Source organism: Mycobacterium palustre (assembly GCF_002101785.1).
Taxonomy (GTDB): Bacteria; Actinomycetota; Actinomycetes; order Mycobacteriales; family Mycobacteriaceae; genus Mycobacterium; species Mycobacterium palustre.
In genome coordinates, this window is sequence record NZ_LQPJ01000024.1 from 56478 (window position 1) to 114148 (window position 57671).

41 protein-coding genes, 2 tRNA genes and 1 pseudogene (2 of these 44 cut by a window edge) are annotated in these 57671 nt (G+C 69.9%); 28 read left to right on the plus strand and 16 right to left on the minus strand.

Going from position 1 to position 57671, the window contains the following annotated elements; genetic code table 11:
- Nucleotides 1-704: the 5' portion of an aromatic ring-hydroxylating oxygenase subunit alpha gene (locus AWC19_RS02650; protein ID WP_085076550.1), read on the minus strand. It extends 472 nt beyond the left edge of the window; 704 of the gene's 1176 nt are visible here — the first part of the coding sequence; the start codon lies at nucleotides 702-704; its stop codon lies beyond the left edge, outside the window.
- A gap of 41 nt (nucleotides 705-745) precedes the next feature.
- Between AWC19_RS02650 and AWC19_RS02655 the strand changes: the two genes are divergently transcribed.
- The 5 genes and pseudogenes from AWC19_RS02655 to AWC19_RS02675 all read left to right on the plus strand — a co-directional run bounded on the left by AWC19_RS02655 (nucleotide 746) and on the right by AWC19_RS02675 (nucleotide 13998).
- Nucleotides 746-1618, plus strand: coding sequence for a MerR family transcriptional regulator (locus tag AWC19_RS02655; RefSeq protein ID WP_085076551.1), 873 nt, complete (start codon nucleotides 746-748; stop codon nucleotides 1616-1618).
- Nucleotides 1619-1678: 60 nt separating this feature from the next.
- Nucleotides 1679-2398 carry a DUF1906 domain-containing protein gene (locus AWC19_RS02660; protein ID WP_085076552.1) on the plus strand — a complete coding sequence of 240 codons (720 nt, stop codon included), beginning with the start codon at nucleotides 1679-1681 and terminating at the stop codon, nucleotides 2396-2398.
- Nucleotides 2399-2910: 512 nt separating this feature from the next.
- Entirely contained in the window at nucleotides 2911-12150 is a 9240-nt protein-coding gene (locus AWC19_RS02665; protein WP_085076553.1) for a type I polyketide synthase, read from the plus strand.
- 28 nt (nucleotides 12151-12178) lie between these two features.
- On the plus strand, nucleotides 12179-12571 hold the full coding sequence (gene acpS / locus AWC19_RS02670) for a holo-ACP synthase AcpS (RefSeq protein ID WP_085076554.1): 393 nt from the start codon (nucleotides 12179-12181) through the stop codon (nucleotides 12569-12571).
- A 30-nt stretch (nucleotides 12572-12601) separates the two neighbouring features.
- Nucleotides 12602-13998, plus strand: a pseudogene (locus AWC19_RS02675) (M20/M25/M40 family metallo-hydrolase).
- A 15-nt stretch (nucleotides 13999-14013) separates the two neighbouring features.
- On the opposite strand, the gene AWC19_RS02680 reads toward AWC19_RS02675, so the two are convergent.
- The gene (locus tag AWC19_RS02680) at nucleotides 14014-14556 is read right to left on the minus strand and encodes a DUF3060 domain-containing protein (protein WP_085076556.1); all 543 of its coding nucleotides are present in this window, start codon (nucleotides 14554-14556) and stop codon (nucleotides 14014-14016) included.
- Between the two features lie 56 nt (nucleotides 14557-14612).
- Complete coding sequence (gene bcp / locus AWC19_RS02685; RefSeq protein WP_085076557.1) at nucleotides 14613-15086, minus strand: thioredoxin-dependent thiol peroxidase; 474 nt, start codon at nucleotides 15084-15086, stop codon at nucleotides 14613-14615.
- 97 nt (nucleotides 15087-15183) lie between these two features.
- Between bcp and AWC19_RS02690 the strand changes: the two genes are divergently transcribed.
- Nucleotides 15184-15411 carry a DUF3618 domain-containing protein gene (locus tag AWC19_RS02690; protein ID WP_085076558.1) on the plus strand — a complete coding sequence of 76 codons (228 nt, stop codon included), beginning with the start codon at nucleotides 15184-15186 and terminating at the stop codon, nucleotides 15409-15411.
- Nucleotides 15412-15468: 57 nt separating this feature from the next.
- Here AWC19_RS02690 and AWC19_RS02695 read toward each other — a convergent pair.
- Nucleotides 15469-15544: transfer RNA gene (locus AWC19_RS02695), tRNA-Lys, on the minus strand.
- Nucleotides 15545-15707: 163 nt separating this feature from the next.
- Entirely contained in the window at nucleotides 15708-16946 is a 1239-nt protein-coding gene (locus AWC19_RS02700; protein WP_085076559.1) for a GNAT family N-acetyltransferase, read from the minus strand.
- 232 nt (nucleotides 16947-17178) lie between these two features.
- On the opposite strand from AWC19_RS02700, the gene AWC19_RS02705 reads away from it, so the two are divergent.
- The 5 genes from AWC19_RS02705 to AWC19_RS02725 all read left to right on the plus strand — a co-directional run bounded on the left by AWC19_RS02705 (nucleotide 17179) and on the right by AWC19_RS02725 (nucleotide 22701).
- Nucleotides 17179-19536, plus strand: coding sequence for an MMPL family transporter (locus AWC19_RS02705; RefSeq protein ID WP_085076560.1), 2358 nt, complete (start codon nucleotides 17179-17181; stop codon nucleotides 19534-19536).
- A gap of 48 nt (nucleotides 19537-19584) precedes the next feature.
- Nucleotides 19585-20487 carry a DMT family transporter gene (locus tag AWC19_RS02710; protein ID WP_085076561.1) on the plus strand — a complete coding sequence of 301 codons (903 nt, stop codon included), beginning with the start codon at nucleotides 19585-19587 and terminating at the stop codon, nucleotides 20485-20487.
- A gap of 162 nt (nucleotides 20488-20649) precedes the next feature.
- On the plus strand, nucleotides 20650-21846 hold the full coding sequence (locus AWC19_RS02715) for a L,D-transpeptidase (RefSeq protein WP_085076562.1): 1197 nt from the start codon (nucleotides 20650-20652) through the stop codon (nucleotides 21844-21846).
- Nucleotides 21847-21936: 90 nt separating this feature from the next.
- Nucleotides 21937-22227 carry a hypothetical protein gene (locus tag AWC19_RS02720; RefSeq protein WP_085076563.1) on the plus strand — a complete coding sequence of 97 codons (291 nt, stop codon included), beginning with the start codon at nucleotides 21937-21939 and terminating at the stop codon, nucleotides 22225-22227.
- A gap of 120 nt (nucleotides 22228-22347) precedes the next feature.
- The gene (locus AWC19_RS02725; protein WP_085076564.1) at nucleotides 22348-22701 is read left to right on the plus strand and encodes a hypothetical protein; all 354 of its coding nucleotides are present in this window, start codon (nucleotides 22348-22350) and stop codon (nucleotides 22699-22701) included.
- Between the two features lie 51 nt (nucleotides 22702-22752).
- On the opposite strand, the gene AWC19_RS02730 is transcribed toward AWC19_RS02725, so the two are convergent.
- Nucleotides 22753-22825, minus strand: a tRNA-His gene (locus AWC19_RS02730).
- 56 nt (nucleotides 22826-22881) lie between these two features.
- On the minus strand, nucleotides 22882-23529 hold the full coding sequence (gene orn / locus AWC19_RS02735) for an oligoribonuclease (protein WP_085076565.1): 648 nt from the start codon (nucleotides 23527-23529) through the stop codon (nucleotides 22882-22884).
- Nucleotides 23530-23636: 107 nt separating this feature from the next.
- Between orn and AWC19_RS02740 the strand changes: the two genes are divergently transcribed.
- Complete coding sequence (locus AWC19_RS02740) at nucleotides 23637-25199, plus strand: helicase HerA-like domain-containing protein (protein WP_085076566.1); 1563 nt, start codon at nucleotides 23637-23639, stop codon at nucleotides 25197-25199.
- A 3-nt stretch (nucleotides 25200-25202) separates the two neighbouring features.
- On the opposite strand, the gene cmrA is transcribed toward AWC19_RS02740, so the two are convergent.
- The gene (gene cmrA / locus AWC19_RS02745; protein ID WP_085076567.1) at nucleotides 25203-26009 is read right to left on the minus strand and encodes a mycolate reductase; all 807 of its coding nucleotides are present in this window, start codon (nucleotides 26007-26009) and stop codon (nucleotides 25203-25205) included.
- A 42-nt stretch (nucleotides 26010-26051) separates the two neighbouring features.
- Between cmrA and AWC19_RS02750 the strand changes: the two genes are divergently transcribed.
- Complete coding sequence (locus AWC19_RS02750; RefSeq protein ID WP_085076568.1) at nucleotides 26052-27380, plus strand: MFS transporter; 1329 nt, start codon at nucleotides 26052-26054, stop codon at nucleotides 27378-27380.
- Here AWC19_RS02750 and AWC19_RS02755 read toward each other — a convergent pair.
- Both AWC19_RS02755 and AWC19_RS02760 read right to left on the minus strand, forming a co-directional pair.
- Nucleotides 27377-28192, minus strand: a complete 816-nt coding sequence (locus AWC19_RS02755) for a hypothetical protein (protein WP_169718067.1) — start codon at nucleotides 28190-28192, stop codon at nucleotides 27377-27379. The two genes, AWC19_RS02750 and AWC19_RS02755, sit on opposite strands and share 4 nt — an antisense overlap.
- A gap of 69 nt (nucleotides 28193-28261) precedes the next feature.
- Complete coding sequence (locus AWC19_RS02760; RefSeq protein ID WP_085076570.1) at nucleotides 28262-28897, minus strand: SACE_7040 family transcriptional regulator; 636 nt, start codon at nucleotides 28895-28897, stop codon at nucleotides 28262-28264.
- Nucleotides 28898-29074: 177 nt separating this feature from the next.
- On the opposite strand from AWC19_RS02760, the gene AWC19_RS29555 reads away from it, so the two are divergent.
- The 10 genes from AWC19_RS29555 to AWC19_RS02805 all read left to right on the plus strand — a co-directional run bounded on the left by AWC19_RS29555 (nucleotide 29075) and on the right by AWC19_RS02805 (nucleotide 39898).
- Nucleotides 29075-29233 (plus strand): hypothetical protein, encoded by a 159-nt coding sequence (locus AWC19_RS29555; RefSeq protein WP_158090823.1) that lies wholly within the window; start codon nucleotides 29075-29077, stop codon nucleotides 29231-29233.
- Nucleotides 29227-30816 carry a carboxyl transferase domain-containing protein gene (locus AWC19_RS02765; RefSeq protein ID WP_085076571.1) on the plus strand — a complete coding sequence of 530 codons (1590 nt, stop codon included), beginning with the start codon at nucleotides 29227-29229 and terminating at the stop codon, nucleotides 30814-30816. The genes AWC19_RS29555 and AWC19_RS02765 overlap by 7 nt, the downstream gene beginning before the upstream one ends.
- 2 nt (nucleotides 30817-30818) lie before the next feature.
- Nucleotides 30819-32816 carry an acetyl-CoA carboxylase biotin carboxylase subunit gene (locus AWC19_RS02770; protein WP_085076572.1) on the plus strand — a complete coding sequence of 666 codons (1998 nt, stop codon included), beginning with the start codon at nucleotides 30819-30821 and terminating at the stop codon, nucleotides 32814-32816.
- A complete protein-coding gene (locus AWC19_RS02775; RefSeq protein WP_085076573.1) occupies nucleotides 32813-33979 on the plus strand; it encodes an acyl-CoA dehydrogenase family protein in 1167 nt (388 codons plus the stop codon). Before AWC19_RS02770 ends, AWC19_RS02775 begins: the two co-directional genes overlap by 4 nt.
- Nucleotides 33976-34485: a MaoC family dehydratase gene (locus AWC19_RS02780; RefSeq protein ID WP_085076574.1), complete on the plus strand. Its 510-nt coding sequence runs from the start codon at nucleotides 33976-33978 to the stop codon at nucleotides 34483-34485. The genes AWC19_RS02775 and AWC19_RS02780 overlap by 4 nt, the downstream gene beginning before the upstream one ends.
- Nucleotides 34482-35303: an HpcH/HpaI aldolase/citrate lyase family protein gene (locus tag AWC19_RS02785; protein WP_085076575.1), complete on the plus strand. Its 822-nt coding sequence runs from the start codon at nucleotides 34482-34484 to the stop codon at nucleotides 35301-35303. Before AWC19_RS02780 ends, AWC19_RS02785 begins: the two co-directional genes overlap by 4 nt.
- 235 nt (nucleotides 35304-35538) lie before the next feature.
- A complete protein-coding gene (gene pdhA / locus AWC19_RS02790) occupies nucleotides 35539-36630 on the plus strand; it encodes a pyruvate dehydrogenase (acetyl-transferring) E1 component subunit alpha (protein WP_085076576.1) in 1092 nt (363 codons plus the stop codon).
- Nucleotides 36627-37682 carry a 3-methyl-2-oxobutanoate dehydrogenase subunit beta gene (gene bkdB / locus AWC19_RS02795; protein ID WP_085076577.1) on the plus strand — a complete coding sequence of 352 codons (1056 nt, stop codon included), beginning with the start codon at nucleotides 36627-36629 and terminating at the stop codon, nucleotides 37680-37682. The genes pdhA and bkdB overlap by 4 nt, the downstream gene beginning before the upstream one ends.
- Nucleotides 37679-38860: a dihydrolipoamide acetyltransferase family protein gene (locus tag AWC19_RS02800; RefSeq protein WP_085076578.1), complete on the plus strand. Its 1182-nt coding sequence runs from the start codon at nucleotides 37679-37681 to the stop codon at nucleotides 38858-38860. The genes bkdB and AWC19_RS02800 overlap by 4 nt, the downstream gene beginning before the upstream one ends.
- A 138-nt stretch (nucleotides 38861-38998) precedes the next feature.
- Entirely contained in the window at nucleotides 38999-39898 is a 900-nt protein-coding gene (locus AWC19_RS02805; RefSeq protein ID WP_085076579.1) for a bile acid:sodium symporter family protein, read from the plus strand.
- Here AWC19_RS02805 and AWC19_RS02810 read toward each other — a convergent pair.
- Entirely contained in the window at nucleotides 39895-40668 is a 774-nt protein-coding gene (locus AWC19_RS02810; protein ID WP_085076580.1) for an enoyl-CoA hydratase, read from the minus strand. The genes AWC19_RS02805 and AWC19_RS02810 overlap by 4 nt on opposite strands.
- Nucleotides 40669-40924: 256 nt before the next feature.
- On the opposite strand from AWC19_RS02810, the gene AWC19_RS02815 reads away from it, so the two are divergent.
- The gene (locus AWC19_RS02815) at nucleotides 40925-41602 is read left to right on the plus strand and encodes a carboxymuconolactone decarboxylase family protein (RefSeq protein ID WP_142280926.1); all 678 of its coding nucleotides are present in this window, start codon (nucleotides 40925-40927) and stop codon (nucleotides 41600-41602) included.
- Here AWC19_RS02815 and AWC19_RS02820 read toward each other — a convergent pair.
- Both AWC19_RS02820 and AWC19_RS02825 read right to left on the minus strand, forming a co-directional pair.
- Nucleotides 41599-42036, minus strand: a complete 438-nt coding sequence (locus AWC19_RS02820; protein WP_085076595.1) for an Hsp20/alpha crystallin family protein — start codon at nucleotides 42034-42036, stop codon at nucleotides 41599-41601. The two genes, AWC19_RS02815 and AWC19_RS02820, sit on opposite strands and share 4 nt — an antisense overlap.
- Before the next feature lie 159 nt (nucleotides 42037-42195).
- Nucleotides 42196-43653 (minus strand): FAD-binding oxidoreductase, encoded by a 1458-nt coding sequence (locus AWC19_RS02825; protein ID WP_085076582.1) that lies wholly within the window; start codon nucleotides 43651-43653, stop codon nucleotides 42196-42198.
- 184 nt (nucleotides 43654-43837) lie between these two features.
- On the opposite strand from AWC19_RS02825, the gene AWC19_RS02830 reads away from it, so the two are divergent.
- Nucleotides 43838-53431: a type I polyketide synthase gene (locus AWC19_RS02830; protein ID WP_085076583.1), complete on the plus strand. Its 9594-nt coding sequence runs from the start codon at nucleotides 43838-43840 to the stop codon at nucleotides 53429-53431.
- Nucleotides 53432-53549: 118 nt separating this feature from the next.
- Here the strand turns inward: AWC19_RS02830 and AWC19_RS02835 are convergent, their stop codons facing one another.
- On the minus strand, nucleotides 53550-54227 hold the full coding sequence (locus AWC19_RS02835; protein ID WP_245848659.1) for a cutinase family protein: 678 nt from the start codon (nucleotides 54225-54227) through the stop codon (nucleotides 53550-53552).
- 94 nt (nucleotides 54228-54321) lie between these two features.
- Here AWC19_RS02835 and AWC19_RS02840 point away from each other — a divergent pair, with 94 nt between their 5' ends.
- Nucleotides 54322-54921, plus strand: a complete 600-nt coding sequence (locus AWC19_RS02840; RefSeq protein WP_085076585.1) for a cutinase family protein — start codon at nucleotides 54322-54324, stop codon at nucleotides 54919-54921.
- Between the two features lie 15 nt (nucleotides 54922-54936).
- The gene (gene mtnA, locus AWC19_RS02845) at nucleotides 54937-55914 is read left to right on the plus strand and encodes an S-methyl-5-thioribose-1-phosphate isomerase (RefSeq protein ID WP_085076586.1); all 978 of its coding nucleotides are present in this window, start codon (nucleotides 54937-54939) and stop codon (nucleotides 55912-55914) included.
- Nucleotides 55915-56079: 165 nt separating this feature from the next.
- Here the strand turns inward: mtnA and AWC19_RS02850 are convergent, their stop codons facing one another.
- Nucleotides 56080-56469: a PLP-dependent aminotransferase family protein gene (locus AWC19_RS02850; protein ID WP_085076587.1), complete on the minus strand. Its 390-nt coding sequence runs from the start codon at nucleotides 56467-56469 to the stop codon at nucleotides 56080-56082.
- Nucleotides 56470-56933: 464 nt separating this feature from the next.
- Nucleotides 56934-57230 (minus strand): hypothetical protein, encoded by a 297-nt coding sequence (locus tag AWC19_RS28755; protein WP_142280927.1) that lies wholly within the window; start codon nucleotides 57228-57230, stop codon nucleotides 56934-56936.
- Nucleotides 57231-57580: 350 nt separating this feature from the next.
- Between AWC19_RS28755 and AWC19_RS31070 the strand changes: the two genes are divergently transcribed.
- On the plus strand, nucleotides 57581-57671 hold the 5' end (the start) of the coding sequence (locus AWC19_RS31070; RefSeq protein ID WP_264072461.1) for a wax ester/triacylglycerol synthase family O-acyltransferase. Its footprint extends 212 nt past the window's final position; 91 of the gene's 303 nt are visible here — the first part of the coding sequence; it begins with the start codon at nucleotides 57581-57583; the stop codon falls past the right edge of the window.

Sequence of the window (57671 nt, forward strand, 5' to 3'; positions counted from 1 at the left end):
ATGGTGGCGAAGGTCTGCCGGTGCACGGTGGCGAAATGGTAGTTCTCCGAGAAGGTGTCGACGGCCAGCTTCCAGTTGATCGGGCAGTCGAGCACCTTTTCGCCCAGCGGCGACCAACGGCCGATGCCCCACGAGTCGAGCTCGTCGGCGAGCGGGCCCAGGTGTGCCGCGACGTCGAGCGTCGCACCCGGATCGAGTGCCACCCAAAGGAATCCGGCGAACTCGGCGGCCGGAAGTTCCGTCAGGCCGTCGGCGTTGAGGGCGGTGCCCCCCTGGCGGCGACCCGCGATGCCGGGGAAGCCCTCGCGACCGGGCAGGCCGACCAACCGTCCGGTGTTGTCGTACGTCCACGCGTGGTACGGGCAGGTGAACCGCGTGGCGCGGCCGCATCCGGTCACGACCGGCGACTGGCGGTGCAGGCAGACGTTGTCGAACGCGCGCACCGAGCCGTCGGACGTCCTGGTCAGCAGGATCGATCGCCCCATCACCGTCTTGGTGCAGTACGCGCCGGGCCCGGAAAGCTCCGAGGCGTAGCCGACCAGCTGGGGGCTGGCCATCAGCAGCGCCCTGTCCCTGTCGTGCCGCTCGACCGAGGTGTAGTCCCGGGCGTCGACCCGGTGCGGGGCGGGGGCCAGGTCGGTCGTCTTGTCGCGGGCCAACTTCAAAGCCCGTCGGGTCAGGTCGATCAGCTGGTCTCGGTCCATGTGCCCAGTACAGACCTTGCGACGGTTGTAAGGTCAAGCGCGTGGCTGAGCAGTTGCTGATCGGCGACGTCGCGGCCTTGACCGGGATCGCCTCGGGCCGCATCCGCCACTACGAAAAGATCGGGCTGGTGCGCGCGGAGCATTTGTCCAACGGCTACCGGGTTTTCGGCGTCGAGCAGGTTCTCGACCTGTTGCGCATCGACCTGATGAGAAGCCTCGGGGTCGGCATCGGCGACATTCAGCGGCTACTCGAGGGCGGGCAGACCACGCTCGCCGATCTGCTCGACGAGCACCGCGCGTTGCTGGTGCGCCAGCGCGACCGGCTGAATGAACTTATCGCAGCGATCGATTCGGCCACCGAGTCCCGCGGGGCGGGCCTCAACGAAGAGATCCTGCGCAGGCTGGCGACGACCCACCGCGACAGCATCGGAGTGATCGGGCGGCTCAGCGCCCCGCTGCCGGCGCCCGTCGCCGTCATGTACGCCGACCTGTTCGACGAGTGGCAGCTTCCGGTGCCGCCGTTGTTCGGCCAGATGGTCCTGCCCCCGGCGGCCAGCACGCTGCTGGCGCAGCTCGCCGAGACGCCCGGGCGTCGCGAGCTCTTCGACCGATTGCGCGGCCTGGCCGGCGACGTGGTCGCCCTCGGCGAAAACGACGAGGCCGCAACGCATCTCGCGCGCGATTGGATCGACCGCCAGCTGGTGAACCCGCTGCCCGACGACGTGGTGAGCGTGCTGCGCGGGGTGCGACCGCTGCTGGAGCGCGACCCGGTGATCGTGCAGGGCTTCCGGGCGTGGGCGGGATCGATCAACCCGGCTGCCGCGCACTTCATCGACGAGATCGCGCGACAGACCGCGCGTCGCGGGCTGGAGGCCGTGAGCGTCATCGTGCTGCCGGGGGTGGCCGCGCCGTGATCGACATGTGACAAATGTGGTTGACGTGTCTGATGATGTTTTTGTCGTACCCTGTGGCGTGTGTCGGTCAGGCGCCGCGACGTCCTCAAACTCGCCGCCGCGACCCCCGCGCTGCTAGGGCTGGGCGTCGCGGCGGCGTCGCTGCGCGCCGCGCCGGCCTCGGGATCGCTCGGCACCCTGCTCGACTACGCCGCCGGGGTGATCCCGGCCAGCCAGATCAGGGCTGCCGGCGCGGTGGGAGCCATCCGCTACGTGTCCGACCGCCGGCCGGGGGGCAACTGGATGCTGGGTAAGCCGATCCAGGTCACCGAGGCCCGGGACCTGAGCAGCAATGGGCTCAAGATCGTCTCCTGCTACCAGTACGGCAAGGGCAATACCGCCGACTGGCTGGGCGGGGCCGCCGCGGGCCTCAAACACGCGCAGCGAGGAATGCAATTGCACGCGGCCGCGGGCGGTCCGGCCAGCGCCCCGATCTACGCCTCGATCGACGACGACCCGTCCTACGAGCAGTACAAACAGCAGATCGTGCCGTATCTGCGGTCCTGGGAATCGGTGATCGGTCACGAGCGCACCGGCGTGTACGCCAACTCCAAGACGATCGACTGGGCGGTGCACGACGGCCTCGGGTCGTACTTCTGGCAGCACAACTGGGGTTCGCCCAAGGGCTTCACCCATCCGGCCGCGCACCTGCATCAGGTCGAGATCGACAAGCGCAGCGTCGGCGGCGTCGGCGTAGACCTCAACGAGATCATCAAGCCCCAATTCGGGCAGTGGGTGTAGAGCGAATCAGAGCCCCGAGGGCCGCGGTCCCAGCAAACACTCGTTCGCTCACCGCCCGGCGCAGCGAACGCGGCCGACCCGACTGACGCGGCGTCAGCGAGCCGTAAGCGACCCGATTTTTTTAACATAACGATTGCATAACAATCGGGCTTTGATCAGGGCAGTTATGCTTACTCGACCGTAACCACCTGCATGCAGGCCGTTTGTCGGCGCCGCCCGTTCGGCCGGTTGAAGCCGGTGTTACCCGGGACACGGTTACCCATGCGTAGAACTCACCAGTAACCGATCAACACGCAAAACGGGCACCGATCCTTATGACACTCTTAGTACAGCCGATGCAGTCCGCCGCGCCGCTCGGTCCATGTCGGTCCTAGGGGGCGGTCCGTTGACAGCACACCGGTCAGCCGCTTCCAGGCTGCGATTCGACGCTGAATCGACGTAGCACGAGCAGGCCCACCGCTGGACCGGCCGAACGAACCGAGACGAAAAAGACGCACAGGGAGATACAGAACGTGACGATCCACGAGCACGACCGGGTGTCCGCTGACCGCGACGGGACCGGCCCGCACCACGCCCACGCTCTGGTCGACCGTCTGACGGCCGGCGAGCCGTATGCCGTCGCGTTCGGAGGGCAGGGCAGCGCCTGGCTGGAGACCCTCGAGGAGCTGGTGTCGTCGGCCGGCATCGAATCCGAGCTGGCCACCCTGGTCGGAGAGGTGGAGCTGGCGCTCGAGCCGGTGGCAAACGAGCTGGTCGTCGTGCGTCCGATCGGTTTCGAGCCGCTGGCTTGGGTGCGTGCGCTCGCGGCCGAGGATCCGGTCCCGTCGGACAAGCACCTGACGTCGGCCGCGGTGTCGATACCCGGCGTGTTGCTCACCCAGATCGCGGCCGGGCGCGCCCTTTCCCGGCAGGGCATGGATTGGGCCGCGACCCCGCCGGTGGCCGTGGTCGGGCATTCGCAGGGCGTGCTCGCCGTCGAGGCGTTCAAGGCCGGGGGCGCGCGCGACGCGGAGCTGCTGGCGCTGGCCCAGCTGATCGGCGCGGCAGGCACGCTGGTGGCCCGCCGGCGGGGCATCTCGGTGCTCGGCGACCGCCCGCCGATGGTGTCGGTCACCAACGCCGACCCCGAGCGCATCCGCCGGCTCCTCGAGGAGTTCGCGCAGGACGTCCGTACCGTGCTTCCGCCGGTGCTGTCGATCCGCAACGGCCGCCGCTCGGTCGTCATCACCGGCACCCCGGAGCAGCTTTCCCGCTTCGAGCTGTATTGCCAGCAGATCTCGGAGAAGGAAGAAGCCGAGCGTAAGAACAAGATCCGCGGCGGCGACGTGTTTGCCCCGGTCTTCGACCCGGTGCAGGTGGAGGTTGGCTTCCACACGCCGCGGTTGGCCGACGGCATCGACATCGTCGGCGGCTGGGCCGAGAAGATCGGCCTGGACGTCGCGCTGGCCCGCGCACTGACCGAGGCCATCCTGGTTAACGGCGTCGACTGGGTCGAGGAGATCACGGGCGTTCACCAAGCCGGCGCCCGCTGGATCCTCGACCTGGGCCCCGGTGACATCCTGACGCGGCTGACCGCGCCGGTGATCCGCGGCCTGGGCGTCGGCATCGTGCCGGCGGCCACCCGCGGCGGCCAGCGCAACCTCTTCACCGTCGGCGCCACCCCCGAGGTGGCCCGCGCCTGGTCGACGTACGCCCCGACCGTGGTCCGGCTGCCCGACGGCAGGGTCAAGCTTTCGACCAAGTTCACGCGGCTGACCGGGCGCTCGCCGATCCTGCTCGCGGGCATGACCCCGACGACCGTCGACGCCAAGATCGTGGCCGCCGCGGCCAACGCCGGCCACTGGGCCGAGCTCGCGGGCGGCGGGCAGGTCACCGAGGAAATTTTCGCCAGGCGCATCGAGGAGCTGTCCGGTCTGCTCGAGCCCGGCCGCACCTACCAGTTCAACTCGCTGTTCCTCGACCCGTACCTGTGGAAGCTTCAGGTTGGCGGCAAGCGACTGGTGCAGAAGGCGCGTCAGTCCGGCGCGGCGATCGATGGCCTGGTGATCAGCGCCGGCATCCCGGACCTGGAGGAAGCGGTCGAGCTGATCGGCGAGCTCAACGACGTCGGCATACGCCACGTCGTGTTCAAGCCCGGCACCGTCGAGCAGATCCGCTCGGTGATCCGCATCGCGACCGAGGTGCCCACCAAGCCGGTGATCGCCCACATCGAGGGCGGGCGCGCCGGCGGCCACCACTCCTGGGAAGACCTCGACGACTTGCTGCTGGCCACCTACTCCGAGCTGCGGTCGCGACCCAACATCACCGTCTGCGTCGGTGGCGGCATCGGCACCCCCGAGCGGGCGGCCGAATATCTGTCCGGGCGCTGGGCGCAGGCCTACGGATTCCCGCTGATGCCGGTCGACGGCATCCTCGTCGGCACCGCGGCGATGGCGACGCTGGAGTCCACGACCTCGCCGTCGGTCAAGCGGATGCTCGTCGAGACCAACGGCACCGACGACTGGATCAGCGCCGGAAAAGCCAAGGGCGGCATGGCTTCCAGCCGCAGCCAGCTCGGCGCCGACATCCACGAGATCGACAACAGCGCGTCGCGGTGCGGCCGGCTGCTCGACGAGGTCGCCGGCGACGCCGAGGCGGTCGCCGAACGCCGCGACGAGATCATCGCCGCGATGGCCAAGACGGCCAAGCCGTACTTCGGCGACGTCGGTGAGATGACCTACCTGCAGTGGCTGCGGCGCTACATCGAGCTGACCATCGGCGAGGGCAACTCGACCGCCGACACCGCCTCACCCGGCAGCCCGTGGCTGGCCGACACCTGGCGCGACCGGTTCCAGCAGATGCTGCAGCGCGCCGAAGCCCGTTTGCACGCCAAGGAATTCGGCCCGATCGAGACGCTGTTCAACGATGCGGACCTGTTGGAGAGGCCGGACGAGGCCATCGCCACCCTGCTCGCGCACTACCCTGACGCCGAGTCCGTGCTGCTGCACCCGGCCGACGTGCCGTTCTTCGTCACGCTGTGCAAGACGCTGGGCAAGCCGGTCAACTTCGTGCCGGTCCTCGACAAGGACGTGCGCCGCTGGTGGCGCAGCGACTCGCTGTGGCAGGCCCACGACGCCCGCTACGACGCCGACCAGGTGTGCATCATCCCGGGCATCACGGCCGTCGCCGGCATCACCCGGATGGACGAACCCGTCGGCGAGCTGCTGGACCGCTTCGAGCAGGCCGCCATCGACGAGGCCCTCGCCTCGGGCGTGCAGCCCCGAGACGTGACGTCGCGCCGCCGCGGCCGCACCGACGTGACCGGGCCCCTGGCAGTGGTGCTCGACGCCGCGGACGTGCAGTGGGCCGGCCGCACCACCACCAACCCGGTGCATCGCATCGCCGACCCGAGCGACTGGCTGGTGCATGACGGACCCGAAAGCCTGCGCGCCACACACTCTTCCACCGGTGCGCGGCTGGAGGTCAGCGGCGACCCGACCGACCAGCGGGTCGTGCTGCGCGTGCCGGTGTCCGGCGTCTGGGTCGACATCCCGTTCGGTCTGCCGCCCAACACCATGGACGGCGGCATCCCCGTCCTCTCGACCGAAGACGCCACCACCGCCATGCGCGCGGTCCTGGCGATCGCCGCCGGGGTCGACGGCCCGGAGTTCTTGCCCCCCGTCAGCGACGGGACGGCGACCGTGACGGTGGACTGGGACCCCGAGCGGGTCGCCGACCACACCGGGGTCACGGCCACCTTCGGCCAGCCGCTGGCGCCCAGCCTCACCACCGTGCCCGACGCGCTTGTCGGCCCGTGCTGGCCGGCCGTGTTCGCGGCGATCGGTGCGGCCGTCACCGACACCGGTGTCCCCGTGGTCGAGGGCCTGCTGAGCCTGGTGCACCTCGACCACGCCGCCCACGTGGTCGGCAAGCTGCCGAGCGAGCCGGCCCAATTGACCATTGCCGCAACGGCTTCGCGGGCGGTCGACACCGACATGGGCCGGGTGGTCCCGGTCTCGGTGACCATCAGCCTGGCCGGGGACTCCGCGGCCGGAGTCGTTGCGACCCTCGACGAGCGTTTCGCGATCCTCGGCCGCACCGGTGCGGCCGAGCTCGCCGACCCCGTGCGCGCCGGGGGCGCGGTCTCGGAGAATGCCACCGACACGCCGCGGCGCCGCCGCCGCGACGTCACGATCAGCGCACCGGTCGACATGCGCCCCTTCGCGGTGGTGTCCGGGGACCACAACCCCATCCACACCGACCGGGCGGCCGCGCTGCTGGCCGGCCTGGAATCCCCCATCGTGCACGGCATGTGGCTGTCGGCCGCCGCGCAGCACGCGGTGACCGCCACCGACGGTCAGGCCCGTCCGCCGGCCCGGCTGGTCGGCTGGACGGCCCGCTTCCTGGGCATGGTGCGGCCCGGCGACGAGGTCGACTTCCGCGTGGACCGCGTCGGAATCGACCAGGGCGCAGAGGTTTTGGAGGTCGCCGCGCGCGTAGGCTCGGACCTGGTGATGTCGGCGACCGCCCGGCTGGCGTCCCCCAAGACGGTCTACGCGTTCCCCGGCCAGGGCATCCAGCACAAGGGCATGGGCATGGAGGTGCGCGCCCGGTCCAAGGCGGCCCGCAAGGTGTGGGACAGCGCCGACCAGTTCACCCGCGACACCCTGGGCTTCTCGGTCCTGCACGTGGTGCGCGACAACCCGACCAGCATCATCGCCAGCGGCGTGCACTACCACCACCCGGACGGCGTGCTCTACCTGACCCAGTTCACCCAGGTCGCGATGGCCACCGTGGCCGCGGCCCAGGTTGCCGAGATGCGCGAGCAGGGCGCCTTTGTCGAAGGTGCCATCGCGTGCGGCCACTCCGTCGGCGAGTACACCGCCCTGGCCTGCGTGACCGGCATCTACGAGCTGGAAGCCTTGCTGGAGATGGTGTTTCACCGCGGCTCGAAGATGCACGACATCGTGCCGCGCGACGAGCTGGGGCGTTCCAACTACCGGCTGGCGGCCATCCGCCCGTCGCAGATCGACCTGCCCGACGAGGAGGTGCCGGCCTTCGTCGCCGAGATCGCCGAGCGCACAGGCGAATTCCTCGAGATCGTCAACTTCAACCTGCGGGGGTCGCAGTATGCGATCGCCGGCACGGTCCGCGGCCTGGATGCGCTGGAGGCCGAGGTCGAACGTCGCCGCGAAATCACCGGTGGGCGACGCTCGTTCATCCTGGTGCCCGGCATCGATGTGCCGTTCCACTCGCGGGTGCTGCGGGTCGGTGTGGCCGATTTCCGCCGCGCGCTGGAGCGGGTCATGCCGCGCGAGAAGGACCCCGCCATCATCGTCGGCCGCTACATCCCCAACCTGGTGCCGCGCCCGTTCACGCTGGATCGCGACTTCATCCAGGAGATCCGGGATCTGGTGCCCGCCGAGCCGCTCGACGAAATCCTCGCCGACTACGACACCTGGCGCCGGGAGCGGCCGGGTGAGATGGCCCGCAAGGTGTTGATCGAACTGCTGGCCTGGCAGTTCGCCAGCCCGGTGCGCTGGATCGAGACCCAGGACCTGCTGTTCACCGAAGAGGCCGCCGGCGGCCTGGGTGTGGAGCGGTTCGTCGAGATCGGGGTGAAGTCGTCGCCGACCGTCGCCGGCCTGGCCGCCAACACCCTGAAGCTGCCCGAATATGCCCACAGCACAGTGGAAGTGCTCAACGCCGAGCGCGACGCCGCCGTGCTGTTCGCCACCGACACCGACCCCGAGCCGGAACCGGAGGAGGCGGCCGAGCCCGTCGCCGAAGCCGTTTCGGCGGAGGCCGCCGCCGCGGCGCCCGCTCCCGCGCCGGCGCCGGCCGCTCCGTCGGGCACGGCTCGCCCCGACGACATCGCGTTCGACGCCGCCGACGCCACCCTGGCGCTGATCGCGTTGTCGGCCAAGATGCGCATCGACCAGATCGAGGAGCTGGACTCCATCGAGTCGATCACCGACGGCGCGTCGTCGCGGCGCAACCAGCTGCTGGTGGACCTCGGTTCGGAATTGAACCTGGGCGCCATCGACGGCGCCGCCGAGGCCGACCTTGCCGGGCTGCGGTCCCAGGTCACCAAGCTGGCGCGCACCTACAAGCCTTATGGCCCAGTGCTTTCCGACGCCATCAACGACCAGCTGCGCACGGTCCTCGGGCCCTCGGGCAAGCGGCCCGGCGCCATCGCCGAACGGGTCACCAAGACCTGGGAGCTCGGCGACGGCTGGGCCAAGCACGTCACCGTCGAGGTCGCGCTGGGCACCCGCGAGGGCAGCAGCGTCCGCGGGGGTCCGCTGGGGCACCTGCACGAGGGCGCGCTGGCCGACGCCGCGGCCGTCGACAAGCTCATCGACGCCGCGGTCACCTCGGTCGCCGCACGCCGCGGCATCGCCGTGGCGCTCCCGTCGGCGGGCGGTGGCGGCGGCGCCACCATCGACGCCGCGGCGCTCTCCCAATTCACCGACCAGATCACCGGCCGCGACGGCGTGCTGGCATCGGCGGCCCGCCTGGTGCTCAACCAGCTCGGCCTCGACGACCCGGTGAGCGCTTCACCGGCGGCGACCGACGCCGAGCTCATCGACCTGGTCAGCGCCGAATTGGGCGCGGACTGGCCGCGTTTGGTGGCGCCGGTGTTCGACGCCAAGAAGGCCGTGCTGTTCGACGACCGGTGGGCCAGCGCCCGCGAGGACTTGGTCAAGCTGTGGCTGGCCGACGAGGGCGACATCGACGCCCAGTGGTTGCGGTTGTCCGAGAGGTTCGAGGGCGCCGGCCATGTCGTCGCCACCCAGGCCACCTGGTGGCAGGGCAAGGCGCTAGCTGCGGGCCGGCAGATCCATGCGTCGCTGTACGGACGCATCGCCGCGGGCGCCGAAAACCCGGACCCGGGCCCCTACAGCAGCGAAGTCGCCGTGGTGACAGGCGCTTCCAAGGGGTCGATCGCGGCGTCGGTGGTCGCACGGCTGCTCGACGGCGGCGCCACCGTCATCGCGACGACGTCCAAGCTCGACGACGAGCGGCTGGCGTTCTACCGCGGGCTGTACCGCGACCATGCCCGCTACGGCGCCGCGCTGTGGGTTGTCGCGGCCAACATGGCCTCCTACTCCGACATCGACGCGCTGGTCGAGTGGGTCGGCACCGAGCAAACGGAAAGCCTTGGGCCGCAGTCGATTCACATCAAGGACGCGCAGACCCCGACGCTGCTGTTCCCGTTCGCGGCGCCGCGCGTCGCCGGGGACCTCTCCGAGGCCGGTTCGCGCTCGGAGATGGAGATGAAGGTCCTGCTGTGGGCCGTGCAGCGGCTGATCGGCGGCCTGTCGAAGATCGGCGCCGAGCGCGACATCGCGTCGCGGCTGCACGTGGTGCTGCCGGGCTCGCCCAACCGCGGCATGTTCGGCGGCGACGGCGCCTACGGCGAGGCCAAGTCCGCGCTGGACGCGCTGGTGAGCCGCTGGCACGCCGAAACATCCTGGGCGGCAAGGGTTTCTTTGGCCCACGCGCTGATCGGGTGGACTCGGGGCACCGGCCTGATGGGCCACAACGACGCCATCGTCGACGCCGTCGAGGAGGCCGGCGTCACGACCTACTCGACCGACGAGATGGCCGCGATGCTGCTGGGCCTGTGCGACGTGGAGTCCAAGGTGGCCGCGGCCAGCGCGCCGATCAAGGCCGACCTCACCGGCGGGCTCGCCGATGCCAACCTCGACATGGCCGAACTGGCCGCGAAGGCGCGCGAGAAGATGTCGTCGGAGGCGGCGGCCGACGAAGCCGCCGCGGCCGAGGGCACTATCGCCGCGCTGCCGTCCCCGCCGCGCGGGTATCACCCCGCGCCGCCGCCGCAATGGGCCGACCTCGACGTCGACCCGGCCGACCTGGTGGTGATCGTCGGCGGCGCTGAGATCGGCCCCTACGGCTCGTCGCGGACCCGCTTCGAGATGGAGGTCGAGAGCGAGCTGTCGGCGGCCGGCGTCCTGGAGCTGGCCTGGACCACCGGGCTGATCCGCTGGGAGGACGACCCGCAACCGGGTTGGTACGACACGCAATCCGGCGAGCTGGTCGACGAGTCCGAGCTCGTCGAGCGCTACCACGACACCGTGGTGGAGCGCTGCGGCATCCGCGAGTTCGTCGACGACGGCTCGATCGATCCCGACCACGCGTCACCGCTTCTGGTGTCGGTGTTTTTGGACAAGGACTTCGCGTTCGTGGTGTCCTCGGAGGCCGACGCCCGCGCCTTCGTGGAGTTCGACCCCGAACACACGGTGATCCGGCCGATGCCCGACTCGAGCGACTGGCAGGTTATCCGCAAGGCCGGCACCGAGATCCGGGTGCCGCGGAAGAACAAGCTGTCGCGCGTGGTGGGCGGCCAGGTGCCGACCGGGTTCGACCCGACGGTGTGGGGCATCAGCCCCGACATGGCCAGTTCCATCGACCGCCTGGCGGTTTGGAACATCGTGGCTACCGTCGACGCGTTCCTGTCCGCCGGGTTCAGCCCGGCCGAGGTGATGCGCTACGTGCACCCCAGCATGGTGGCCAACACGATGGGCACCGGCATGGGTGGCGGCACCTCGATGCAGACGATGTATCACGGGAACCTGTTGGGCCGTAACAAGCCCAACGACATCTTCCAGGAAGTGCTGCCGAATATCGTTGCGGCGCACGTGGTTCAGTCCTACATCGGCAGCTACGGCGCGATGATCCACCCGGTCGCCGCGTGCGCGACGGCCGCGGTCTCGGTGGAGGAGGGCGTCGACAAGATCCGGCTGGGCAAGGCCGAGATGGTGGTCGCCGGTGGCATCGACGATTTGACGCTGGAAGGCATCATCGGGTTCGGTGACATGGCCGCCACGGCCGACACCGGGATGATGCGCGGCAAGGGGATTCACGATTCGAAGTTCTCCCGGCCCAACGACCGGCGCCGGCTGGGCTTCGTCGAGGCGCAGGGCGGCGGCACCATCCTGCTGGCCCGCGGCGACCTGGCGCTCAAGATGGGCCTGCCGGTGCTGGCGGTGGTCGCCTTCGCGCAGTCGTTCGGCGACGGCGTGCACACCTCGATCCCGGCGCCGGGGCTCGGCGCGCTGGGCGCCGGCCGCGGCGGTAAGGACTCGCCGCTGGCGCGCGCGCTGGCCAAGCTCGGCGTGACCGCCGACGACGTCGCGGTGATCTCCAAGCACGACACCTCGACGCTGGCCAACGATCCCAACGAGACCGAGCTGCACGAGCGGCTGGCCGACTCGCTGGGCCGCTCGCCGGGGGCCCCGCTGTTCGTGGTGTCGCAGAAGAGCCTCACCGGCCACGCCAAGGGCGGCGCGGCGGTCTTCCAGATGATGGGTTTGTGCCAGATACTGCGCGACGGGGTCATTCCGCCCAACCGCAGCCTGGACTGCGTCGACGACGAGCTGGCCGGCTCCGCGCACTTCGTGTGGGTGCGCGAGACCCTGCGCCTCGGCGACAAGTTCCCGCTCAAGGCGGGGCTGCTGACCAGCCTCGGGTTCGGCCACGTGTCGGGGCTGGTCGCGCTGGTGCACCCGCAGGCGTTCATCGCCGCGCTCGACCCCGAGCAGCGCGAGGACTACCAGCGGCGCGCGGAGGCGCGGCTGCTGGCGGGGCAGCGGCGGCTGGTCTCGGCGATCGCCGGCGGCCCGCCGATGTATCAACGGCCACCGGACCGTCGCTTCGACCAGCACGCGCCGGAGAAGCGGCAGGAGGCGGCCATGCTGCTGAATCCCGCCGCCCGGCTGGGTGACGACGAGGCATTTGTCGTATGAGTCCGATCGTCCGTTAGCCTGGCGATCCATGGGCATCGTCGGAGTGGGGATCGACCTTGTCTCCATCCCCGATTTCGCCGAGCAGGTCGACCAGCCGGGAACGGTGTTCTCCGAGACGTTCACGCCGGGGGAGCGCCGCGACGCGTCCGACAAGAGCTCGTCGGCGGCGCGTCACCTGGCCGCCCGCTGGGCCGCCAAGGAGGCGGTGATCAAGGCATGGTCGGGATCGCGGTTCGCCCAGCGGCCCATCCTGCGTGAGGACATCCACCGCGACATCGAGGTGGTCACCGACATGTGGGGTCGGCCGCGGGTGCGGCTGACCGGCGACATCGCCAAGCACCTGGCCGACGTGACGATCCATGTGTCGCTGACGCACGAGGGCGACACCGCCGCCGCGGTCGCCATCTTGGAGACCCCTTGAGCGCGGGCCTCCCCTGGCGAGCGTGCGTGTATGTCCGCGACACGCCGGCCCCAAGTGGCATTCTGCGCACGCTCGCGCGATGAGGGGGAGACATGAGTGAGCTGGTTGGGCGCGTGCGCGAGGTGTTGCCGTCGGTGCGGTGCGACCTCGAGGACCTGGTGCGGATCGACTCGGTGTGGGCCGACCCCGCCCGGCGCGACCGGGTGCGGCGCAGCGCGCAGAAGGTCGCGGACCTGTTGGCGCACGCCGGTTTTCGCGACGTGCGCATCGTCAGCGAGGGCGGGGCGCCCGCGGTCATCGCGCACCACCCGCCGCCCCCGGGAGCGCCCACGGTGCTGCTGTATGCCCATCACGACGTGCAGCCCGAGGGCGACCGCGCCCAGTGGGCGTCGCCGCCGTTCGAGCCCACCGAACGCGACGGCCGCCTCTACGGTCGCGGCAGCGCCGACGACAAGGCTGGCATCGCAACGCATTTGGCGGCGTTCCGGGCCCACGGCGGCCAGCCGCCGGTGGGCGTGACGGTCTTCGTCGAGGGCGAGGAGGAGTCCGGCTCGCCGTCGCTGGGCCGGCTGCTCGCCGCACACCGCGACGCCCTGGCCGCCGACGTGATCGTCATCGCCGACTCGGACAACTGGAGCACCGATACCCCGGCCCTCACGGTGTCGCTGCGCGGCCTGGCCGACTGCGTCGTCGAGGTCGCCACGCTCGATCACGGCCTGCACTCGGGCCTGTGGGGTGGCGTGGTTCCCGACGCGCTGAGCGTGTTGGTGCGGCTGCTGGCCAGCCTGCACGACGACGACGGCAACGTCGCGGTGGCCGGCCTGCACGAAACCGACGTCGCCGCCTTGAATTACCCGGAGTTCCCGGCCGAGCGGGTCCGCGCCGACGCCGGCCTCTTAGACGGGGTCACCCAGATCGGCTCGGGCTCGGTGCCGCAGCGGCTTTGGGCCAAACCCGCGATCACCGTGATCGGCATCGACACCACCTCGATCGCCGCCTCGTCGAACACGCTGATCCCGCGGGCCCGCGCCAAGATCAGCATGCGGGTCGCGCCCGGCGGCGACGCCGCGGCCCACCTCGACGCGCTGACCGAGCACCTGCGGCGGCACGCCCCGTGGGGCGCACAGGTCACCGTCACGCCCGGCGAGCTGGGCCAGCCGTATGCCATCGAGGCGAGCGGCCCCGTCTACGACGCCGCGCGGGCGGCGTTCCGCGAGGCGTGGGGCGTCGAGCCGATCGACATGGGCATGGGCGGGTCGATCCCGTTCATCGCCGAGTTCGCCGCCGCCTTCCCGGATGCCAAGATCCTGGTCACCGGCGTCGAAGACCCCGCCACCCAGGCGCACAGCGTCAACGAGAGCCTGCACCTGGGTGTGCTGGAACGCGCCGCGATCGCCGAGGCGCTGCTGCTGGCCAACCTGGGCTAGACGCGCGGCGCGGTGTCATCGGTTGTTCGGGCGCTGGGTGACGATGTCGTTGTTGCCGGTCTTGTTGATCCGCGGCGCGCCGGAGCGGTAGGTGACGACGTTGTCGTCGCCCATGACGCCGATGGTGTCGGCGCTGTCGATGCTGACTTTGTTTGCGCTGCCCGAGATTTCCAGCCTGCGGCAGTGGCCGGTGACGGTGTAGGTGTTGCTGTCCCCGTCCAGCTTTAGATCTCCGTTGTTGCAGTCGATCGTGTCTTTGGCGCCGCTGTTGATCATGATCATGTTTCCGTGCACGGTGGTCTTGGCGTGATTCGCCATGATCACCCCGATCGCGATCACGGCCGCGACCCCAGACCCCAGGAGCACCCGCCCGGGCGTCGATTTCGCAAGCTGCGCGAGACTTGCAAGCCGCTGCGAGGTCGCCCCCGGTAGCGCGCCGAACGGTCGACCGGGCTGGTCAGGCGGCGTCTGGCTGACTCCGCGCTCCAGGTCGCGGATGTACTGCTCGGGATCGTCCGGGTCCGTCGAATGACCCGCTTCCCCGCGAGGGGTGTTCATGGCTGCTAGTTTGCCGCAGATCGCTTGCGGGATTCTTGTGTCCGCCCGATCAGCGCTTAGACCGACAGGTCGCGGCGCAGTTTGGCGACGTGGCCGGTGGCCTTGACGTTGTACTGGGCCACGGCGATCTTGCCCTTTTCGTCGACCACGAAGGTGGAACGGATCACGCCCCGCACGGTCTTGCCGTACATCTGCTTTTCGCCGTAGGCGCCCCACGCGGTGAGCACCTTGCGGTCGGGATCGGACAGCAGCGGGAACGTCAGGCCCTCGGCGTCGCGGAACTTCGCCAGCTTCTCGGGCTTGTCCGGGGAGATCCCGATGACGTCGAGGCCCGCGTCGTTGAGCTCGTGCAGGTTGTCGCGAAAGTCGCACGCCTGCTTGGTGCATCCGGGGGTGAGGGCCGCGGGGTAGAAGTACACGACGACGCGGCGGCCCCGGTAATCGGCCAGCGACACCTTGTTGCCGTCGGCGTCGGGCAGGGTGAAGGACGGCGCCTTGTCGCCGGGCGCGAGCCGCGTGGTCTCGGTCAACGGTCGGTCCTTTCTGTTCACCGCGGCGTCGGGGTTCTCGCCAGCTGATCTAGGGTAGTTCCTCAGTTGCATCGAGCCGGACCGGGAGGACAGACACGTGGCGGACCGCGACCCCGAGGCCATCAAGCGGGACATCGACGTTGCCCGCGACCAGCTGGCCGAAACCGTCGACTCACTTGCCGAGCGGGCCAATCCGCGCCGGCTGGCCGACGACCTCAAGGCCCGGGCGATCGAGTTTGCCAAAAAGCCCGTCGTTATCGCCTCGCTGGCGGGAATCTCGTCGGTGGTGGTGATCGTGGTCATCCGCAGGATGAGGGGCCGCTGACGGCGACGCGGACGCCGCCGAAGGGTTGGGCCGGTGCATGGCACGGACATCTCGTTGTGGTGCGCCGTCAGGGTTTCGAACCCCGGACCCGCTGATTAAGAGTCAGCTGCTCTACCAACTGAGCTAACGGCGCGTCGCGGCCGAGACCGCGTAGGCGACAATAACAGGCGTCCCGTCGCGGAGCGAAATCCCGGATGTCCTCCAGGATAACCGCCCGGAGCCGCCGGGCGTCAGCCCCCCGGGGGCGTCGCGGGCCCCAAACACCCGAAGTCCGCGCGCTGCAGGCCAATTCGCCGTCAGAAGAGCGTGCCGCAATAGGGCGCCCGCTCGACGGCGAACGCGGCGTCCAAGTCACGTATCGCGCCCGGACGCAGCTCGGTGATCCGGCTCGCGCGGTGCAGTTCCGACGGCCGGTGCGCGCCCATGTAGATCGTCCCCAGGTCACCGAGACCGATCTGGACGTCCGCGGGCCCCTCGTGCGGCGTGCACTTGCCGGCACCGTCGCGCGTGTGGAGCAGGAAACGCCCTCCCGCGACGCTGAGCGGGTCCGCCACTTCGATCGTGATGTCGGCACGGGCCGAGTAGGCGCGCGCCCCGAGCACTTCCGGCACGTCCATGATCCGCATCCACAGAAAATCGCTCATGCCCGTGGTTTTCGCGGCCAGCTGGTCCTTGAGCTTGAGCGCCAGCGGGTCGTCGACCGGGACCTCGATCACGATGTTGTCGAAGGTCTTCGAGCCCACCAGGACCGCGAGCAGCTCGGTGTGGGCCTCGGGGGTGATGGGGCAGAAGTCCTGCACGATCACGGTGCCAAAAGGCCGCCGAAACGCGTGTGGCGACGCCCCGACCACCCGGTAGGTCAAAAAGCCATCGGGGTGCGCGATGGAATTGAGCGTCGACCCGTTTTCCCGCTGGGTGACCCGGTCTTCGAGGATGTCGTCCCACCATGCGTCGTCGCGGCTCAGCGCCCCCGGGGTGATGGCGCACCACCGGTCGTACAGCGGCGGCAACAGGCGCGCCGCCCGGGCGGCGTCGATTTCGCGGGCCCGATTCCGGCTGGGTTTTGCCCGCAACTCGGTGAAACGCGGCTCGATGTCGTACGTCCGCGCGTAGCTGGCCACGCCCGCGCCCAAGATCTCGTAGACCGCCGGCTGGGTCGGAACGCCACACAGGATCGGGTAGCCGCGGTCCTGCAGGATGCCGAAGCCCTGCAGGCTAAGCCGTTGCCAGATCCCCTGCCCCTGGTGCGTCGCCGCGACCGCGATCATGGAGAGCCAGGCGGCGTCCAGGTTGGCGCCGCCGGGCACCGTCAGCCGCAACCGGTAGTACAGCGAGGTCCCGACGATCAGCGGATGCTCCGGATCGGATAGATCCTCGGCCACCAGGATGTCTTGCAGGTTGACCCGACGCGTCCACGCCTCGACGTCGCCCGGGTCCACCGAAATCCCGTAGGCGCGGGCCTGGTTTTCGTAGACGGCCTGCCAGTCGTCGTCGGTGGGATGTTTGATCCGGATGGCGTCGTCCGTGTTCGTCATCGCTCTTCAATTCTTTACCGCCGCAGCCGAATCGGCGTTTGGGCAAGCCGATCCACCGAGGCTTGGTGGTGAGAGGTGTCGCTCGGGGCGATACCCGACCGCCGGGACGTCAAACCTTGGGTTTGTTTGGTGACGCCGCCCACACCGGGAGTCTCCGGGCGGCAGGCATGGGGGTCGGCCCGGCAGCGTTTGGGTATAGAGACGCCGGAGGGCTCGGCCGGAAAGGAGCCGCATGCTGCACGGAATCACCCGACTCGCGATCGCTGCGCCGCGGCGCATCATCGCGGTTGCGGCGCTGCTCCTGGTGGCGGCCGCAATCTTCGGCGTCCCGGTGATCAACAACCTGTCGGCCGGCGGCTTTCAAGACCCGACCTCCGAATCGGCCCGGGCGACTCAATTCCTGCGGGACAAGTTCGGCCAGACCGATCAAAAAATGCTGATCGTGGTCGGCAGCCCGGCCGGCGCGCGCAGCGACCCGGCCCGCCACGTCGGCACCGACATCGTCGACCAGTTGAAGCGGTCCCCGTGGGTCATCGACGTTTCCTCGGCGTGGACCTCGCCGCCGCAGGCCGCCGCCCAGCTGGTGAGCAAGGACACCAAGTCCGGGATGATCGTCGCCGATTTGAAAGGCGGCGAGAACAAGGCGCAGGGGTACGCCAGGGACCTTTCTGCACAGCTGGTGCACGACCGCGACGGGGTGACCGTGCGTGCCGGCGGCATGGCCGTGGCGTACGCCCAGATTAATCACCAGAACGAGCGCGACCTGCTGTTGATGGAGTCCATCGCGATTCCGCTGAGCTTCGCGGTGCTGGTGTGGGTGCTGGGTGGAGTGGTGGCAGCGGCCCTGCCCGTGGTGCTGGGCGCGCTCGCCATCGTCGGGACCATGTCGGTGTTGCGGCTGATCAGCTTCGCGACCGACGTGTCGACCTACGCGCTGGACCTGAGCATCGCGATGGGGCTGGCCCTGGCGATCGACTACAACCTGCTGATCATCACGCGCTATCGCGAGGAGCTCGCCCGGGCCGAAAACCGGGACCGGGCGCTGTATCGCACCATGGCCACGGCCGGTCGCACCGTGCTGTTTTCCGCCACCACCGTCGGGTTGTCGATGGCGGTGATGGCGGTGTTTCCGATGTACTTCCTCAAATCGTCCGCCTACACCATCGTGGCCACGGCGGTCATCGTGGCCATCGCCGCCGTCGTGGTGACCCCGGCGGCGATCGTGCTGCTGGGCCCCCGGCTCGACGCGCTGGACGCCCACAAGTTGGTCCGTCGGATCCTGCCGCGGGCGAAGTCGTGGCGCGACCATGCGCACACGCCGGTCGACGAGCTGTTCTGGTACCGATCCACCCGGTTCGTGTTGCGCCACGCTGCGCCGGTCGGCGTGGGCGTCGTCGCGCTGCTGTTGTTGCTTGGCGTTCCGTTTCTCGGCGTGAAGTGGGGCTTTCCCGACGAGCGCGTGCTGCCCCGAACGGCGTCGGCGCGCCAGGTCGCCGACATGCTGGACAACGACTTCCCCAGCGGTTTGGGGACCGCGGTGTCGGTGGTCGTCCCCGACGCGCGCGGCGTCACCCCCGCCGACGTCGACCGCTACGCTGCCGAACTGTCGCGGGTACCCGACGTGCCGGCGGTCACCGCACCGACCGGGACGTTCGTGGCCGGCAAGCTGAGCGGGCCGCCCGCCGCACCCACCGGCTTCGCCAACGGCAGCGCGTTCCTCACCGTGGCCACCAGCGCGCCGCTGTATTCACAGGCGTCTGACACCCAGCTCGACCGGCTCCATCGTGTCGCCGGACCGGCGGGCAAGCCCGTGGAGATGACGGGGCTGACGCAGATCAACCGCGACAGCGTCGACGCGATCACCAAACGGATGCCGGCCGTGCTGGGGCTGATCGCCGCCGTCACCTTCGTGTTGCTGTTTTTGCTGACCGGCAGCGCGGTGCTGCCGCTGCAGGCCTTGGTGTGCAACGTGTTGTCGCTGACGGCGGCGTTCGGCGCGATGGTGTGGATCTTTCAGGACGGCCATCTCGGCGCCCTGGGCACCACCCCGAACGGGACGACGAACGCCAACATCCCGGTGCTGTTGTTCTGCATCGCGGTCGGGCTGGCGATGGATTACGAGGTCTTCTTGGTCTCGCGGATCCACGAATATTGGCTGGCCTCTCAGGCCGACGGCGACACCCGGCCGAGCGCGGCCGAGGCCCGCGCCGTCACGGACGAGAGCACCGCATTGGGCCTCGCCGGCATCGGCCGGGTGGTCACCAGCGCGGCGCTGGTGATGTCGATCTCGTTCGCCGCGTTGATCCCCGCCCAGGTGTCGTTCATGCGCATGCTCGGCGTCGGCCTGACGCTTGCGGTGCTGGCCGACGCCACGCTGGTGCGAATGGTGTTAGTGCCGGCCTTTATCCACCTGCTCGGCCGGTGGACGTGGTGGGCGCCTCGGGCGTTGACCAGCTTGCGTTGGCGGCGGGTGACGGGTGAATCCGCGGCCGTCGCGGTAGGGCGGCGGCGGTGGGCCGCCGACGCGCCGGACGCGCGGCGGCTGCTGTTGAGGAGACGGGCCGCGGCGGCCGTGACCGACCGTGACTAGCGGACCGGAAAGGACTGTGCCGCAACGGTTCCGATGGAGACTGCGCCCATGACCAAGACGGACATCGCGGCGTTGCTGGCGCTGGCCTCGGCGCTGTGCATCGCGATCGGCGACGTGCTGCAGCAGCGCGCGGCGCACCGGATCAGCGACGGCCCCTTCGGCCACATCGCCCTGTTCGGCCGCCTGCTGCGCAATCGGCGGTGGTGGTGGGGCACCGTGTTGCTCGCGGCGAGCATCGCGCTGCAGGCCGCCGCGCTGGGCCAGGGGTCGGTGCTGCTGGTGCAGGCGCTGCTGATGCTCTCGGTGCTGTTCGCCTTGCCGATCAACGCCCGGTTGGCGCACCGGACGGTGACCGGCGCCGAGTGGATGTGGGGGGCCTTGCTCACCGCCGCGGTGATCGTGGTCGTCACCGTCGGTCATCCGCAGGCCGGCCGGTCCAGCACGTCGCTGGGCACGTGGGCCCCGGTGGTCTTGGTGCTCGGTCCGCTGCTGGTGGCGTGCGCCGTGGCCGGCCGGATCCGCGGCGGCGCCCCGGCCGCCGCGCTGTTCGCCCTCGTCTCCGGTTCGCTGTGGGGTGTTTTCGCGGTGCTGACCAAAGAGGCCGTCGCCCGGCTCGGTGAGGGCGGATGGGCGGTCGCCCGAGCCCCCGAGCTGTATGCGTGCGTGCTGGTCGCGCTGGGAGGCGTGGTGTGGAGCCAGTCGGCGTTCCGCGCCGGGCCGTTGACCGCGTCGATGCCCACGCTGGCGGTGTCGCAGCCCGTGGTGGCGGCGGCGCTCGGCGTCGTCGTCCTCGACGAAACGCTGCAGACCGGTCGCGCGGGGATGGCCGCCCTGGTGGTGGCGGCGCTGGCGATGACGGTAGCCATCGTCAAGCTGGCCCGCGTCGAGGCCGCCGCGACCGACGGCGGGGCCGATTCGCAGCGCAACGGCCTCGTCGTCGAATCGGGGTAAGTGCCGCGCGGCGCGCCGATTCGGCGCCGCCGCGACACCATTGCGCTGACCAGCCATCTCGCCTCTGCAGCGGCGCATCACCCTTTACAATTCATGCACTGTTTCCGGTCAGCGGTGACCGAACAAACCCGTACAAGCCCGTCCGAATTGGAAGGTCGCCCCATGACGCCTTTGCGCAGACCTCGATCATTGCTGGCAGCAGCAATGGTCGTGTTTGCTGTCTTCGGCGTTGCCTGCAGCAGCAGCCACACTGCCGCGCCGGCGAAGGTTATCTCCGACAAGGGCACGCCGTTCGCCGATCTGCTCGTCCCCAAGCTCACCTCCTCGGTGACCGACGGCGCCGTCGGTGTCACCGTGGACGCGCCGGTGACGGTGAGCGTCGCCGACGGGGTGCTGGGCTCGGTCACGATGGTCAACGAGAACGGCCGGACCATCAGCGGACAGCTCAGCCCCGACGGGCTGCGCTGGTCGACCACCGAGCAGCTCGGCTACAACCGCCGCTACACGCTGACCGTGAAGGCGCTGGGTCTGGGCGGCGCGGCGACCCGGCAGATGACGTTCCAGACCAGTTCACCGGCGCACCTGACGATGCCCTACGTCTATCCCGGCGACGGCGAGGTGGTCGGCGTCGGTGAGCCGGTGGCGATCCGCTTCGACGAGAACATCGCCAACCGCGCGGCGGCCCAGAAGGCCATCACCATCAGGACCAACCCGCCCGTCGAGGGCGCGTTCTACTGGTTGACCAACCGCGAATTACGTTGGCGCCCCGAGCATTTCTGGAAGCCGGGCACGACCGTCGACGTGCAGGTCAACACCTACGGTGTCGATTTGGGCGACGGGATGTTCGGCGAGGACAACGTCAAGACGCACTTCACCATCGGCGACGAGGTCATTTCCACCGCCGACGACAAGACCAAGACGGTGACGGTGCGCGTCAACGGCGAAGTGGTCAAGACGATGCCGACGTCGATGGGCAAGGACAGCACCCCGACGGCCAACGGTATCTACATCGTCGGCGGCCGGTTCAAGCACATCATCATGGATTCGTCGACCTACGGCGTTCCGGTCAACTCGCCCAACGGATATCGCACGGAAGTCGAGTGGGCCACGCAGATGTCCTACAGCGGCGTTTTCGTGCACTCCGCGCCGTGGTCGGTCGGCGCCCAGGGCCACACCAACACCAGCCACGGCTGCCTGAACGTCAGCCCGAGCAACGCCGAGTGGTTCTACGAGCACAGCAAGAGCGGCGACATCGTCGAGGTGATCAACACCGTCGGCCCGACGCTGTCGGGCACCGAGGGGCTGGGCGACTGGAACATCCCGTGGCCGGTGTGGAAGGCGGGCAACGCCAACACCTGACGCGCGTCCGCTGCGGTTCGGCGGCGCGGCAACCCGTCGGTCATGTTTCATTCATTCGCTCGCACCCCGCGCGTTGTAAGGTGCCGCCCCATGACCACACCTTCGCCCGGGCCTGGATGGTGGCTGGCCTCAGACGGCAACTGGTACCCGCAGCGTTGGGAGACCACCTTCGTCTACTACACGAACGAGTCGCTGCAGGCGGTGATCGACGAGGCCAGCCGCCAGTCCAAGGCCTACGGCGAGCAGGGCTGGGAGATCGTGGGGTCCTCGGTGCAACGGGTCCAGGTGGCCCACCGGTTCAGTGATTACGACAAGGTCGGCGACCACTATTACGAGTGGAGCATCGTCTGCACCCTGAAACGGCCTCTGGCGCCGGGCTAATCGCCCGCGAGGCCCCGATCGACTTCCGCGACGTTTGGGATCGGTAGCGCCGCGCGACCGCAAAAATTTCGCAAGCGGTCGGCCGTAGCGTACGGCCCGAAGTCGTCGGAAAGGACCACCATGAGAGCCCGTCGTACCCTGAAGCGAATCGTTGCCGGCGCGCTGCTGTCGGGCGGCGTCGCGATGGCCGGGTTTGGGTTGGCCGCGGGCAGCGCGCAGGCCGACCCGGACCACTGTTCGACACGGACGGGGTGCTACCACGGCCCCGGGATGCGCTGGTGCCCGGGCGACTACATCTGGCCCGCGCTGCGGGCGACCGGATGGGACTTGAGCGAGTGCCACGTCTACCACCTCGCGATCCTGGACAACCCCAACGCCGACCCCAACGCGGTGGTCGAGGGGCCCGGTCCGGCGCCGCTGCCCATTCCGGCCACGCCGCGGGCGTGCCCGCCGATCTCGTTCATGTGCCCGTGAAAGCTGGATAGCAAAAGGTCGGAGGGCGTTGTGGCCCTCCGACCTTTTCGGGGTGGCTGACGGGACTCGAACCCGCGACACCCAGGATCACAACCTGGTGCTCTACCAGCTGAACTACAGCCACCATGGCCGCGAGCCGGGCCCCTGGTCGGGGAGGCCAACGAGCGGCGACCATCGATACTAGCCGGTGGGTGGCTCGGTCTCCGAATCGATTGTTCGAGCTGGGTTCTCTCCGTCTTGCAGGCCGGCGACGACGGCCTCGATTTCACTGGTAGACGGCCCGGGCTGCGGCACGAAGGCGGTGCGGCGGTAGTACTGCAACTCGCGGATGGACTCGTAAATGTCGGCCAGCGCCCGGTGCGTGAGCCCCTTGGCGGGCTGACCGTAGTAGATGCGCGGGTACCAGCGCCGGCACAGCTCCTTGATCGAGCTGACGTCGATCATGCGGTAGTGCAGGTAGGAGTCGAGCTCGGGCATGTCGCGGGCGATGAAGGAACGGTCGGTGGCGATCGAATTGCCCGCCAGCGGCGCGGTCTTGGGCTGCTTGACGTGCGTGGTGACGTAGTCCATCACCATCGCCTCGGCGGTTGCCAAATCGACGGTCGACGCCTTGACCTCGTCGATCAGCCCCGAGCGCGAGTGCATGTCGGCGACGACCTCGATCATCGACGACAAAGCGGCGTCGTCGGCGTGGATCACCACGTCGACCCCGTCGCCGAGGACGTTCAGCTCGGCGTCGGTGACCAGGGCGGCGATCTCGATCAGCTTGTCCGAGCCCAGGTCCAGCCCGGTCATCTCGCAGTCGATCCACACCAATTCGTCGCGCACAGCGCTCAGCGTATGCGCACGTGAGCTCTGCCCTGTTCGCCCCTGCGAAGTAGGGTTAGCGTTGCGGGACTCTAACGGGGGCGAGTGGGGGAGAGGGGCGCAGCACGATGACCACCGAATCGGCGGCCACACCGGCCAAGCGGATCGCGGACGGCTACGCCTTCGAGGGCCGGGCCCTTGAACTGGGCACCGTCGTCGTCGACGGGGCGGCCGACCCGACCGCGCAGGTCCGTATCCCGTTGGCCACGGTCAACAGGCACGGGTTGGTGGCCGGGGCGACGGGAACCGGCAAGACCAAGACGCTGCAACTGATCGCCGAGCAGCTCAGCGCGGCCGGCGTCGCGGTGCTCATGGCCGACGTCAAGGGCGACCTGTCCGGTCTGTCTCGACCGGGGGAGGCCGACGACAGGACCGCCGCGCGGGCGAAGGACACCGGCGACGATTGGGCGCCAACGGGTTTCCCGGTCGAGTTCTTGTCGCTCGGGACCGGGGGAGTGGGCGTGCCGGTGCGCGCGACGGTGGCCAGCTTCGGGCCGGTGCTGTTGTCGAAGGTGTTGGGGCTCAACGCCACCCAGGAGTCGACGCTGGGTCTGATTTTTCACTGGGCCACCGAAAGCAACCGGCGGCTGGTGACCCTGGGCGATCTGCGGGCCGTCATCAGCCACCTGGCCAGCGACGAGGGCAAGGCCGACCTCAAAGACCTGGGCGGCGTGTCCTCGACGACGGCCGGCGTCATCCTGCGCGCGCTGGTCAATCTCGCCGGCGAGGGCGGCGACACCTTCTTCGGCGAGCCGAAGCTCGACCCGAACGATCTGCTGCGTGTCACCGAACAGGGCCAGGGCGTCATCTCGCTGCTCGAGTTCAGCGGCCAGTCACTGCGCCCGGTCATCTTCTCCACCTTCCTCATGTGGGTGCTGGCCGATCTGTTCACCGTGCTGCCCGAGGTCGGCGACATAGACAAGCCCAAGTTGGTCTTCTTCTTCGACGAGGCGCACCTGCTGTTCACCGACGCCTCCAAGGCGTTCCTCGAGCAGGTCGAACAGACCGTCAAGCTGATCCGCTCCAAGGGCGTCGGGGTGTTTTTCTGCACGCAGTTGCCCACCGACCTGCCCAACGACGTGCTCTCCCAGCTGGGCGCGCGGATTCAGCACGCGCTGCGCGCGTTTACCCCCGACGACCAGAAGGCGCTGTCCAAGACGGTGCGCACCTACCCGAAAACCGATGTCTACGACCTGGAGTCGGCGTTGACATCGCTGGGCATTGGTGAGGCCGTCGTCACGGTGCTCTCGGAAAAGGGTGCCCCGACGCCGGTCGCCTGGACCCGCATGCGGGTGCCCCGCTCGCTGATGGCCTCGATCGGCACCGACGAGATCACCAAGGCGGCGAAATCCAGTCCGCTGCAGGCGAAGTACGGTCAGACCGTCGAGCAGCCGACGCAACCCGGTGGGTCCCAAACGCCGCCGGCGCCGCGACCCCAGTCCGACTACCCGCCGGTGCCACCGGATGAGCCGGTTCCGCCGATGCCGGAGCCGGCGGAGCCTGCACAACCCAAGGGCCCGGCCATGTGGGAGGAAGTGCTGCAGAACCCCACGGTCAAAAGCGGCATCAACACGGTGATACGCGAAGCGGTGAAGGCCATCTTCGGCGCCGGGCGGCGCCGCCGGAAGTAACCCCTACCCGCCGCCGAGCTTCTTGTAGAAGCTGCCCACGATCGGCGCCACGATCGCGCGCGGGGCGTACCCGCTGGCCACCGACATGGCCTTCGACGTCAGGCCCGGGACGATGCGCATCTTGTTGCGCTCCAACGCATCCAGCGACACCTTGGCGGTGTGTTCGGTGGAGATCCACAAAAAGTCCGGCACCAACTTCTCGACCAGCGACCGCTCGGCGTCGTCGGGCAAATCGGTGCGCACCGGGCCCGGCGCCAGCAGCGTGACGTGCACCCCGGAGCGGCGCAGCTCGCCGCGCAGCGACTCGCTGAAGGTGTTCACGAACGCCTTGGTGGCCGCGTAGGTGGCGTTGTAGGGGATCGGCGAATTGCCCGCGGCCGAACCGGAAATCAGGATGCCGCCGGCCTTGCGCTCGACCATGCCGGGCAGCACCGCCAGCGTCAGGTCGTGCACGCCCAGCACGTTCAGCTGCAGCTGGGCCTTCTCGCCGGCCGGGTCCAGCGTCGCCACCGGGCCGAAGGTCGCGGTGCCGGCGTTGGCGCACAGGATCGAGATCGGGCGCGCGGCCAGCTCGTCGCACAGCTTTGCCCGCTCCCCGGGGTCGGCCAGGTCGGCGGGCCGCACGTCCACAACGACGCGGTATTTGTCCGACAGGCGGGCCGCCAGCTCGTTGAGCAGGTCCTCGCGCCGGGCGGTGACGATCAGGTTGTGACCGCGGGCGGCGAGTTCGGTGGCCAGCGCCTCGCCGATGTTCTGCGAAGCTCCGGTGACAACGGCGCGCGCGTCGGGACGGGGGGCGGGTACCGGCATGCGGCCAATCGTAGACAGCGGCGAACCAATAAAGTTCCCGGCATGAGTCCGCGTCCCGTCCCGCCCGCGCGGTCTGGAGTAGTGGCATGGGCGCTGTGGGACTGCGGCTCCCTCGGCATGAACGCCATCGTCGCGACGTTCGTCTTCTCCGTGTATCTGACCGGCAGCGTGGGCGCGCGCCTGCCGGGGGGCACGTCGCCGGCGAGTTGGCTTGGTCGCGCGCTCGCCGTCTCGGGGCTGACCATCGCGGTGCTGGCCCCGCTCATCGGGGTGTGGGTGGAAGCCCCGCACCGGCGACGGCTGGCGCTGACCGTGTTGAGCGGGCTCGCCGCCGCGTCGACCAGCGCCATGTTTTTGATCCGCGAGGACCCCGGCTACCTCTGGGCCGGCTTGGTGCTGCTGTCGGCCACGGCCGCGTGCGGTGACCTGGCCGGCGTGCCGTACAACGCCATGCTGCGCCAGGTCTCGACGCCGCAGACGGCGGGCCGCGTCTCCGGCCTGGGTGCGGCCGCGGGGTTCACCGGCAGCGTGGTCCTGCTGCTGCTGGTCTACGTGGGTTTCATCTCCGGCACCGGCCCGGTGCGCGGGCTGCTGCGCGTGCCTACCCACGACGGCCTCAACGTCCGCGCGGCGATGCTGCTCACCGCGGCGTGGTTCGCGGCGCTGGCACTGCCGTTGCTGTTGGTCGCCCACCGGCTGCCGGACTCCGGCGAGGCGTCGCGTCCGACCGGCGTGCTGGGCGGTTATCGCAAACTGTGGGCGGAGGTGAGCGCCGAATGGCGCCGCAACCGCAACCTGGTCTACTTCCTGGGGGCCAGCGCGCTTTTTCGGGACGGGCTGGCGGCCATCTTCGGCTTCGGCGCCGTGCTCGGCGTCAACGTCTACGGCCTGTCCCAGGGCGACGTACTGGTGTTCGGCGTGGCGGCAAGCGTGGTGGCCGCGCTCGGCGCGGTAACCGGCGGGTTCGTCGACCACCGGATCGGGTCCAAACGGGTCATCGTCGGGTCACTGGCGGCGCTCATCGTCGTCTCCGCCACCATGATGGCGTCGTCCGGCCCGCACGCCTTCTGGGTGTGCGGGCTGCTGTTGGCCGCGTTCGTCGGTCCGTCCCTGGCGTCGTCGCGTGCCCTGCTGCTGCAGCTCGCCAAGGACGGCGGGGAAGGGGTCGCGTTCGGGCTCTACACGATGACCGGCCGGGCGGTGTCGTTCGTGGCGCCCTGGCTGTTCTCCCTTTTCGTCGACGCGTTCGGGACCGTGCGCGCCGGGGTCGCCGGGATCTGCCTGGTGCTCGGCGCCGGGCTGCTGGCGATGCTGGTGGTGCGGGTACCGGTGCGCGCGGCCGTTGTGGCCGAAACCCCTTCGGGCGCTTAGCCTCTCGCGTCGCAGACGGTCAGGCCCATGCCGACGCGCTGGATCACCTGCACCCCGCCGATGGTGACCGAACAGGTGACGTTGTTGCCAAAGTTGACGATCGTGACGTTGGCCGGGTGGGCCGCCGACTTCGACAGGCTGACCTGCTTGGTCCAAGGCAGCGCGACGTTGAACTCGGTCTGCACGACGTCGCCGGTGCCGATGTACATGATGCTGAGCGCCCGGCCGTCGCCGGTGACGGTGTAGACGACGTCTTGCATTGCGCCCGGGCTCGTCGTTTCGGTGGGCACCCCGCTCGACGGCGGCACCGGCTCCGGGATGAGCGGAGGCAGCGGCAGGGTCCGGGTGCGGGTCGACGGCGGTGCCGTCGGTGTCGTGAGGGTCGGCGACGCCGTCTCGGGCATGGCCGGCAACGGCGGGACGGCGGTCTGGTTCTTGATCGCCTCGTTGGCGAGGATCAGCGCCATCACCAGGGCGACGATCACCAGCACGGCAGCGGCAGCGCCGATCCACAGCCACCGTGGCGATCGCGGGCCTCCCGGCGGGGGAGCCACACCCTCCGCAGGCGGCTCACCGGAGGCGGGCAGGCCCTGCTGCCAGTAGGCCGGCAGCTCCCTGGTGGTGTTGACGTCGGTGAAACCCGACGCCCATTGCGGCGCGTAGCCGCCGTAGCTGGGGGCGTAGGGAGCTTGGTCGGCGTATGCCGGGTCAACGGGCGGCGAGTACTGCTGACTCGGCTGCCCGGGCTGCCCGGCCGGCCCCCACCCCGATTGAGGGGGACTAAACGGCTCGGGTCGGCGTGGATCGCTCATGTCCACCTCATGGCATGCAGGGTACCTGGGCCGGGCCGATCGGCGGTTTGTTGCGGCGTCAGCCGCGGCTCACGGGCAGTGATTTCCGGCCGAGAGCGCGGCGACGGTCATCGCCCGCATGACCGCGCGTGACCGGGCGGCGCGGGCGGGCTTGGCGCGCGAATCGTCGCCGGACTTCATGCTGTGCGGGGTCGAATTCAGCAGTCCGAAGACCGCGTGAGCCGTCAGCCGGGCGTCGGCCTCGGCCAGGCCGGGGTTCAGCTCGCGCAGCACGCCCACCCACACCTCGACGTACTGGCGCTGGGCCCTGCGCACCTGCTTCTCGGCCGCCTTGGGTAGGTGGGCCAGGTCGCGGTCCTGAATGCGGATCAGGTCCGGTTCACCCAGCGCAAAGTCGAGGTGAAAGTCGATGAGACCGTCCAGCGCGGCGGCCGCGTCGGCGCTGCTGGCGCGCACCTGCCGGGCGCCGGCGAGCAGCCGGGTGCTAATGCCCACCAGCAACTCGACGAGCAGCGACTCCTTGTTGGGGAAGTGGCGGTAGATGGCCGGACCGCTGACACCGGCGGCGGCGCCGATGTCTTCCAGGCGCACCGCGAGGAAACCGCGTTCGGCGAAGAGGCGTTCGGCGGCCGCCAGCAGCTGCAGGCGCCGGTCGGATTTCAACTGGGTGCGACGGTTGGGGGCGTCGGGCGCCGGCGTCGTCATGACGGACCCCCATCCAGCTCGCCAGGTCGGTTAAACGCAACTAACTTAACACGAGTTATCGGCGATTAACTCGATCCGGTTGGCTTCGGTTCGGTCCCTGGACGCGGTGGCGCGTGCGGTGGTATCCTCAGGGTCCAGTTAATGAGAATTAACTGAAAGCCGCGGAGAGGCTGTTCGATGGACAAGGTGGTGGCGACGGCCGCTGAAGCGGTCGCCGACATAACCGACGGTTCCTCGCTGCGGCTGGTCGAAATCGCCACTGACGTCGGGGTGGACGAGGTGCTGGCCAAAACCGAACCGCCCCTTGCCGTTGCGACAACCGGGAGGACCTGGTGAGCTCGTCCGTCGCCGCCGCGCCGTCGTTCGCCGACGAGCACCGCCGACTGGTCGCCGAGTTGAACGCCAAGCTGGCGGCGGCGGCGTTGGGCGGCAACGAACGCGCCCGCCAGCGCCACGTCGGCCGCGGCAAGCTGTTGCCCCGCGAACGGGTCGATCGGCTGCTGGATCCGGGCACCCCGTTCCTGGAGCTGTCGCCGCTGGCCGCCAACGGGATGTACGACGACGAGTCCCCGGGCGCGGGCATCATCACCGGCGTCGGGCGGGTGTCGGAGCGCGAGTGCGTGATCGTCGCCAACGATGCGACGATCAAGGGCGGCACCTACTACCCGATGACGGTCAAAAAGCATTTGCGCGCACAGGAAGTCGCGCTGCAAAACCGGCTGCCCTGCATCTACCTGGTGGACTCCGGGGGCGCGTTTTTGCCGCGGCAGGACGAGGTGTTCCCCGACCGCGAGCACTTCGGCCGCATCTTCTACAACCAGGCGACCATGAGCGCCAAGGGCATTCCGCAGGTGGCCGCGGTGCTGGGTTCGTGCACGGCGGGCGGCGCCTACGTGCCGGCGATGAGCGACGAGGCCGTCATCGTGCGCGAGCAGGGCACGATTTTCCTCGGCGGGCCTCCGCTGGTGAAGGCCGCCACCGGAGAGATCGTGTCCGCCGAGGAGCTGGGCGGCGGCGACCTGCACTCGCGCGTGTCCGGTGTCACCGACCACCTCGCCGAGGACGACGAGCACGCCCTGCGGATCGTGCGCTCGATCGCCGCCACCTTCGGGCCGCGCGAGCCCAGCCAATGGGAGGTGCGTCCCTCCGTCGAGCCCACCCACGCGCAGACCGAGCTTTACGACGTGGTGCCGCCGGACCCCCGGGTGCCCTACGACGTGCACGAGGTCATCGTGCGGCTGGTCGACGGCAGCGAATTCAGCGAATTCAAGGCCAATTACGGCAAGACCCTGGTGACCGCGTTCGCCCGCATCCACGGACACCCGGTCGGGATCGTCGCCAACAACGGCGTGCTGTTCAGCGAATCCGCCCTCAAGGGCGCGCATTTCATCGAGCTGTGCGACAAGCGCAACATTCCGCTGCTGTTCTTGCAGAACATCGCCGGATTCATGGTCGGGCGCGATTACGAAGCCGGCGGCATCGCCAAGCACGGCGCCAAGATGGTCACCGCCGTGGCCTGCGCCCGGGTGCCCAAGCTGACCGTCGTGATCGGCGGATCCTGTGGCGCGGGCAACTATTCGATGTGCGGGCGGGCCTACTCGCCGCGCTTTTTGTGGATGTGGCCCAACGCGCGCATCTCGGTGATGGGCGGCGAGCAGGCGGCGTCGGTGCTCGCGACGGTCCGCGGCGAGCAGCTCGCCGGGGCGGGCAAGCCATGGTCGCCCGGCGACGAGGAGGCGTTCAAGGCGCCCATCCGCCAGCAGTACGAGGACCAGGGCAACCCGTACTACTCGACGGCGCGCCTGTGGGACGACGGCATCATCGACCCGGCCGACACCAGAACCTGCGTGGGGCTTGCGCTTTCGGCGTGCGCTCACGCCCCGCTGGAACCGGTCTCCTACGGCGTCTTTCGGATGTGACGATGTTCGACACGGTATTGGTGGCCAACCGCGGCGAGATCGCGGTGCGGGTGATCCGCACCCTGCGCCGGCTCGGGATCCGGGCGGTCGCCGTCTACAGCGATCCCGACGCGACCGCGCGCCACGTGCTCGAGGCCGACACCGCCGTGCGGCTGGGGCCCGCCGCGGCGCGCGACAGCTACCTCAACATCGCCAGCGTGGTCGACGCGGCCGTGCGCACGGGCGCGCAGGCGATCCACCCGGGTTACGGGTTCCTTTCGGAGAACGCCGAATTCGCGGCCGCGTGCGAACGCGCCGGGGTCGTGTTCCTGGGGCCGCCGGTGCGGGCCATCCAGGTGATGGGCGACAAGATCACCGCCAAGAACGCCGTCGCCGCGTTCGACGTGCCGGTGGTGCCGGGGGTGGCCAGGCCCGGGCTGACCGACGACGAGCTGGTCGCGGCGGCCGACGAGGTCGGCTACCCGGTGTTGATCAAGCCCTCGGCCGGCGGCGGGGGCAAGGGGATGCGGCGGGTGGACGACCCGGCCCGGCTGCGCGAGGCGCTGGTGGGCGCGCGCCGGGAGGCCGCCTCGTCGTTCGGCGACGACACCCTGTTCTTGGAGCGATTCGTGTTGCGGCCCAGGCACATCGAGGTGCAGGTGCTCGCCGATACCCACGGCAACGTGGTGCACCTGGGCGAGCGCGAATGCAGCCTGCAGCGCCGCCACCAGAAGGTCATCGAGGAGGCGCCGTCGGCGCTGCTGGACCCCGAGACGCGCGCGCGGATCGGGGCCGCCGCCTGCAACACCGCCCGCAGCGTCGACTACGTCGGCGCCGGCACGGTGGAGTTCATCGTGTCCGCCGAGCGGCCGGACGAATTCTTCTTCATGGAGATGAACACCCGCCTCCAGGTCGAGCATCCGGTCACCGAAGCGGTCACCGGCCTGGACCTGGTGGAGTGGCAACTGCGGGTCGCCGCCGGCGAAAAGCTCGCGTTCGCCCAGGACGACATCGAGCTGCGCGGCCACGCCATCGAGGCCCGCGTGTACGCGGAGGACCCGGCGCGGAATTTTTTGCCCACCGGCGGCCGGGTGCTGCGCGTCTTCGAGCCGTCCGGAGGCGGCGTCCGGGTCGATTCGTCGCTGCTGGCCGGCACGCTGGTCGGCAGCGACTACGACCCGATGCTGAGCAAGGTGATCGCCCACGGCAGCGACCGCGACGAGGCGCTGGACAAGCTCGACCGGGCGCTGGCGCACACCGCGGTCCTCGGCGTGCAGACCAACGTCGAATTCCTGCGCTTTTTGCTGGCCGACGAGCGGGTGCGGGCCGGCGACCTCGACACCGCGCTGCTCGACGAGCGGCTGGCCGGCTTCGCGCCCGCGCCCGCGCCCGACGACGTGCTCGCCGCCGGCGGCCTGTTTCGGCAGTGGGCCCTGGCCCGCCGCGCCGACGGCGACCCGTGGGCGGTGCCGACGGGATGGCGGGTCGGTGGCGCCGCGGCGCCGGTGCGCACCGAGATGCAGACGCCGTCGCGGCGCGAAACGGTGTCGGTGTGGGGCCCACCCGAGGCCGCCAGGGTGCAGGTCGGCGACGGTGAAATCGTTTCCGCCGGTGTGGAAGTCGACGCGGCGGTGATGAGCGCGACGCTGGGCGGGCTGCGCCGCGAATACCGCTGGGCCGAGGCCGACCGGCACCTGTGGATCGCCGACGAACGCGGAACCTGGCACCTGCGGGAGGCCGAGGAGCACAAGATCCACCGCGCCACCGGCACGCAGCGGGCGGACATCGTCAGCCCCATGCCGGGCAGCGTCATCGCCGTCCAGGTCGACTCCGGCGCCGAGGTTTCCGAGGGTGAGGTGGTGGTGATCGTCGAGGCGATGAAGATGGAACACGCGCTGACCGCGCCCGTTTCGGGCCGAGTCGAGGTGCTGGTGTCCGTCGGCGACCAGGTGGCGGTCGACCAGGTGCTGGCCCGGCTGATGCCGGAGGAACAAGGCTCAGACAGTAAGGATGAGACATGACGACATCGATCACCGCGGGCACGTTGCCCAGGGAATACCAGGACCTTCGCGACACCGTCGCCGACTTCGCGCGCACCGTGGTCGCGCCGGCATCGGCCAAACACGATGAGGAGCACAGCTTCCCGTACGAAATCGTGGCCAAGATGGGCGAGATGGGGCTGTTCGGGCTGCCCTTCCCGGAGGAGTACGGCGGCATGGGCGGCGACTACTTCGCGCTGGCGCTCGCCCTCGAGGAGCTTGGCAAGGTCGACCAGTCGGTGGCGATCACGCTGGAAGCCGGTGTGGGGTTGGGCGCGATGCCGATCTACCGGTTCGGGACGGAGGAGCAGAAGCGAAAGTGGCTGCCCGACTTGGCCGCCGGGCGGGCGCTGGCCGGCTTCGGGCTGACCGAGCCGGGCGCGGGTTCCGACGCGGGCAGCACCCGCACCACCGCCCGGCTGGAAAACGGGGAATGGGTGATCAACGGTGCCAAGCAATTCATCACCAACTCCGGCACCGACATCACGTCGCTGGTCACCGTCACCGCGGTCACCGGGACCATCGGTGAGGCCAAGAAGGAGATCTCGACGATCATTGTGCCCAACGGCACACCGGGGTTCACGGTCGAGCCGGTTTACAACAAGGTCGGCTGGAACGCCTCGGACACCCACCCCCTGACGTTCGCCGACGCCCGCGTCCCCGAGGAGAACCTGCTGGGCGCCCGCGGCACCGGGTATGCGAACTTCCTGTCCATCCTGGACGAGGGCCGCATCGCGATCGCGGCGCTGGCCACCGGGGTCGCGCAGGGTTGCGTGGACGAGAGCGTCAAGTACGCCAAGGAGCGCGAATCGTTCGGCAAGCCGATCGGCTCGTATCAGGCGATCAGCTTCAAGATCGCGCGGATGGAGGCCCGCGCCCACGTCGCCCGCACGGCGTACTATGATGCCGCCGCAAAGATGTTGGCGGGCAAGCCCTTCAAGAAGGATGCGGCGATCGCGAAAATGGTCTCCTCGGAGGCGGCGATGGACAACGCCCGCGACGCCACCCAGATCCACGGCGGGTACGGCTTCATAAACGAGTACCCGGTGGCGCGGCACTACCGCGACAGCAAGATCCTCGAGATCGGAGAGGGGACCACCGAGGTGCAGCTGATGCTGATCGCGCGATCGCTGGGGCTGTCATGAGTTCCGAAGGGCACGTCGGCAAAACCGTGGTCCAGCGCGGCCTGTGGTTCGAGGAATTCGAGGTCGGCACCACGTATTCGCACCGGCCGGGCCGCACCGTCACCGAGGCCGACAACGTGTTGTTCACCACTTTGACGATGAACACGCAGTCGTTGCACCTCGATGCGGCCTGGGCCGCCGAGCAGCCGGGCTTCCGCGGTGAGCGGCTGGTCAATTCGATGTTCACCCTCTCCACGCTGGTGGGGCTCTCGGTGGCGCAGCTGACGCTCGGCACCATCGTGGCCAACCTCGGCTTTTCCGAGGTGTCGTTTCCCAAGCCGGTCTTTCACGGCGACACCCTGTACGCCGAGACGGTGTGCACCGGCAAGCGGGAGTCGAAGAGCCGGCCGGGCGAAGGCATCGTCACGCTCGAGCACACCGGCCGCAACCAGCACGGCGACGTCGTCGCGCGGGCGGTGCGGACCACGCTCGTGCAGAAACGGCCGAGCGCGGAGGAGTCCCGATGAACCTGCGCTCCGCCGGCCCCGCGTGGCTGTTCTGCCCGGCCGACCGTCCCGAGCGTTTCGCGAAGGCCGCAGCGGCCGCCGACGTGGTGATCCTCGACCTCGAGGACGGCGTGGCCGCAGCCGACAAGCCCGCCGCCCGCAAGGCGCTGCGCGAGACGCCTTTGGATCCCGAGCGGACCGTGGTGCGCATCAACGCCGCCGGCACCGACGAGCACGGCCGCGACCTAAAGGCCCTGGCCGATACCCCGTACACGACGGTGATGCTGTCCAAGACCGAGTCGGCGGCGCAGGTGAGCGCGCTCGCGCCGCGCGACGTCGTCGCGCTGATCGAGACCCCGCGGGGCGCGGTGTTCGCGACCGAGATCGCCGCCGCGCCACCCACCGTCGCGATGATGTGGGGCGCCGAGGACCTGGTCGCCGCCCTCGGCGGCAGCTCCAGCCGGCGCGCCGACCGCAGCTACCGGGACGTCGCCCGCCACGTGCGGTCCACGGTGCTGCTGGCCGCGTCGGCGTTCGGCCGGATCGCGCTGGACGCCGTGCACCTGGACATCCGCGACCTCGACGGGCTGCGCGACGAGGCCGACGACGGTGTCGCCGTCGGCTTCGACGGGACCGTCTGCATCCATCCGACCCAGGTCGCGGTGGTGCGCGAGGCCTATCGCCCCAGCGCCGAGAAGCTGGACTGGGCGCGGCGAGTTCTGGCGGCCGCCAAGACCGAGCGCGGGGTGTTCGCGTTCGAAGGGCAGATGGTGGATTCGCCGGTGCTCAAGCACGCCGAGATGTTGCTGCGGCGGGCGGGGGAGCCGGCCGCGGGCTAGCGGGCCACGCAGTGGACCCCACGCGCGGCGATGGGCGCGACACGTTCTCCGCCCCGCCGCGATCAACGCCGTGTCTTCGGATTTGGGCGCATAATGGGGAATACGCCAGTGTCGCGGCGAGCGAAGCCTTTCGTGCAGCTGGCGATCGACTTCGGCTCGCGGTAGGCCCCGGCTGAGGTTTTGCTGTACCACCTCAGGACCGCGGCGCGAGGCGGCTCCGAAGCAAGGAGGCGGTATGGCGGAGAGTCCCCGGACGCCGATGACTGTCGACCTGGAGCCGGTCCAACTCGTCGCCGCCGACGGCGCGGCGACCGCCGAAAGCCGCTACGGCCGTGACCTTCCGCCCGAGACGCTGTGCTGGCTCTACGAGATGATGGTGGTCACCCGCGAACTGGACACCGAGTTCGTCAACCTCAAGCGCCAAGGGCAGCTGGCGCTGTTCGCGTCGTGCCGCGGCCAGGAGGCCGCCCAGGTCGGCGCCACCGCCTGCCTGCGCAAGACGGACTGGCTGTTCCCCCAATATCGCGAGCTGGGCGCCTATCTGGTGCGGGGCATTCCGCCCGCGCACGTCGGGGTCGTCTGGCGCGGAACCTGGCATGGCGGACTGGAATTCACAAAGAAGTGCTGCGCCCCGATGTCGATCCCGATCGGCACCCAGGCCCTGCACGCGGTCGGCGCGGCGATGGCCGCCCAACGCCTGCACGAGGATTCGGTGACGGTGGCCTTCCTCGGTGACGGCGCCACCAGTGAGGGCGACGTGCACGAGGCGCTGAACTTCGCCGCCGTGTTCGCCGCGCCGTGCGTGTTCTACGTGCAGAACAACCAGTGGGCGATCTCGGTGCCGGTATACAAACAGACCGCGGCGCCGTCCATCGCGCACAAGGCCATCGGCTACGGGATGCCCGGAATCCGGGTGGACGGCAACGACGTGCTGGCGTGCTACGCGGTGATGGCCGAGGCCGCCGCCCGCGCCCGCGCCGGCGGTGGACCGACGTTGATCGAGGCGATCACCTACCGGCTGGGCCCGCACACCACGTCCGACGACCCGACGCGATACCGGTCCCAGGAGGAGGTGGACCGCTGGGCGGCGCGGGATCCGATCTCGCGGTATCGCACGTATCTGCAGGGGCAGGGCGTGTGGTCGGAACGGCTGGAGGAGCGGGTCGCCGCCCGGGGGAAGCGAATGCGGTCCGAGCTGCGCGACGCGCTGTTCGACGCGCCCGATTTCGACATCGACGAGGTGTTCACCACCGTCTACGCCGACATGACCCCCGGGTTGCGCGCCCAACTCGAGCAGTTGCGCACGGAACTAAGCAGGCCGGCATGACCCAGCTCGCCGATCCCCCCGCCGGCTCGGACGAAACCCTCACGGCCGCAGTCGAGAACGTCAGGCTGGGCGCCCAACCGTTGACCATGGTGCAGGCGCTCAACCGCGCGCTGCACGACGCGATGGCCGCCGACGAGCGGGTCCTGGTCTTCGGCGAGGACGTCTCGGTCGAGGGGGGCGTGTTCCGGGTGACCGAGGGGCTGGCCGAGACCTTCGGCGAGGACCGCTGCTTCGACACGCCGCTGGCCGAGTCGGCCATCATCGGCATCGCCGTGGGGCTGGCGCTGCGCGGCTTCGTGCCGGTGCCCGAGATCCAGTTCGACGGGTTCTCCTACCCGGCCTTCGATCAGGTGGTCAGCCATCTGGCGAAGTATCGCACCCGCACCCGCGGCGAGGTCAACATGCCGGTCACCGTGCGGATCCCGTCGTTCGGCGGCATCGGTGCGGCCGAACATCATTCGGACTCCACCGAGGCGTACTGGGCGCACACCGCCGGCCTGAAGGTGGTGGTGCCGTCGAGCCCCGCCGACGCCTACTGGTTGCTCCGCTACGCGATCGCCTGCCCCGACCCGGTGATGTATCTCGAGCCCAAGCGGCGCTATCAGGGTCGCGACGTGGTGGATGCCGACCATCCCGAACCGCCGATCGGGCAAGCGGTGGTGCGCCGGCCCGGCCGCGACGTCACCGTCGTGACCTACGGAAGCCTGGTCCGCACCGCCGTCGCCACCGCGGAAGAGGCGCAGCGCCAACGCGATTGGAGCCTGGAGGTCATCGACCTGCGATCGTTGGTGCCCTTGGACTTCGACACCATCGCCGAATCGATCCACCGGACGGGACGCTGCGTGGTGTTGCACGAAGGCCCCCGCAGCCTGGGCTACGGCGCCGGCCTGGCCGCGCGCATCCAGGAGGAGATGTTCTACGAACTGGAGGCGCCGGTGTTGCGCGCCTGCGGTTTTGACACACCCTATCCACCGGCCCGGCTGGAGAAACTGTGGCTGCCGGGTCCCGACCGGCTGCTGGACTGCGTCGAGCGGGCGCTGGAGCTGCCATGAGCGCCGACGATCGGGTGCAGGCGTTCCGCGTCCCCGACCTCGGCGAGGGACTCGAAGAGGTGACCGTCTCGTGCTGGAACGTCGCGGTCGGCGACGACGTCGAGCTCAACCAGGTCCTGTGCTCGGTGGAAACCGCCAAGGCCGAGGTGGAGATCCCGAGCCCGTACGCCGGCCGGATCGTCGAAACCCACGGCGCCCAGGGCGATGTGCTGAAGGTGGGTTCGGTGCTGGTGCGCATCGACACCGCGCCGCTCAACGGTGAAGCGCCGCCGCCCAACGGGGAGGCGCCGGTGCCGACGCTGGTCGGCTACGGGGCCGACGCGGGCATCGACACCAGCCGCCGCACCGGCCGTCCGCTGGCCGTTCCGCCGGCGCGCAAGCTGGCCAAGGAGCTGTCGGTGGACCTGTCGTCGATCCAGCATGTCGTCGCGGGCCGGGTGATCACCCCCGCGGACGTGCTCGCCGCGGCGCACCGCTCCGAGGGTGCGCCCGAGGTGCGCCCGGTGCGCGGCGTGCACGCCCGGATGGCGGACAAGATGGCCCTGTCGCACAAGGAGATCCCGGCCGCCCAGGCCTCCGTGGCGGTCGACTGCACCGAGCTGCTGCGGCTGTGCGAGCGGTTCCGTTCCGCGGAGCAAAAGATGACGCCGTTCGTGCTCACGCTGCGGCTGCTCGTTATCGCGTTGAGCCACAACACGATCCTCAACTCCACCTGGGTCGACGCGCCCGACGGCCCGCAGGTGCACGTCAGCCGCGGGGTGCACCTCGGGTTCGGGGTGGCGACCACACGCGGCCTGCTGGTTCCGGTCATCCGGGACGCCCAGCGCCTGACCACCCGCGAAATATGCCGCCGCACTGCCGAATTGACCGCCCGCGCGCGGGAGGGCACGCTGGCGCCGGCCGAGCTGACCGGTTCGACGTTCACCGTCTCCAACTTCGGGGCGCTGGGCCTGGACGACGGCGTGCCGGTGATCAACCATCCCGAGGCGGCGATCCTGGGCATGGGGGCGATCAAGCCGCGCCCGGTCGTCGTCGGCGGCGAAGTCGTCGCGCGGTCCACGATGACACTGACCTGCGTGTTCGACCACCGAGTCGCCGACGGCGCGCAGGTGGCGAAATTCGTCTGCGAGCTCAAGGGCCTGATCGAGGCTCCCGAGACCGCGCTGCTCGACGTGTAGCCGCACTCCGCTTGCGCGCCCGCGGCCATCGACTACCCTGTCCTGTAAGTCAAGCTAACTAATTCGTTTGCGTCATCGCGCCGCCGCCTCACGGCTATCGACACCCGCGGCGTCAGGCCACCGACACCGTGGAGCGTCATGGACAACCGGTACTTTTCGCTGGTCATCGTGGTGGTCATGCTCGCGCTCGGGCTGACCCTCACGGTTGCCGACTTCAAGCGGGCCGCGACGTTGCGGCGCCCGCTGCTGGTCGCGCTGATCTGCCAGTCGCTGGTCCTGCCGACGCTGTGCCTGCTGATCGCCGAGGCCTTCCATCTTCAGCCAGTCTTGGCGATCGGGCTCATGCTGATGTCCGCCACCCCTGGCGGGACGACGTCGAGCGTTCTTAGTCATCTGGTCAACGGGGACCTTGCGCTCAACGTCACGCTGACGGCGATCAACGCCGTGCTGTCGGTGGTCACGCTGCCGGCGATATTGGCGGTATCGATGGCGTGGTTCCGCGGCGACGGGCACTTCATCCCGTTACAGCCGGGCAAGTTTCTGGTGGTCTTCGCGTTCATCCTCGTACCGATCGCGATCGGCATCGCGATCCGCCACCGATTCCCCGAGCTGGCCCGCAGACTTCAACGACCCGTCAAGATACTCGCCGCGGTGCTGCTCGTGCTTGTCGTCACCGCATCGATCGCCAAGGGGCACACGACGCTTTGGCACAACCTGGGCGCGCTGACCGCGGCGGTGGCGTGCTTCTGCGCCGTGAGCCTGACGGTGGGCTATCTCGCGCCACGCCGGATGCGCCTCGCGCCGCGGCAGGCCGTGGCCATCAGCCTGGAGATCGGAATGCACAACGCGACGGTCGCGCTGGGCATCGCGCTGAGCCCGCAACTGCTGAACAGCATTGAAATGGCCACTCCGGCCGCCGTTTACGGCGCGATCGCGCCCCTGATCGCCCTGACGTTCATCGTCGCCGTGCGCCGCCTGGATCCGGCGCTGCGTCGGGCGCCCCGCTCAGCGGCCGCGGTGCGCGAACCCGCTTCCTAGCGGCCGCGCCGCGCAGCGGCCAATCTGCTTGCGAATTCCGGCGATTGGATCGAATACACCTGCGGCCCGAGCTCGGTGCGCTTGGCGTATTCGTGATGCTCGGCGTCGGTCGCTCCCGGGCTGATGGTGGCGCGCATGGTGGCCTTGGTGGCCAGCACCACCTCCCGCGGGGCGGCCGCGGGCCCGGCGGCCAGTTGCAAGGCCGCGGCGACCGGGTCGTCGGCAACCTCGAGCGCCAACCCGTGGCGCAGGGCGGCTTCGGCGTCGAACCGCATGCCGAACAACAGGGCCGCGCGCGCCACCTGCGGGCCCACCGCGCGCTGCATCATCCAGGTCGCGCCCCCACCGGGGTGCAGCCCGAGCTTTTGGAAGCGGGCGTCGAACACCGCGGTCGGCCCGGCGATGCGCACGTCGGCGGCCAGCGCCAGGTTCAGGCCGGCGCCCACCGCGGCGCCGTTGACCGCGGCGATCGTGGGCAGCCGGCAGTTGCCGACGGCCATGAAGCCGTCGTAGATCCGTTGCAGCCCCGACTCGGCGGCCCCGCCACCGGCGGCCCCGAGCGCGCTGAGGTCGGCGCCGGCGCAAAACGCCTTGCCGGCGCCCGTGACCACGACGGCGTGCACGTCGGGATCGGCCTCCGCCCGCTTTACGGCGGACCGCAGCTGCGCTGACATCTCGCCGGTCACGGCGTTGCGCCGATCGGGGTCGTTGACGGTGATCAGCGCGACGTGGTCGTCGATGCTGGACAAGACGAGATCGGGCAGCGGCACCTCCGCGCTGGACCGTCGCTGCGGGCGAGACCCGGTAAGGGTAGCCCGCGGGCAAGATGCCCGGCGCGGCGGAGAAGGCGAAGGGCACCAAGAAGATCGGCTAGCTGCGGTTGGCGATGGTCTCGGCCACCACGCACGACTCGGCCAAGCGCGCGATGTGGTGGCAGCACCTAACAGTAGCATGCGATCTCAACAAGCCAAGCGCCGCAACGGCTTTCGTTTGCGCCCGCCCACGGCTCGGGCGTACGGTTCGGCAATGACCACTGAGGGCACCATTCCGGCCAAGTACAAACTGCTGATGGCCATGATCGCCGCGCCGGACCGTGCCGGCGCGCTTGCCGTCGACGCGCGCGCGGCGGGCGCCTCGGACGCCGAGATCGCCGAGGCGCTCGACGTCGCGCGACTGTTTGGCGGCATGCCGGCGCCGGCGACCGGGACCAACCCGCGGCCACGGCGGACGACGGGTCCCAGGCCGAGGTCGCGCCTCGCCCGGTGGGCCGCGGCGCTGCTCGTCGCCGCCGGCCTGCTCGCAGCGGGAACGCCACCCGGTTGGGCCGACGTCTGCGGCGACGCCGGTCAGGTGCCGGGCTGCGTCGATCCCGGCGCACCCGTCGGGGACCCGCCGGCCCCGCCGGGAGGCGTCGCTCGGCCCCCATGGCTCGGGACGATTGCGCAGCGCGACCCGCAGTTCAGCGACTCGTACGTGGCAATGCGGGAACGGATTCTCAAAGACGGCGCGATCCCGGCCAAGTACAAGCTGCTCATGGCGATGGTCACCGACGCGATCGCCGCGCACCCCGACGGTGTCAGGACGCTGGCCAACAACGCCCGCGCCGCCGGCGCCACCGAACCCGAGGTCACCGAGGCGGTCGAGGTCGGGTATCTGTTCGGCGGTACCGCGGCGCTCGTGGTGGGCTCCAACGCCTTCGGTTAGGCGTCAGGCCGGACTTCGACCTCGATGTGCTTGGCGGCCGGCGCACCGTTGGGAACCGGCACCGAGACGGCGAGGATGCCTTTTTCATACGTGGCCTTGACGTCCTCGAGGTCGGCGCCGGCGGGCAGCGGAACCGACCGCGAGAACGCGCCGTAGCTGAACTCCGACCGGCCGTGCGACTCGACGGTCTGGGTGCGCACGGCCTTGATGGTGAGCATCCCGTCGTGCACGGTGATGTCGATGTCCTTCGCCGGGTCGACGCCGGGGATCTCGGCGCGCACCTGGTAGCGGCCGTCGTTGACCTCGTCCTCGACGCGCAGGACGTTGCGGTCGAAAAGCGGACGCAGGCCGGCGAACAGGGGAGCGCCACCCAAGAGTTCGGCGAGATCGGGCATCAGGGTACGGGGCTGACGCTGGGCGGGCAGAGTTGTCATGAACACTCTCCTGAAACTGTTGTATCGCTTACCAATTCGATCGAACCACCGGTCCGCCACGCGTGCTAGACGGCGCCCGCCGATATTGCGGAGAGGTTCACTGCGCGTTCAGCCGGCCTTCGTCCAATGGGGTCTGGCGCTGCGACCCCCGGGTCTGTATCAAATGTTCAGGCCCGAGAACATGATCCGGCCCGGGTCGTACTTCTGCCTGACCGCGGCCAGCCGCGACGTGTTGGGGCCGAAGTACCGCGACGCCGGCTGGTTCGCCTCGATGTAGTTCACGTAACCGCCGACCGAATACGGTTGCACCGCTTGGTGTGCGGAGTTCAGCCAGCTGGTGGCGGCGGCCGGGGAACCGGCCGGTTCGATGTACCACTGCACCAGCGACGACTGCCGGCGCCACGGGAAGGCCGTGGCGCCGGGGTCGACGCTGGCCAGGGCGCCGTCGAGCGCGTGCATGATCGCCAGCATCCGTCCCGCGCCGCGGGGAAAGGCGTCGACGGCCGACGCGATCGCCTGCGCGGCGGCCGGGCTGATCGTCGTAAACACGTCGGAGCCGCCCACGTAGCCGAGCGGCGACGGGTTGAGGTTGCCGACGGCCAGGTACCGCACCAGGTCCAGATAGTTGAACGTGTGGGTGTCGGTGCCCGAGGGCTGCATCCCGACGGCCGACGTGATCGCGGCCGCCATGGTGTTGGCCGACCCGGCCGGGCCGGTCGCCATGATCCGGCAGTGCGTGCCCATGGCGTCGACGGTGGCGTCGGCCAGCGCCCAGCTGTTTCGGTCGGCGGTGCGCAGCCAGTTCTGCCAACCGACGAGGACCTGCGCGAACGACTGCGGCGGGTAGTTGAGGTTGACCACGTCGACGTCATGGATGGGGAAGGTGGCGAAGGTCAGCGAGGTCGTCACCCCGAAGTTGCCGCCCCCGCCGCCGCGCAGCGCCCAGAACAGATCGGGGTTGCTGGCGCTCGACGCGGTCACCGCCTGCCCGCCGGGCACCACCACCGACGCCGACACCAGCTGGTCACACAGCAGCCCGGCATGGCGGGACTGGGCGCCCAGCCCGCCGCCCAGGGCGTGACCGGAGGCGCCGACCGACGGGCAGGTGCCGGTGGGAATCCCCCTGCCGGCCGCGGCCAGCGCCTGGTGCATGGCGTATAGGCTGGTCGCCGGCGTCACCGTGACGTGCCCGGTGGCGGGGTCGTAGTTGATGTCGCCGGGCAGCTGACGCAGGTCGAGCACCATGGCGCCGTTCGCTGTGGACGCCCCCACATAGGAGTGGCCGCCGCTGCGAGGGGCGACCTTCAGGCGGTTGGCGGCGGCGAACGCCATCGCCTTCTGCACGTCCGCCGCGGATTTGGGCACGACGACCGCCGCCGGGGTCGAGTCGTTGTAGATGGTGTTGAAGACCTGCTTGGCCGCCCCGAATTGACCGCCGTCGCTGGGCGTGAACACCTGTCCGCCGATCGCGGTGGAAAGGCCGCCCCAGCCCGCGGCATTCGGTTCGGCGCTGACCCGGCCCGCCCCGAACACCGCGCCCGCGGCCAGGGCGCCCACGGCGCCCCGCAGAAACGCCTGCCGCGAGATCTCGCGCGCCGGCTCCCGGGGTACCGTCATGCCCGCATTCTGTGTCACTCGGCGACAAAACCCGGGTTGCCGCACGAGGCGTTACAGGGTATTGGCCATTTCGTGACCCGGCCACCGGGCCGGCTCTACTGCGCCGGCGGCGCTCAACCGCTTGGGGCGCAATGCTCTTGCCCTTTCCGGACACCCGGTCTGTTCGTCCCGGTATGGTCGAGCCGTGGTTGAGTCGTCACTACCCGCTGTGCTGCGCGAACGTGCGCGTCGGACCCCCGACGAGTCCGCGTTCACCTTCCTTGACTACGAGCGCGACCGGGCGGGCGTCGCGGAGAGTCTGACGTGGTCGCAGCTGTATTTGCGGACGCAGAACGTCGCGCAGGCGCTCAGCGCCTGCGGGTCGACGGGCGACCGCGCCGTGATACTGGCGCCCCAGGGACTCGAATACGTTCTGGCGTTTCTCGGCGCGTTGCAGGCCGGTCAAATCGCGGTTCCGCTGTCGCTTCCGGTGGGCGGGGCCAGCGACGAGCGCGTCGGCGCGGTCCTGCATGACGCGTTGCCGTCGAGCATCCTCACCACCTCCTCGGCCGCCGACAACATCGCCGAATACGTCAAGCCGAAGGCCGGCGAGCGCACGCCATCCGTCATCGAGCTTGATCTGCTCGACCTCGACTCGCAAAGCGGGGCGACCGACGAACTCGTCAGCCTGCCAAGCGCCGCGCACTTGCAGTACACCTCCGGCTCGACCCGCACCCCGGCCGGAGTTGTGGTCTCGCACAAGAACATTGCGGTCAACGTCGACCAGATCGTGGCCGCCTACTACGAGGACGGGATGCCCCCGCCGGACACCACCGTGGTGTCGTGGCTGCCCCTGTTCCACGACATGGGCCTGGTGTTCGGCATCATCTTCCCGATCCTGCGCGGATTTCGCACCGTGCTCACCAGCCCGCCGGCGTTTCTGCAGCGCCCGGCGCGGTGGATGCAGATGCTGGCGAGCAACCCACACGCCTTCTCGGCGGGCCCGAACATCGCCTTCGAATTGGCGGCCCGAAAGACGACGGATGACGACCTGGCCGGGCTCGACCTCGGCGGCGTGCGCAACATCCTCAACGGCGCCGAACGTGTCAACCCGCCGACGCTGCGGCGCTTCGCCGAACGGTTCGCCCGCTTCAACCTCCGCCCCGAGGTGTTGCGGGCCTCCTACGGGCTCGCGGAAGCCACCCTGTACGTGGCGACACGCGCCACGGGTCGACCGCCGGAGACGGTGTCCTTCCAATCCGAGGAGCTGACCGGCGGCCGCGCCAAGCGCTGCGCGAGCGGGGAGGGCATACCGCTGGTCAGCTACGGCATGCCGCAATCGCCGACGGTGCGCATCGTCGACCCCGAAACCAGCATCGAATGCCCGCCCGGCACCGTCGGTGAGATCTGGGTGCACGGCGACAACGTGTGCGAGGGCTATTGGCAGAAGCCCGAAGAGACGCAACGCACCTTCGGCGCCACGATTGTCGGTCCCTCGGCCGGGACGCCCGACGGGCCGTGGCTGAGAACTGGAGACCTGGGCTTCTTCTCCGACGGCGAGATGTTCATCGTCGGCCGCATCAAGGATCTGCTGATCGTCTACGGGCGCAACCACGCTCCCGACGACATCGAGGCGACCATCCAGGAGATCACCCGGGGCCGCTGCGTGGCGATCGCGGTCCCCGACGACGACGGCGTCGAAAAGCTGGTCACCATCGTCGAACTCAAGGCGCCCGGCGACGCCGAAGAGGCCGCACACAAGCTGGGCCTCGTCAGGCGCGAGATCACCTCCGCGATATCCAGGGCGCACGGCCTGGGTGTGGCGGATCTCGTTCTGGTGCCGCCTCATTCGATCCCGCTGACCACCAGCGGCAAGGTCCGGCGCCGCGATTGTTTGCAGCGGTATCTGCGCGACGAGTTCACCCGGCTGGACGCGCTGATCCCGAAGCCTGAGCCGCGCAAGCTCGAGGACGTGGGCGCCGGGCCGGATTCCGGGCTGGCGCAGCGCGTCCGCACGCTCTACCGCCAGCAACACGACCTGCTCGTGGGCGTGGTGTGCGCCGAGGCGGCGGCGGTGTTGGGCCAGCCGGGCCCCGACGCCATCAGCCCCGAGTGGGCGTTTCAGGACTTGGGGTTCGACTCGGTGAAGGCCACCGAGTTGCTCGACCGGCTCAAAACCGTCACCGAGCTGGAGTTGCCCCCCACGCTGGCCTTCGACTACCCCACCCCCGCCGCGTTGGCCGACCACCTCGGCCAGCGTCTGAGCGGCTCGGTTCCGGCGGCTGCGCCGGCGGCCTCGCGGGTGGAGGCGGACGAGCCGATCGCGGTGATCGGGATGGCGTGCCGCTTCCCCGGCGGGGTCGATTCCGCGGCGGCGCTGTGGGACTTGGTCGCCGGCGGCACCGACGCGGTGGGAGAGTTTCCGACCGACCGGGGCTGGAACCTGGCGGACCTGTTCGACCCCGATCCCGATGCGGTGGGCAAGACCTACACCCGCGCCGGTGGCTTTCTGGGTGACGTGGCCGGGTTCGACGCCGAGTTCTTCGGGATCTCGGCCCGCGAGGCCCAAACCATGGATCCGCAGCAGCGGTTGCTGCTGGAGGTGTGCTGGGAAGCGTTGGAAACCGCGCGGATCGACCCTGCCACGTTGCTCCGCTCCGAGACGGGCGTCTTCGTCGGGGCATGGTCGCAGGCCTACGGCGCCGGCGGTTCCGATGGCGCCGAGGGATACGGCCTGACCGGCCTGTCCACCAGCGTCGCCTCGGGCCGGGTCGCCTACGCGCTGGGCCTGCAGGGCCCCGCCATCACCCTCGACACGGCCTGCTCGTCATCGCTGGTGTCGACCCATTTGGCGTGTCAGTCGCTGCGCGACGGCGAGTCGGCGCTCGCCCTGGCCGGCGGCGTCACGGTGATGACGACGCCGACGGTGTTCACCGAATTCGCCCGGCAGCGCGGGCTCGCCGCCGACGGGCGCTGCAAGGCGTTCGCCGCCTCCGCCGACGGCACCGGCTGGGGCGAAGGCGCGGCCGTTTTGGTCTTGGAGCGGCTCAGCGATGCGCACCGCAACAACCACCCCGTCTTGGCCGTCATCGCGGGATCGGCGATCAACCAGGACGGCGCCTCGAACGGGTTGACCGCCCCCAACGGGCCCGCCCAACAACGCGTCATCACCCAAGCCGTGGCCAACGCCGGCATCGGGCTCGACCAGGTCGACGTCGTCGAGGCCCACGGCACCGGCACCGCCCTCGGCGACCCGATCGAGGCCAGCGCCCTGATCGCCACCTACGGCGCCGCCCGCGGCAAAGACCACCCGCTGTGGCTGGGTTCGATCAAATCCAACATCGGCCACACCCAGGCCGCCGCCGGCGCGGCCGGCCTGATCAAGATGATTTCGGCCCTCAACCACGACCGTTTGCCCCCCACCCTCAACGTCGACCGCCCCAGCCCGCACATCGACTGGTCGGCCGGCACCGTTCGCCTGCTCACCGAGCCGGTGCCCTGGCCAAAAACCGATCATCCCCGCACCGCGGCGGTGTCGTCGTTCGGGATCAGCGGCACCAACGCGCACGTCATCCTGCAGGAGGCCCCCGAGCCGCCGGCCGAGCCGGCCGGCCCGCGAACGCCGACCGAAAACGCCCGCGGCGCTGCCGAATTCGGGCTGGCGATGTGGCCGGTGTCGGCGCGCACGGCGTCGGCGTTGTCCGCACAGGCCGACCGGCTGCACCGGCACCTGGTCAGCCATCCCGACCTGGACCTCACCGACGTGGCCTACAGCCTGGGCAGCACCCGCGCCCATCACCCCCATCGCGCGGTGATCACCGCGCCGGTGGGAGGCGCCGACCGGCGCCAAGACGTGCTGGACGCCCTTGACGCCCTGCGCACCGGCCAACCCCACCCGCAGCTGATCCGCCACCATTACCTGCCCCACCTGCGCGGCAAGACGGTGTTCGTCTTGCCCGGCCAAGGCGCCCAATACCCCGGCATGGGTCGCGACCTCTACGAACGCCACCGCGTCTTCGCCGCCATGGTCGACGCCTGCGACGAGGCGCTGCGCCCCTTCACGGATTGGTCGGTGCGCGACGTGCTGCGGCAGGACCCGGCCGCCCCGCCGCTGGATCGAGTCGAAGTCATCCAGCCGGTGCTGTTCACCATGATGGTTTCGCTGGCCGAGGTGTTGCGGGGCTACGGCATCGTTCCCGACGCGGTGATCGGACACTCCCAGGGCGAGATCGCCGCGGCGTACATCGCCGGGGTGCTTCCGCTGCCCGAGGCCGCCATGGTGGTGGCGCGGCGCAGCCAGGCGCTGAGCGACCTGCGCGGCGGCGGCGCGATGGCGTCGGTCCTGCTGGCCGCCGACGAGCTGCACCCGCGCCTGCGGCCGTGGAGCGAGGCGCTGAGCATCGCCACGATCAACGGCCCCTCGCACACGATCATCAGCGGTCACCCCACCGCGCTGGAGGAGTTCACCGCGGCGTGTGACCGCGACGGCATCCACGTCCGGCCCATCGCGGTCGACTACGCGTCGCACTCCGCTCAGGTGGAACCGATCCGGGAGCGCCTGCTGGCCGAGCTGGCCGACCTGACCCCCGCGCCGGCCCACATCCCGCTGTATTCCACTGTGGGAGAAGTGCTTTCGGCCGATGCCCTCGACACGACCACGATGGACGCCGACTACTGGTATCGCAACCTGCGCGAGCCGGTGCGGTTCCACGACCGCGTCGTCCAGCTGCTGGCCGCGGGCGAGCACACGTTCGTGGAGCTGTCCCCGCATCCGGTGTTGGCGCCGGCGATCACCGACACCCTGGCCCAGGCCGCGGGCCGAACCCAGTCCGCGGTGGTCATCACGTTGCACCGGGACCGCCCCGACCAGGACAGCCTGGCAACCACCCTGGCGCAGTTGCACACCCACGGGCACAGCCCGTCGTGGTCGGCGCTGTATCCGCACGCCCGCACCGTCGGCCTGCCCACCTATCCCTTCGAGCACCGCCGCTACTGGCTGGCGCCCGCCCCGGCGGGCGACGCCGACGGGCTCGGGCTGGACCGCGCCGAACACCCCTTGTTGGGCGCGGTCGTCGAGCTGGCCGACCAGGAGCAGGTCATGGTCAGCGGGCGGCTCTCGCCGACCGCCCAGGACTGGCTGGCCGGCCATCGCGTCAACGACACCGTGCTGTTCCCGGCGACCGGGTTCATCGAGGTGCTCCTGCGGGCCGGTGAGCTGACGGGCTGCCCAGTGATCGACGAGCTGATCCTGCATGCCCCGCTGCCGCTGTCCGAGCAGACGCCGACCGATCTGCAGATCCTGGTCCGGCCGTTCGAGCAGGACGGACGGCGCCCGTTCAGCGTGCACTCGCGCACCGGCGGCCGGCAACCCGGCGCCTGGACCCTGCACGCCAGCGGCGCGCTGAGCGCCGACCAGGCCGCCGCCGGTTCGACCGCGGCGCCGGCCCCCGCGGTGGACGCCCTCGACGAGGACTTCTACGAGCGCCTGGCCCAGCAGGGTTATGGCTACGGCGGTCCGTTCCGGTCGCTGCGGGCCGTCGGCACCGACCCGTCCCGCCCGGGTGACGTCTTTGCCGAGGTGTCGTTGCCCGCCGGCACCGACATCGCGGGCTACGGCATCCACCCCGCCCTGCTGGACGCCGCCCTGCACCCGCTGGCCGCCACGCTGGACGGCGAGACCGATTCCGCGCTGCGGCTTCCGTATTCGTTCAGCGGGATCAGCCTGTACGCCACCGCGGCCACCCAGCTGCTGGTGCATTTGACCCGCACCGGCGACGACACCTACGAGCTGCACGCCACCGACCCCACGGGCGCCCCGGTGATCAGCGTGCGCGCGTTGACGCTGCGCGCCGTTTCCGACCAGATCGGCCGGCCGGCCGCGGGGGCCCGGCTTTCGGACAGCCTGTTCGAGCTGACGTGGCCCGCCCTGGCGGACCTGCCCGCCGCCGCAACACCGGGCGCCGACCTGGTGATCTGGCGTGTGCCCGCGGGTGAGGACGACGCCGAGCCGGCGCGGCGGGCGCACGAGGTCACCCGCCATGTCCTGGACCAGCTGCAGGAGTGGCTGGCCCGGCCCGACGCCGCCGACGCCCGCCTGGCGATCGTCACCCGGCATGCGGTCAGCGTCAGCGCATATGACAAGGTCCCAGACCTTGCCCAGGCCGCGGCCTGGGCGCTGGTCCACACGGCCCAGAACGAGCATCCCGACCGCATCGTCCTGCTGGACACCGACGACACCGCCGCCAGCGCGGACAACCTGATGGCGGCCGCCTCGTCGCGGTCCGGCAACGAACCCCAGCTGGCCCTGCGCAACGGCGTCGTGCACGTGCCGCGCCTGGCGCGCACCCCGGCCCTGACGCCGCCGGATTCGCCGACCTGGCAGTTGGGCACCGCCCGCAAGGGCGACTTGGGCAACCTGACCCTGGTGCCCACCGACCCGCCCGCGGCGCTGGCCCCGGGGCAGATCCGCGTGCAGGTGCGGGCCGCCGGGCTGAACTTCCGTGATGTCGTCGTCGCGTTGGGCGCCATTAAGGACGACGGGCTCGGCAGCGAGGGCGCAGGCATCGTCCTCGGCGCCGCCGACGGGACGTCGCTGCGCCCCGGTGATGCGGTGATGGGCCTGTTCCCGCACAACGCGTTCGCGCCCACCGCGATCACCGATGAGCGCATGGTGGTGCCCATTCCGCCGGGGTGGTCGTTCACCCAGGCCGCGTCCGCGCCCATCGTGTTCCTGACCGCCTACATCTCTTTGGTCGAGATCGCCGGGCTCACCGCGGGGCAGCGGGTGCTCATCCACGCCGGCGCCGGAGGCGTCGGTCAGGCCGCCGTCCAGATCGCCCGGCACCTCGGCGCCGAGGTGTTCGCCACCGCCCACCCGAGCAAGCAACACGTTTTGCGCGAGCTGGGGGTCGACCCCGCCCACATCGCGTCGTCGCGCACGCTGGACTTCCTCGACGCCTTCCGCGCCGCCACCGACGGGCAGGGCATGGACGTCGTGCTCAACAGCCTCGCCGGCGAATTCGTCGACGCCTCGCTCCAATTGCTGCCCCGCGGAGGCCATTTCGTCGAAATCGGCAAGACCGACATCCGGGCGGCGGGCGAGGTCGCCGCGGCGCATCCCGGGGTCGAGTATCGAGCCTACGACTTGTCCAGTGCGCCACCGGAATCCCTGCGGCCGGCGTGGGCGGCCCTGACCGAGATGTTCGCCGCGGGTGTCCTCAAGCCGCTGCCCACCACCAGCTACGGGCTGCTCAACGCCGCCCAGGCCTTCCGCGACATGAGCCAAGCCCGTCACACCGGGAAGATCGTGCTGATCCCGCCCGCGGTGCTGGATCCCGAGGGCACCGCGCTGATCACCGGCGGCACCGGCATGCTGGGCGCCCTGTTCGCCGAGCACCTGCTGACCCGGCACGGCGTGAAGCATCTGCTGTTGGTGTCGCGCAGCGGGCCCGACGCCCCCGGCGCCCCGGCGCTGGAAGAACGGTTGACCGGGCTGGGCGCACAGGTCGCCATCACCGCGTGCGACACGAGCGACCCGGCCGCGCTGGCCGCGGTGCTTGACGGTGTCGACGCCGGCCACCCCCTGACCGCGGTCATCCACGCCGCCGGCGTCCTGGACGACGCGGTAATTACCGACCTTCGCCCCGAACAGCTCGATGCGGTCCTGGCCGCCAAGGCCGACCCGGCATGGCACCTGCATCGGCTCACCGCCGACCGCGACCTGGCCGCCTTCGTGTTGTTCTCTTCGGCCGCAGGCATTTTGGGCGGCCCCGGGCAGGCCAACTACGCGGCCGCCAACGCCTTCCTGGACGCGTTGGCCCGCCACCGCCACCACACCCAGCGCGCGGCCACCAGCGTGGCCTGGGGCTACTGGCAAACCCCGACCGGCATGACCTCACACCTCAGCACGGCCGACCTGACCCGGCTGACCGGCACCGGGCTCACGCCCATCACGAGCGAGGAGGGTTTGGCCCTTTTCGACGCCGTGCTGAGCGGCCAGCGGCCCAACGTGGTCGCCAGCCCCTTCAACACCGGCGCGCTGACCCGCCACGCCCGCAACAACACCTTGCCCCCGATCCTGTCCGGCTTGACCACCAGCCGCCCGACGGCCGCGACCGCCAGCCCCCGCACGCTTTCGGCCAGGCTGGCCGGCCAGACGCCGCAACAACGGCTGGACACCCTCACCGCGATGGTCACCGCCACCACCGCTGCCGTTCTGGCCCACCCGGACCCGGCCGCGCTCGATCCCGACCGTCCCTTCAAAGAGCTCGGCATCGACTCACTGACCGCGCTCGAGCTGCGCAACACCCTCAACCAGCGCACCGGCCTCGCCCTGCCGGCGACCCTGGCCTTCGACCACCCCAGCCCCAGCGAGCTCGCCGTCCACCTCGCGGGCCTGCTGACCGACACCGCGGCCTTGCCCGCGGGCTCGGCGGTGCAGGCGAGCACGAATGGCGTTGGGCCGGTGGACAATCGGCTCGCATACCTGGATCAGGCGGCGTTTTTGGCCACGCGGGCGGTGCACGGCGCGCTGATCCAGGTCACCTGGATCTACAACCGGGGCGTCAACCTCGACGGGTTGCGGCGCTTCCAGCGCAATCTCGGGCGTGGGTTGCTGGGACGCAGGATCGAACGGTCCGCGTTACCGTTCGCCCGTGATCGCTGGGTGTTGGCTCCCGCCCCGGAGGACATCGACATCGCCGCGGCGCCGCGCCCGCGCGCCGAGGTGACCGCGTGGGCCGACGAAAGGGCGCGCCTGCCCATCGATCCCGAGTGGGGGCCCGGATGGCATCTCGGGGTGCTGCCCCTCGATGACGGCGGCGCCGCGGTCAGCCTGGTCGCCTCGCACACGATCGTCGACGCGATCGCTTTCGGTCAGGCGATCGCCGATGCCGCCGAGGGCAGGACGCACGACCTGGGCTATCCGCCGGCGAAAGCGCGGCCCCTCGGCAAGGCGTTGCGCGAGGACCTCCGGCAAACCGTCAAGGACCTTCCCGACGTGGGGCGGGCGTTGGCGTCGGTGGCGCGGCGGGCCCGCCGCGACGCCAAGGAACTCAAGTCATCGATCAAGGCGGCGCCACCGGCCCCGACGACGACCGCCGACGATCCGGTGGTCGAGGTGCCCGCCGTGTCCGCCTACATCGACCTGGCGGAGTGGGACGCTCGGGCGAAAAGCCTTGGCGGGAGCAGCAACTCGCTCGTCGCGGGGATCGCGTGCCGGCTCGCGGTCAGGATCGGGCGCGTCGGCGACGACGGATCGGTCACCCTGCGATTCCTGGTGTCGCTGCGGACCGACGGCGACACCCGCGGCAACGCGCTCACGAGCGTCGACGTCCCCGTCGACCCCGCGCACGCGACGACCGACCTCGCCGAGATGCAGGCCAAGATCACGCAGGGCATCCTCGCGGCGATGGAGGACCCCGACAACGAGTGGTTGGCGCCGCTGCCGCTGGCGGCGCTGACACCGGTGTGGGCGGCGAGGAAGGTTGCCGGGATGGCGGCGGGCGGTTCCACCCTTCCGGTCACCTGCTCCAACGTCGGAGATCTGGCACCGGCGGCGAACCGGCCCGACGGCACCGACGCCGACTACGCGTACCTGCGAAACCTCGAGCCCGACATCAAGAGGAGCACGCTGCACGCCATGGGCGGACAACTCTTCCTGGGTTCCGGGCGGGCCCGCGGGAAAATGTCGATCCGAATCTCCGGGTACGTTCTCGGCCGGCCGAACACCAAAGACGATCTGCGGGAACTCGTTTCGCAAACGTTCGCCGAATTCGACCTGGCCGCCGAGATCGACTGACAACCGGCTTTTATGCCGGTGCGCCGGGGCGTCCAAAGCGGCTTGGTGCCGATATGGTGTCGGTCCCAGCCGCGTTCGGAGAACTGGCGACCGCCAACGGCAGAACCCGCAACCGACGTCAGAGACGGCTCGCCACGAAAGTCGCTGCCTGACTAGGCATTCCGTTGTGCGTATACGACAGGTGCTCGGGGGAGAACAGCTCGTCATGCGTCGGCAGCGTCAGCAGCGCGCCCGGAGCGCAAACCGGATCGCCGGGCGCACACAGGTCGACGGCCTTGGCGCCGTACCAGGGGCTGAGTTCAGTGATCGGCGCTCCCAGAAATCGGCCCGACGGGTTGCCGAACGTGGCGACGGCGGCGACGTGATCGGCCTCGTCCGCCGTGAGAATGTCGGGAACCAAGCCCGCGACCGGTGCCCGGGCGATGGTGGTCAAATCAATCACGCCCGCCCCTTGGGAATATCCCCCGAGCACCAGCTTGGTGCTCGGGCAGGTCGCCACCATGGACCGAACGTGAGCGTGCGCATCGTTGGCGCCGGCGTTTGCCGAGGGGGCAAGGTCGTCGCCGGCGGGGTAGTTGACCGCATACACCGCGACGGACCGGGTCCCGGCCTGCGAGCGCAGCGCGTCGATGAATTGCTGTCCCACCGCACCGACGCCGGGTGGCTCGTCGGTGCCGCGGGCAAAGGTCACCTCGGCGTCGGGGCAGGGGGCGGCCGCCGCGAACGGGACGGGTGCGCCCAGCAGGGCCGCGTAGGTCGTCACCGCGGCGGCGCCCAGCAAGCGAGCGGATTTCACGTCCCAATGCTGACACGTTGGACGCCTGCGCAACAGCCCCGCTGGACACCGAAAGCGGGGTGGACGGCACAGACTAGATCCGTAATATCGCGTCATGAGGCCTGTTGCGACAACGCCACGCGCGCGCCGTTTCCTGAGCCTGGCAGGCGTCACCTTGATCGCCGCGGCATTGCTGACCGCCCCGGCCGCCTCGGCCGCCTGCCCCGACGCCGAGGTGGTCTTCGCCCGGGGCCGGGAGGAACCGCCCGGGGTCGGCGCGGTCGGCGACGCGTTCGTCAATTCGTTGCGGGCCAAGACCCCCAAGTCCGTCGGCGTCTACGGGGTCAACTACCCGGCCAACATCACCACCGGCGGCGGCGCCAGCGACATCCGCGACCACGTGCAATTCATGGCCCAAAGCTGCCCGAACACCCGCATAGTGATCGGGGGCTATTCGCTGGGCGCCGAGGTGGTCGACCGCGCCCTGGTGGGCGGATTGCCCCGGGATGCGGACCAGCACGTCGCGGCCGTCGTGTTGTTCGGCAACGGCACCCGCGGGTTCACCCCGGCATTCGCCGGCCGAACGATCGACCAGTGCGCCGCCGGCGACCCCATCTGCGGGAGAGGCACGAACTGGCCGTCGCACCTGCAGCCTTCGTACATCGGTTCCGGACTGGTGGATCAGGCGGCCAGCTTCGCCGCCGGGAGGCTCTAGCCTAGGGTCGGCCTGGTGCGCAGGACCATCGACTGGGACGGCGACGCGGTCACGATCATCGACCAGACCGCCCTGCCCGCCGACTGCCGCGTCCTGCGGCTGCGCACCGTCGACGAGCTGATCGACGCGATCCGTCGCCTGGCCGTGCGCGGCGCCCCGGCGCTGGGTGCCGCGGGCGCGCTCGGCGTCGTGCTCGCGGCCCGCGAGGGAGGCGACGTGCGGGCCACGGCCGAACGGGTCGCCAAGGCGCGACCGACCGCGGTCAACCTCAGCTGGGGGGTCGGGCGCGCGCTGGACAAGCTCGACGAGGGCCCCGACGCCGTGCTCGCCGAAGCGCTGGAAATCCTCGATGAGGACGAACGCCTGAATCGCGCGGCATCCGGGCATGCCGCCGAGATCGTCCTCGACCTGTGCGATCGCCGCCCGCTGCGGCTGCTCAGCCATTGCAACGCCGGTCATCTCGCCACCGTGGCCTGGGGCAGCGCGCTCGGCGTCGTCTGGCACCTGCACGCGCGCGGGCTGGTCGAGTCGGTGCTGGTGGACGAGACGCGTCCGCTGCTGCAGGGCGCGCGGCTCACGGCATGGGAACTCGCGCGGGCGGGCGTGCCCTACCGGGTGCAACCCGACGGCGCCGCGGCGGCGGCGATGGCGCGCGGGCTCGTCGACTGCGTTCTCGTCGGCGCGGATCGGATCGCGGCCAACGGCGACGTCGCCAACAAGATCGGCACCTACGGCCTGGCGATCGCCGCGCATTACCACCGCGTGCCGCTCGTCGTGGTCGCGCCGTCGTCCACGATCGACCGGTCGCTGGCCAGCGGCGCCGAGATCGCCATCGAGGAGCGTGCGCCCGACGAGCTCAGGACGTTCGCCGGCGCCACCATCACCCCTTTGGATGCCGAGGTTTTCAACCCGGCCTTCGACGTGACGCCGGCCGAGCTCATCGCCGCCGTCGTCACCGAGCACGGCCGCTACCGGCCGCGCGGCGCGCGTTAGGTGTGCTTAGGCCGCCGCGATCGTCGACATCAGCGGACGAAGCGTCTTTAAACAGCGGCTGCCGGTCACGCAGGTAGAAGTGGCCGCCGCGGAGGATCTGCACGGAGAAGTCCGCCGTTGTGCGGGAACGCCATTCGTGCAGGTCGGATTCGCTGAAGGCGCGGCTCAGACGGCCGCGTTCAGCAGCGCCAGCTCCTCGGCCAGCGCCGCGACCATGAAGCGGATCTGCTCCGCGGAGTGGCAGCTGGTGACGAAGAAGCGCAGGCGCGCTTGGTTTTCCGGCACAGCGGGAAAGACGATCGCGTCGGCGCTGACGCCGCGGCGCCACAGGGCGTCCGTCAGTCGCAGCGCCGTGGCCGACCTGCCGACGACGCAGGCGATCATCGGCGCGCACGCGCTGTCGGCGGTGTCGATGCCGGCTTCTCGGGCCAGGCAGACGAAGAGGGCGGAGTTTTCGCGCACCCGGCGCAGGTGTTCGCCCAGCGCCCAGCGCCCGGTGGCCCTCCGCTTTGTCGGGGTGGGCGCGATGAGATAGAGGGTGGGATCGGTGTTCATGCCGTGCTCCGTTTCCTACGTGGCGCAGGACCCGGGTGGCCGCGCTCACCGGTAGGAGCGGCAGACCGGGCGGAGTCGGACACTTTTTCTGGAGAACTTCTGCACGGGGCAGCCCAACTGCTGGCGGACTGTCGGCTGGCCCGTAGCCACCGGCGGCCTCGCGGTATCGCTGATGGAAGCGATGAATGGCCTGTGCTCAGACCGTTAGCCACTTTCGCCTCAACAGTGCTCATCGTTTCGGCGCGTACTTTGTATCGTCAGTCAAATGAGTAGGTTGGCATCTTTGGCTGCGAATTACCCGTCATGGGTTCCTCAGGCTTAGGGCTGGCCGCAATGACGATCGCGATTCCAGTCCACGCCGCACAGACATACCCGCCATGCCACGGACAAGTCGGCGCTGAACGAACTGTGAAGACCTTGGCTAACCAGCGATTCAGCCAACTCGGAGTCCGCCCGAGCCTTCGCTAGCCCATTGACAAGATCGCCGCCGCGGCTAGGGCCATGATGGTCACGAGGGCCACCAGGATAACCGTTATTGCTGCGCGCAGGATCTCGTCTTCACTGAATTGCCGGCGCGGTTTTCCTTCGGCGACGACGGTTTCGGCCACCGAGGCCATTGTTTCGGTTCCTGCGGGCACGGTTATCCGATGGCGTATCTGCCAATCGCAATGCGGCAGGCCATACAAATCGCCCGCGCCTGCGTGCCAGGGTATCGCGTAACTCTTTTCTTGAGGCTCGGCCTTCTCAGGTGCTTCTGTCATGATTCCACTCCTACAGATATGTCGCCGTGCCATAGCGGACGTTGGTATTGCAGACGCCCCGACCTTACGACCGGCCAAACGCGAGCACGAGTGACCAAAGCCCTTTCCTAGCCGGTCATTTGGCCCCGGTCGGATAGATGACGTGCCAATGGCAGCCAAGGATTTTCGCGACCCTTGCCGGGCCAGAAGTCCCTACTGCGCTGACGCGACGAGCTGTTAGCGTGCGGCATGACCGTATCCGCCACCGACGACGGTCGACGACCGGGCGCTTTCGATTGGAGTGCTTACAGCGAGTACACGCCGCCTCCGGGCGAACCGGGTGCCCGGCCTGCCTATTCGCCGAGGCCACGATGATTCCGCTGGATCCGCTGGACACTGCGATGATGATTGCGGAGGTGGAGTCGAGTCCGATGCATGTCGGCGCAGTGCTGATCCTGTCAC

Coding starts and splice junctions, on each gene's coding strand:
- acpS (WP_085076554.1), top strand. CDS start 12,179: ATGGGCATCGTCGGAGTGGGGATCGACCTTGTCTCCATCCCCGATTTC.
- AWC19_RS02680 (WP_085076556.1), bottom strand. CDS start 14,556: ATGAACACCCCTCGCGGGGAAGCGGGTCATTCGACGGACCCGGACGAT.
- AWC19_RS02700 (WP_085076559.1), bottom strand. CDS start 16,946: ATGACGAACACGGACGACGCCATCCGGATCAAACATCCCACCGACGAC.
- AWC19_RS02705 (WP_085076560.1), top strand. CDS start 17,179: ATGCTGCACGGAATCACCCGACTCGCGATCGCTGCGCCGCGGCGCATC.
- AWC19_RS02710 (WP_085076561.1), top strand. CDS start 19,585: ATGACCAAGACGGACATCGCGGCGTTGCTGGCGCTGGCCTCGGCGCTG.
- AWC19_RS02715 (WP_085076562.1), top strand. CDS start 20,650: ATGACGCCTTTGCGCAGACCTCGATCATTGCTGGCAGCAGCAATGGTC.
- AWC19_RS02720 (WP_085076563.1), top strand. CDS start 21,937: ATGACCACACCTTCGCCCGGGCCTGGATGGTGGCTGGCCTCAGACGGC.
- AWC19_RS02725 (WP_085076564.1), top strand. CDS start 22,348: ATGAGAGCCCGTCGTACCCTGAAGCGAATCGTTGCCGGCGCGCTGCTG.
- AWC19_RS02740 (WP_085076566.1), top strand. CDS start 23,637: ATGACCACCGAATCGGCGGCCACACCGGCCAAGCGGATCGCGGACGGC.
- cmrA (WP_085076567.1), bottom strand. CDS start 26,009: ATGCCGGTACCCGCCCCCCGTCCCGACGCGCGCGCCGTTGTCACCGGA.
- AWC19_RS02750 (WP_085076568.1), top strand. CDS start 26,052: ATGAGTCCGCGTCCCGTCCCGCCCGCGCGGTCTGGAGTAGTGGCATGG.
- AWC19_RS02755 (WP_169718067.1), bottom strand. CDS start 28,192: ATGAGCGATCCACGCCGACCCGAGCCGTTTAGTCCCCCTCAATCGGGG.
- AWC19_RS02760 (WP_085076570.1), bottom strand. CDS start 28,897: ATGACGACGCCGGCGCCCGACGCCCCCAACCGTCGCACCCAGTTGAAA.
- AWC19_RS29555 (WP_158090823.1), top strand. CDS start 29,075: ATGGACAAGGTGGTGGCGACGGCCGCTGAAGCGGTCGCCGACATAACC.
- AWC19_RS02770 (WP_085076572.1), top strand. CDS start 30,819: ATGTTCGACACGGTATTGGTGGCCAACCGCGGCGAGATCGCGGTGCGG.
- AWC19_RS02775 (WP_085076573.1), top strand. CDS start 32,813: ATGACGACATCGATCACCGCGGGCACGTTGCCCAGGGAATACCAGGAC.
- AWC19_RS02780 (WP_085076574.1), top strand. CDS start 33,976: ATGAGTTCCGAAGGGCACGTCGGCAAAACCGTGGTCCAGCGCGGCCTG.
- AWC19_RS02785 (WP_085076575.1), top strand. CDS start 34,482: ATGAACCTGCGCTCCGCCGGCCCCGCGTGGCTGTTCTGCCCGGCCGAC.
- pdhA (WP_085076576.1), top strand. CDS start 35,539: ATGGCGGAGAGTCCCCGGACGCCGATGACTGTCGACCTGGAGCCGGTC.
- bkdB (WP_085076577.1), top strand. CDS start 36,627: ATGACCCAGCTCGCCGATCCCCCCGCCGGCTCGGACGAAACCCTCACG.
- AWC19_RS02800 (WP_085076578.1), top strand. CDS start 37,679: ATGAGCGCCGACGATCGGGTGCAGGCGTTCCGCGTCCCCGACCTCGGC.
- AWC19_RS02805 (WP_085076579.1), top strand. CDS start 38,999: ATGGACAACCGGTACTTTTCGCTGGTCATCGTGGTGGTCATGCTCGCG.
- AWC19_RS02815 (WP_142280926.1), top strand. CDS start 40,925: ATGACCACTGAGGGCACCATTCCGGCCAAGTACAAACTGCTGATGGCC.
- AWC19_RS02820 (WP_085076595.1), bottom strand. CDS start 42,036: ATGACAACTCTGCCCGCCCAGCGTCAGCCCCGTACCCTGATGCCCGAT.
- AWC19_RS02825 (WP_085076582.1), bottom strand. CDS start 43,653: ATGACGGTACCCCGGGAGCCGGCGCGCGAGATCTCGCGGCAGGCGTTT.
- AWC19_RS02840 (WP_085076585.1), top strand. CDS start 54,322: ATGAGGCCTGTTGCGACAACGCCACGCGCGCGCCGTTTCCTGAGCCTG.
- AWC19_RS02850 (WP_085076587.1), bottom strand. CDS start 56,469: ATGAACACCGATCCCACCCTCTATCTCATCGCGCCCACCCCGACAAAG.
- AWC19_RS28755 (WP_142280927.1), bottom strand. CDS start 57,230: ATGACAGAAGCACCTGAGAAGGCCGAGCCTCAAGAAAAGAGTTACGCG.